Raw genomic sequence first — 57,671 nt, forward strand, 5'->3', positions numbered from 1 at the left:
GCCTATCTCCGCGGCCGAGGCATCAAAGCAGCGATCCCTGAACGGATCGACCAGATCAACGGCCGCATCCGGCGAGGCGAGAGCAGGTGCCGACTCAACCGCGCGGCCTACCGCCGCCGCAACGTCGTCGAACGCTGCTTCAACCGGCTCAAGCACAACAAAGCCCTGGCCACCCGCTACGACAAACGCGCCCGCCACTACCAAGCCCTGGTCACCCTCGCCTGCCTGCGACTCTGGCTGCCCTGACTTTGCGGACACGACCTAGCGCGGGCGCAGCCCCAGGGGTTCGGCGATCTCCGCCGCCATCACCGCACCGGCCTCCCGCTCGATGTTCTCGTCCGCCGCGGCGCTGTCCGTGTCCATGCCGTCCACCAGAGCGTCCAGCGGGGTGTCCAGACGGACGTGGGCGACCAGCGACTGCAGGGCCCGCAGCACCGCGCTGGCGGTGGCGCCCCAGTTCGACAGGTACGAGAACTGCCACCACCACAGCGCCTCCGCGGTGCGGCCGGCCTTGTAGTGGACCAGGCCGTGGGAGAGGTCGGTGACCACGTCCGCGATGTCGTCCGAGATCCGGCAGGTGACCGGTGTGGAACGGGGGACGTAGGGGTCGAAGACCTCCGAGTAGACGTCCACCGGCGCCAGCAGCTCGGCGAGGCGTTCCCGGAGCTGGTCGGCGTCCGGTTCCGGGCCGGCATCGGGCTCGTACCGGTCGTCCGGCAGCACGTCCTCGACGGCCCCGAGCCGGCCGCCGGCCAGCAGGAGCTGGGAGACCTCAAGGAGCAGCATGGAGATCGCGCTGCCCGGCTCGTCGCCCCTGGCGACCTCGCGCACCGCGACGATGAAACTCTCGATCTGGTCACTGATCTGGACGGCGAAGTCGGTTGGGCCGTCGGACGGCGGAACGGAAGCGGTGATGGTCGTGTCAGACATCGAGTAGTCGTCTCCCTTCGAAGGCCCGTCCCAGGGTGACCTCGTCGGCGTACTCCAGGTCTCCCCCCACAGGCAGACCACTCGCCAGCCTGGTCACCTTCAAACCCATGGGCTTGACCATGCGGGCGAGATAGGTGGCGGTGGCCTCCCCCTCCAGGTTGGGGTCGGTGGCCAGAATTAGCTCGGTGACGGACCCGTCGGCGAGCCTGCCGAGGAGCTCCCGTATCCGCAGGTCGTCCGGTCCGACGCCCTCGATCGGGCTGATGGCCCCGCCCAGGACGTGGTAACGGCCGCGGAACTCCCGGGTGCGTTCGATGGCGACGACGTCCTTGGACTCCTCCACCACGCAGATCACCGCGGGGTCGCGGCGCGGGTCCTGGCAGACCCGGCACCGCTCGTCCTGGGCGACGTTCCCGCACACGACGCAGAACCGCACCTTGGCCTTGACCTCGGTGAGCGCGTGGGCGAGCCGACGCACGTCGGTGGGATCGGCCTGGAGGATGTGGAACGCGATCCGCTGCGCGCTCTTGGGACCGACGCCGGGCAGCCTGCCGAGCTCGTCGATGAGGTCCTGGACCACGCCCTCGTACACGTTCGCCTTCCTTCCGTCGTTCGCCGTGCCGCCGCCCCGGTCCGCCCGTCACCGGCCCCCCCGCGTGCGGAGGTGCCCGTCCGCGGACGCGGCTAGAACGGCAGGCCGGGGATGCCGCCGCCGAGTCCCTGGGCGAGCGGGCCGAGCTTCTGCTGCTGGAGGTTCTGGGCTGCGTTGTTGGCGTCCCGGACGGCTGCCAGGACCAGGTCGGCCAGCGTCTCGGTGTCGTCCGGGTCCACGGCCTCCGGGGAGATGTACAGGCTCTGCAGCTCGCCCGCCCCGCTCACGGTGGCCTTCACCAGACCACCGCCGGCCGATCCCTCGACCATGGTCTCGGCGAGCTCCTGCTGGGCGGCAGCGAGGTCCTGCTGCATCTTCTGGGCCTGCTGGAGGAGCTGCTGCATGTTGGGCTGGCCACCGGGGAACACCACTGATCTTGCTCCTAGCTGACGACGGTGCGCGTAGCGCGGGTGCGAGTAGGGCGAGCCTACGTCGTCGAGCGGTTGATCGCCGTATCACCGTGCTGGAGCAACGAGAAGGACGTGCGCGGGCCGCCCGCCGGGGAGCGGGCGCCCCCGTGGCCGAGCGCGTCGGGGACCTGCGGGGGCGACCGGGGTCAGTCGCGCGGGATCTCCTCGACGACCACTCCGCCGAGCTCGCGCACGATGAGGTCGTGCCCGGTCAGCGCGGCCTCGTCGAGATCCGGGTCGTCCTCCTGGGGGATGTCGTCCTCCGGGGCCACCGGCGGCGGAACCGGCCCGGGCGGTGGCGCGGCGCGACCCGGGGCGTTCCCCGGGGCGTTCCCCGACGTGGGTGGTGCCGGGGCGGGCGCCGGGACCGTGGGCGCGCTCGCCGTACCTGGCGGGCCCGCCAGCCCGGTCGCCGGTCCGGGGGCGGGACTCACCGGTCCGGGGCGGGACGGCGGGGGGGCGGTCGGCGCGGGGGCGCCCGAGCCGGCCCCGCCGGTGGCGGACGGGTCCACGATGGCCTCGACCCGCCACTGGTGGCCGAGGTCGCCCACGGCCTGGCGCAGCACCTCGTCGCTCCCGCCGTTGACGAAGCTGTCCCTGGCCCCGACGTTCCCGAACGAGATCTGGAGGGTGCCGCCGTCGAACCCGGCGACCTGCGCGTTCTGGCTGAGCAGGATCCAGGTGAACCGGCGCCGGTGCTTCACCGCGTCGAGGATCTGCGGCCACATCTGGCGCACCGCCGCCGCGCCGCCGTCCACGGCCTGCGCCGTCGGTGCCGTGGCCGCGAAGGTCGTCGCGGCGGGGGGTGCGGGGGGTGTGCTGGACGCGGGGGGCGCGGTGGACGCGGGGGGTGCCACCGCCTGCCCGGCGGCGGCCCCCGCCGGCTGGGCCGCCTGCCCGGGCTGCGGGATTCCCGGTGCCGGCTGAGGCCCTCCCGGGGCGGGCTTGGGGCCCCGCGGTACCGGCCAGGCGCCCGGCCGACCCGTGGGAGGGGCGCCGGCCACCGAGCCCTCCGCCCCCACCCCCCCGTTCGGGGGCGGGACGACGTGCGCAGGGGACGGCGTCGCCGGGCCGCCCAGCACCAGCCCGCTGGTCGTGCGACCCCCCGCCCCCGCCCCCGTCTCCGGCCCGTCCGCCGCTGTGGTCGGTGCCGCCGGTGCTGTCAGTGCGGTCGGTGCGGTCGGTGCGGCTCCCGCGGGGTGGGCCGGGAACCCGCCCGGAGCCCCGCCGCGCACCGCGACCGACTCCGCGACACCGATCGTCGGCCCGACGGGCAGCACCCCCCCGCCCAGGGCGACGCCCCGCTCCAGCTTCTCCAGCCGGGCCTGGAGCGACCGCTCGTCGTCATACGCCCCGGGCAGCAGCACCCGGGCACAGATCAGCTCGAGCTGCAGCCGGGGCGAGGTCGCCCCGCGCATCTCGGTGAGCCCGGTGTTCACCAGGTCAGCGGCCCGGCTCAGCTCGGCCGACCCGAACACCGAGGCCTGGGCCTGCATCCGCTCCACCACGTCCGCGGGCGCGTCGATCAGCCCCTTCTCGCCTGCGTCGGGCACCGCGGCAAGGATCACCAGGTCACGCAGCCGCTCCAGCAGGTCGGCGACGAACCGGCGCGGATCGTGCCCGCCCTCGATGACCCGGTCCACCACCTCGAACACCGCGGCGCCGTCGTGCGCCGCGAACGCGTCCACCACCTCGTCCAGCAGGGCGGCGTCGGTGTAGCCGAGCAGGGCCGTCGCCATGGCGTACGTCACGCCCTGCTCGCCCGCCCCCGCGAGCAACTGGTCCATCACGGACATGGAGTCCCGCACCGAGCCCGCGCCCGCCCGGACCACCAGCGGCAGCACCCCGTCATCGACCGCGATGCCCTCCCGGGAGCACACCTCCCCCAGGTAGTCACGCAGCGTCCCCGGCGGAACCAACCGGAACGGGTAGTGGTGGGTGCGCGACCGGATGGTGCCGATGACCTTCTCCGGCTCGGTGGTCGCGAAGATGAACTTCAGGTGCTCCGGCGGCTCCTCGACCACCTTCAGCAGGGCGTTGAACCCCGCCGGGGTGACCATGTGCGCCTCGTCGATGATGTAGATCTTGTACCGACTGGACGCGGGCCCGAAGAACGCCTTCTCCCGCAGGTCACGGGCGTCATCCACACCACCGTGGGACGCCGCGTCGATCTCGATCACGTCGATCGACCCCGGCCCGTTCCGCGCCAGGTCCTGGCAGGACCTGCACTCCCCGCACGGGTCGGGGGTGGGCCCCCGCTCGCAGTTCAGGCAGCGGGCCAGGATGCGCGCACTGGTCGTCTTGCCACAGCCCCGCGGGCCGCTGAACAGGTACGCGTGGTTCACCCGGTTGTTCCGCAGCGCCTGCTGGAGCGGACCGGTGACGTGCTCCTGACCGATGACCTCGGCGTAGGTCTCGGGGCGATAGCGGCGGTAGAGAGCGAGCGACACGCTACCGACGATAACGGGACCGAAGGACATCCCGTCCCGCCCGCCGACCCCCGGCGGCCCTCGCGCCCCGGTCGGGACTCCGCCCACGCGAAGATCCCCACGCGAAGATCTCCCACGCGAAGACCCCCCGTGCACCCGCCAGAGCTCACCTACCCTTGCTGCCTTCCGGCCCTGGGGGGGTTCAGCGAGATAGCGCCGCACGAGGGGCTTCCCCCAGCCTAGCGGATCCCCGCCCCACCCCCGACCACGGTCCCGTTCCGGTAAGCGGTTCGCGAACACTCCCGCTCACCCTGTACCCTCTCCCACGGAGGATTCGCCTAGAGGCCTAGGGCGCACGCTTGGAAAGCGTGTTGGGGGCAACCCCTCACGAGTTCGAATCTCGTATCCTCCGCAGCCGCCCACCTGGGCAAACGAAGGGTCCGACCGCTGAGCGGTCGGACCCTTCGTCGTCGCGTGGTCTCAGTTTTGGTCTCAGTTGCGTGGGGCGGACGGCCGTGGATCTCCACGGACAGGCTTCGGCTGCTCTCTGCCGACGACCAGGTCACCGGGGTCCTGATCGCCGACCGCATCGAGACCAAGATCCTTCTGAATGACCAACGTGAGGCTTCGCGGCAACGTGCGGGCCCCACCAGCCCGAGCCAGCTCCTTGAACCGGCCAGCGGAGAGGTCAACCAAGCGGCCCCGGTGCTACGAACACCGGGGCCGAAGTAGAGGCTCCACCGCACAACCATTTATCCCTGAACGATCGAAACCGGAGGCCGGGGTTGCCGCCCCGTAATGGCCTGCCGGATGAGGAGCTCTATGCCCCAAGGTACGACCCTGTCGCCCCAGATGCCATCCCACTTCGGTGAGGGCCCCACTCCAATGGAGCCGCCCTGCAACGTGGACGCCGAGCGCGCGATCCTCGGCGCCTGCATGCACAAAGCCGACATCATCGATGAGGTCCGGCCCATCCTGGGCGACGACGCCTTCTACCGACCCGCGCACGAGACCATCTGGCGCGCGCTCCTCGCCCAGCACCGCGAGGACAAGCCGACTGACCCGATCGTCCTCACCGAGCCGCTCCAGCAGCAAGGTGACCTGCAGCAGGTCGGTGGTCACCCCTACATCTTCCAGCTCGCGGGCGCGCCCTACGGCACTAGCAGCGCGGAGCACCACGCGGAGATCGTCCGCGAAAAGGCCGACCTGCGGCGCCTGGTGACCTCCGCCGTGCGTACCCTCCAGCGGGCCCAGGAGCCCGGTGCGGATCCGGAGGCGATACGCAGCGAGGTCGAAGCCGAGGTACGCGCCGAACGCGATCGCGCACTCGCGTCGGGGCAGGGACGACTGTCCCGCTTCGCCACCGACGGGTGGTCGTTCGTTAAAGAGAGCGGCGCAGACGCCGAGCCCCTGTGGGGCAGGCGTGAGAAGACCGTCTGGGCCCCCGGCGAGAGCCTGATGATCGTCGGGGCTCCGGGCGTCGGCAAGACCACCTTGGCCCATCAGATGATCTTCGCCCGCCTCGGCTTGCAGGAGACCGTCCTGGAGATGCCAGTCGCGCCCAGCAGGCGGATCCTCTACCTTGCGATGGACCGTCCCAAGCAGATCGCCAAGGCCATGGCCCGCCGCGTCTTCCCCACCGACGAGAAGATCCCGCGCGAGCGGCTCGTCGTCTGGGAGGGTCCGCTGCCTGCCACACCCGACAAGGAGCCCGACCTCCTCGCCGACCTCGCCGCCCACCAGGCAGACACAATCGTGATCGACAGTCTCAAGGATGCGGTCAGCACGATGGTCGACGACAGCCTCGCGGTCGCCTTCCACAACGCCCGCATGCGCGCCCTGCGAGGCGGCGTGGAGATCATGGAGCTGCACCACCAGCGCAAGGCCACCGCCGACGCACCGCGCGGCCAGCGCCCCAGCCTGGACCAGGTCTACGGCTCCACCTGGATCACCGCCGGCGCGGGCAGCGTCCTGTTCGTCACCGGCCGGGCAGGCGACCCAGCCGTCACCCTGCACCACCTCAAGACCCCCACCGGTGAAGTCGGCCCTCTGGACGTCACGCACGACCATGTGCGCGGCACTACCACCGTCGACCCCACCAAGGACCCAGCCGCCCTGCTGCGTAACGCCCCCAATGGGCTGACCGCACGCGACCGGGCGACCATCCTCATCGGCGGGGGCGACCCCGAACGTGCCGACATCGAGAAGGCGCGACGCCACCTCAGCCGCCTCGTCGACAGCGGCCTGGCCACCAAGGCCGACGGCGTCGCCGGCGGAGCCGGAGGCGGCCAGCAGACCCGCTACTACGCCTCCGCACGCCATCTCACCGCCGTCGGCCGGGAGTGGGGCCGGTCGACCTCCGCATTGCGGAGCCCCTGCAACGGCAACAGCGAATCGAACACCATGCCGATCTTCGGGCGGAGCTGCTTATACCGAGGGACACTGACATCGCTCCCGTGACTGCGATCAGTTCAAGCCACTTTCGGGCTTTTCGTCACGTGCCTTGACGATTGCGTGTTCTCCGGCGTGCTCCGTTTGACGAGGTGCGAGCCGAGCCAAGAGCGTGCTCGTCCCGTACCTAATCGGCTGAAAGGCGTGCACTCTGGCGGTCGCTTGCGGTGCCGTGGGTCACCCTGATCAGCCATGGCGCGCGAACAGAAGGATGTGGCGCTGACCAACGTGGTCGGCGCACGAACGGCCACAGTGAAGCTGGTTGGTGACCTGACGACGGCCGGGCTGCGTGCCGCCCAGGCATGGTCGGTTCGCCGGGAGCAGCCCGAGGCATGGCGAGAGGTCTCGCGCATGCACGGGGTGTTCCTCAGCCTGCTGTCTCCCGGCTGCGGGCCGGCGACACCGCGCGACCTGATCAAGTTTCTCCACCGCCCCATGAGGGAGTGGGTGCCGCTCACCTGGGACTCGCTACCCGACGAGCTCGGCTCCTTCAAGATCCTTGGGGCGGACGACTTGCTGACCGGTGATGCCGTCGAGTACGGGTCCGACTACAGCGAGGCCCTCTTCGAGAACCACGAGGCCGGCATCGATTGGGTACCCCGGTGGGCCAGGCAGACGTTCGAAAGAGTCGAGCGCTCCATCTACACGGTGCTGTCGTCAGCTGGGCAGGAGGAGTACGTCGCCACGAGGCAGATGCTGATCGAGGTACCGGCGGGGACAGCGGACCGCGTCAGCGACGAGCTGCACGCGCGCGGCGCGCTGCACACCGAGGCATATGAGCCGCTGCCACCGGACCGGCAGTTCGTGGTGGGGCACGAGTCCTGGTACGTACCGTGTCCGACGTGCAAGTGGCCCATGCACGTCCAAGGCGCGTCGCTGGCGTGTCGGTATCCTCCACACTTCGGCCGGTTCCAGGTAACGGACGAGCGTGACGACAGCGGCGCGCCACGAGTTCGCGGTCCCGTGGCGGCGTGCGCATTCAGCGCCGCCGACGTGGTGTGCGTGCACGAGGCGGTCTGGCGCTACATCACGGTCCCCGGCGTCACCGAGGTCGCCTTGATGACGTGGCTGGCGGATCAGCCTGGAATCGGCGACGACGCGGTGACGAAGTGGCCGCACAAAGACAGGTGGGACATTACCGTGCGGGCCGGCGCCACCGTCTTCGAGGTCGACCTCAAGGACACCAGATCCCCGTCGAAGATCACCGCCAGGCCACCCCGGGCCCGGCACGTCGTGGTGCCCGACTACCGGGCCTGGCAGGTCGCCCAGCTGCGACGCTCACTGCCCGCGGGCTACGAGGTTCGTACGGTGCGCGCGTTCAAGACCGCGATCCGGAACGCCCTGAAGGAGGCGCGGTGACCGGGCGCTCCCTGGCCACTATGAATGTGCAGCGTCTGAGCACACTGGCCGCGCTGGCTCTGGCGGCGCGACTGTTCCCGAACCGCTCGGAGGAGCCCTTCCGTCACGCTTCGGCGATCCGCGACGCGCATCTTCTCCTGTCCGGGCATACCCACCTGTGGAACCGCTACGGGGAGCTGTCGTGCGAGGACACGCGGCGAGTCACCAGACTCCTGTGGCACCGCCCCGCTCGCCTCGCGATCCTCGCGGCCTTCCGCCGGGCGGTCGAAGACCTCTTCGACTCGCCCGATCTGCCCGAGGGATTCGCGGTTCTTGACGACGAGCACTACTTGATGACCGTCCAGCAACGTCTTGCATCGCTGGTGGACCAGGTGTTGGAGGAGCTCGATGGTCGCCGGTCAGCAGCCGACGAGGGACGGAGCCGGGAGCTGGCCCTCCAAGGTCACTTCCGCATTGGCACCCAGATCCCCGACCCGAGCCGCCCCGGCAACGGCGTAATCCAGGCCCACTACGTCCTCGACCTGCCCCAGATCCAAGCGCCGCTGCCGGACTTCGGTAAGCCCAAGGATTGCCTCAGGCGGCAGGTGCCGATCGACGCGCTGCGCGCGATCGCGGACGCGCAGGACCACGCCTTCGGTCAGAGCCACCGGCGCAAGAGCCTGGAACGGATCTTCAAGCACATCCGTCGAGCCGACGGCTCCCTGCTCGCCGACGGCTTCCTCATCCTGGACGCTGGCCTGATCCGCGTGCTGAGCGCCTGCACGGGTTCAGGCAAGAGCGTCCTGGCCAAGCTGCTCGCCGCGTGGGGCGTGAAGAACAATCTGGTGACCGGGATCGTTGTGCCACGCAACGACAGCGTGCTCTCCTTCACCCGCGCGATCTGCAAAGAGCTGCACGCACTCGGTCTCCAGGACGCGGTCGTGGTGCCGCTGATCTCCCCGAACAGCATGCAGGAGGTGGCTGAGAAGGCCGCCCGCAGCCTCATTGAGGAAGGGCGAGCCCAGGAGGGGGATGAGGCGTACGGCGAGTTCGCCTATGGATGCGCCATGCAGGCGAAATCCACCAACACGCAGGACGTCGACCTGTGGCAGCCCGGCCACGAGCGGTGCTCCGACTTCGAGGGCACCGATCCTGAGAGCGGTGAGACCCGGCGCCACCGCTGCCCGTGGTTCGCGCACTGCGGCAAGCATCGTCATCAGCTGAACCTCGACAAGGCCGACGTCATCATCACCAACCACATCAACCTGATGTCCGGACGCCTGCATATCCCCGTCCTGGCCGAAGGCCACGTGCGCAACCACATGACCGTCGAGGAAGCGCTCCTTCGGCTCACCCATGTTCTGCTCATCGATGAGGCGGACGCCTTCCAGGCCACTGGGTTCGCCAAGAGCGCCCACCACGTCACGCTGGCCCGCTACGGCAGCCGACAACCCAGCGCTCTGCAAGAGCTCCACGACCAGTTCAGCGTCCGCGCCGGTGCCCTGATGTACGAGCTGGAGCGGTACATCCACCCCAAGATCACCCAAGTGCGCTTCCTCGCCGAGAGCTACGTCAGCAACGCCGCGCACGGGCGTATCGCCCAGAGGGGACCCAACGAACGCAACCGCCAGCAGCTGGCCCGCCGTCGCCTGATCATCCCGCGCCGCTGGGACGCCTGGTGCACGGCACGCCTGTGGCGGTCACCTGACGGCGAGTCACCCACGCGCGAGCAGATCGATACCTTCCGCAAGCTGTTCAACCCGAAGGAGGAAGCACAGCTCGCGGGCGCGAAGGTCCCGGTCGTACCGGGGGTCGGCGAGAGCACTCGCGAACACCTGACCCAGTTGCGCACCGAGTTGCTCGACGCGACCGCGCTGCGCGAAGGCACTGATCCCGTTTTCGACAACGTGCACGCGCGGATCGCCGCCGCTGCGCGTCCCCTCCTGGACGATCACCTTGCCGATGACGACCGCGAACTTCTCGTCGATCTCCTCGTGCGCAGGGCGTACCTGGAACAGATCCGCGCCCAGATCGAGTACGTGACCAGGTCAGGCACCTCACTGAAAGCCTCCGGTATCACGGCGGCCAACGAGCTGACCGAAATGCTGGAGGACAACAACCAATGGCATGCTGCCCCCTACGGTCCTCTGGGGGCACCGGTATTCGGCTTCACGGCCATCCACGACATCGAGGACAAGCACCGCACCGAACTGGCCCTAACCTCCTTCGCGGGCGACCCGCACGCGTATACCGCACAACTCGGTGACACCACCGCGCTGGCGCTGTGCGGTCAGCGCCGCATCGTGCTCGGGCTGTCCGCAACCGCCTACATGCCCGGCGGGACCATGCACCACCTGATCACACCCCCTACCTGGTACGTCCCCGACGACATCACCGGCTCCCTCGTACTGCGGTCGCTCACATTGCGGGACGAGCGGAACAACCCCATCCGGATCTCGGGAACCTCGGACATCCACCGGGACCAGGCCCATCAACAGATGGGCCGCGCACTGTGGTCCCAGCACATCGTCCAGCACTTGAAGAAGCTCGCCAGCCGACCTGCAACCGCACACCGCGCCCGCATCCTCGTCGCCTGCACCTCCTATGTCGGCGCCGCTCAACTCGCCGAAGGAATGATCTCCGCCGGCGCGGACCCGGAAATGATCGCAGTCGCCACCCGTGCGAGCGATGAGAACACGGTGCCAGCCCACTACCGGCGCCGCCCCGCCTGGTACGAGATCCCCTCGGACGCGCTCGAACGCTTTCCCCACCACCCGACCGCCAAGGTCCTCATCGCGCCGCTCGCCATCGCCGAGCGCGGATTGAACATGGTCGACCACAGCGGCCGGTCCTTGGTGGGTGAGGTCATCCTCGCCGTCCGCCCGATCCCGCTCATGGACGAACCCGCCCAGCTCCTCGCCCTGATCTCGAGCCGCGCCTACAGCAGCGTCACCCACTCGGCCGACCCCGCCGAGACGCTCCGGGACCTGGCCATCACCTCCAGCTCCGTTCACGAGGAGCTGTTCCGCAGCCACCACTTCTTCCAGTCCCTGCCGAACAAGGTGCGGTTGTCGATCGTCGCCGAGATGCTCATCGGCATCATCCAGCTCGGTGGCCGAGTACGACGAGGCGGCGACCGAGGCGTCCTCTACCTGGCTGACTACGCCTTCCACAACCCCTCCAGCGGCAGCGACCTGCCACGCCTGATCCGCGAACTGCGGGAGGGATGGAGCCGGAGTGGCGAGCTGGAGCTCCTCCAGAACATCTACGGCAGCACCCTCCGGGCGATCTTCGACTTCGCCGACGAAAGGACCAGCAACTGATGGCCGCCGCCCCCACGCGCCTCTACACCGCCGACTTCCCGCTCAGCCCGGACCTGATGGGGCAGGTGTGGCTCTACCCGCTCACCCCGGAGTTCGAAGACCTCTGGGAGAACTGCGAACGGCAGTGGGATCCCGAGGAAGGGTTCCGGACCCCACACGGCGCCCTGCGCGTCGCACTCGGCACGGTCACCGGCCGCATGATCGTTTTCACCGTCGCCCGCAGGCGCAACGTCCGGCCCGGCGAGGAACGGAGCCTGATCGTCGCCGACGGCCCTCTGGACACCAGGCTCACCACGAGGTGCTTCGACGTCTGGCAGAAGCTGCACTTCCGCGGCGTCAGGGACGGGCAGCTCCTCAGCCACCACATCGACTTCGAGCGCGCCGTATGCCGCCCCCTATCCGATGTCCTCAAGCGGGACGAAGTCGGATACGTCACCGGGCCCTGGTGGTGGAAAGACGCCGCCGGCTGGGCCGTCATCCAACGCCTCGCCGCACATCCCATGATCGACAAAGCCCATCCCGCCCAGCGCGCCACGACCTTCCGCGTCGGGCTGGCACACGACGCCAAAAGGCTGGTGGCCTGGGACTATCCCTACTACCGCACCATCTACCAGGGAAGGTCGAACGAACGAACGGGATGGGCGATGGCCTATGTCTCCGTCACCGGAGAAACCCAGCGCGGCCTGCCCGACCCGGTTCTCCGCTTCGACTGCCATGTCACGCGGGTTGCCGACCACTGGAGCAACGTCAAGACGGTCACCCTCAACCACCCGCAGTTCGACACCCTCCTTCGCGTCCCGGTACGCCACGTCCCCCAGCGCGGCCCTGACGGCGAGAAGCTCCGAGACAAGAACGGCCGCCTCATCTGGAAGACGGAATTCCGCGGCCACACCGCCGCCATCGTCCAGGCGTGCGGCCTCACCCCAGTAACGTTGCCCGACAAGGCTGACGGGGACCTCGAACGCGTCCGCGCCGTCTTCCGCAACAAGGGCAGTCACCTCGTCGGCAAGGGCGTGGGCGCGTACTTCACCCTGCGCATGGCCACCCACATCGCTGACGTCCTGGGCATCCAGCCGATCACATACGACAAGTCCCGCTACACGATCCCGGGTGCCACCATCACCCACGGCCCCATCCCGGTCAAGAAGCTGCCCCAGGCACTGGAGGCCGCCGGCTGGAAGTCCATGCGCCTGGTCGTCGTCCACGCCGCGGACACCACCCCCCGCCGCGTCATGCGCCAACTCCGCCTCGACTACGGAGTGCCGATCCCCGAAGCTCTCGTCGGACCGGACGCCGGGTTCGACGCGAAGATCGTAGACCTCGCGCCTGCCATCACAGTGGAGTTCCGCAAGATCCCCGAACTGACCATGCACGGCTCCCACGATCGCACGAGCATCGTCCAATCGAGTGGCTTCTTCCACTCTGACGACCCCGACCAACTCGTCGCCGCCATCTGCGAAACCACCTGGGACGGCAAGCCCATCCCCAACGACGGCAAGCCCTCCACCCGCAAGGCACTCGCCGCAGCCGGAGTCGTCAGCCAGTTCCTCACCGTGGCCGACGCCCCGACGAAAGACGAGGAGACGGACTTCCCCACCAGCGCGGCCTTGCGCCACATCTTCCAGAACGCCGGCATCATCGATGACCGGCTCGCGCGCGCGACGTGCGCCGCGCCGGACGTCCGCATGGAAGCGCCCCTCACCGAACCCGTCACCGTGGTCGGTATCCACCTGCGCCGGCACAACTACCGGCGTGTACGCGGCCAGGCACCCCGGCGACCCAAGCTCGTCGCTTGCCTGGTCGCGATGCACTTCACACCCGACACCGAGGCCCCGCCGTACACCGAGATGTACCACAATGGCCGGTGGCTGCGCTACGCCGAGGGACGGGCTGCCTACCACGCCAGCGAGATCGGCAACGAGAACTGGGGCCGGGACGGCAACGGGGCCCGCGCGGTCCGCGACCACATCGAGACCGCCTTGGACAGCCTCATCCTCCCAGAGGGTTACAACCGTGTTGTCCTCGTGCTCGACAAGGAGGGCAGCCGTAGCATCTACCCCGGCATGGGCGACAACCCGTTCGCCGGTGGTCTGCTTCCCGGTCGCGGCCTCGCCCAGGACGGCGTTGACGTGGCCGTTGTCCGGATCGCCTTCGGCCACCACGCGGCACGGCCTGCCACGGTCTACCGCGCCGGCGCCGACGACCTCGCCACTATGAGCCCCAGCTACCGGCGGACCCTGATCTTCGAGAAGAGGCACCCCCACGAGACCGTCTGGATGCTCACGCAGCAGTCGCGTCAGCAGGCCGGCAACTCACCCATGCTGCGCGAGGGCAACCGGCGGACCCGGGAAGACTTCCACACTCTCCCCTTCAATCCCATGAACAAGGACCTCCACGCCACCAGCCGCATCGAGATCGCTATCCCCCGCCCAGGTGGCTGGGAGTCCGGCGACCTCGTGGCTCTCATCGCCCGCCAGTGCGACCAGGCCGTCGCGTGGGACCACCGCACCCTGCGCTCCGCCCCGCTTCACCTCGCCCACCACGCCGATAGGGACCACCCCGACTTCGGCAGCCACGATCCGGGGGACGGCGACGCAGGGGACGACGAGCTGGAAGAAGAGCTGCTGTAACTATGCACGTCGTGCGCCGTGCTCAAGGCCAGTGCCACGGTGCTCGCCGGTTGCTCCGAAGCAGGGTAGAGATTGCCGGTTGTCTCCCTGTCCACGGACATCGCCGCGTGGAGAGCTCGGCGAGGCGGGCACCTTCCCGGCCGCCAGGGGCCAGCGCGATGGCCTCCCCTATGGTGCGTAACAGCTTGGTGCACCGGCCATGGCGGAATGTCAGGTCCGGGATCTGCTCGGCGAACTCTGCTGCGGACAGCCCGAGTTGCCGCAGAAGAACCGGCGACCCGCAGGTGAAGAACCCTGAATCCGGTCCGTACGGCCTGCCATCCGGATCAACGCGACGTGCAGGGGGGACAAGTGCGGGAAGAGGGCACGACCTCGTGGCCGTTGTGGACGACGTGCTCGGGCAGGCCGGCGGCTGGTTGTGGGCTGGCTACAGGCGTGCCGGGGCGCCCTGAGCGTGAGGCGAGGGGGAGCCGCTCGGCGAGGTGGATGGGCGGGGCCACGGGGTGACCGAGGCTGTTCGACGGTGGTCATCGCGCTTGATCGGGCGGACGCGTCAACGAGCTGGTCAGTCTGCGGGTACCAACCCGTGAGTTCTCGGGGCTATCGACCGACTCGGACGTGCCCCATAGCTTCCGTGACCGCCTGCCTCTCGGGAAGCGGCTGGCTCGGCGGAGCGACTGCTGCGGACGGGGAGAAGTGCATGAGATGCCCGGTGTGAGCCGGCTGCTCCAACCGTGTGCCCGGGTGGGAAGCCAGGTACTCGCGGAACGCCTGGGTCTCGCCGGGGAAGACGCCGTAGTTGTCCACGATCACGATGCCGCTCGGGGACACGAGGGGAACGAGTTCGGTGAGGCAGGTGACGGCTGGCTCGTAGAGGTCGGTGTCGATCACGAGTAGCGAGATGGCGAGTTCGGGGTGGTTGGCGACGTACTGCGGAACCGTCTCGCACACGTCGCCGGGGACCAGGACCGTGTTCGCTTCGAGCCCGCGCCTCCGTTGCCCCAGGGTCTCAAGCAGCTGGTCTGCTCCGATGCAGTTGAGGCCGGCGACCTGCTGGATGTGGTCGACGATGCGCTGGTCGGATTCGGCGCTGGTGTGGGGGAATTCCCCGAACGTGTCGAAACCGATGAGGGGTCGGGTGTGCTCGGACTCCAGCAGGTGCCGCAGCATCGCCCACATGGTGAAGGATCCCCCGCGGAAGACACCGCACTCGACGATCGCGCCAGGGACCGTGCGGATCCGCTGGTAAAGGTCATAAAGCGCGATTATCTTGCCGATGCGGCTGGGGCCGCAGGTCAGGAGGAAGTCCTCTTCGTGCTGGAATGCTGTGGCCGGATCGGGAAGGTCGATCATGCTGTTCCATACCTTTCTTCCTGGGTGAGTGGATTAGCGGTGGTAGTGGCTTCGGCCCGGCGAGCTGCGGCCGTGAGCAGGTCGATCTGCTCGTCGTCGAACAGACCGAAGGGCATGCCGTGGGCGCACACGACGTGGTCGACCCCGAGGCTTTCCCATGCGGTGAGCCGGCTGTGCACCTCGTCAGGAGTGCCGATCAGCCCCCGTTTGCGCCACGCTTCGAAGCTGAGCCCGTCGAGGTGACCGCCAGGTACCCAACGGCGCAGCCTGGTCCACCGCTGGTGGAGATCGTCTTCGTCCGTTCCGATGACGGTGGTGAGCCCGACGGAGCGCAGGATGGGGGCTCTTTCCCGTGCCGACGGCTGCGCCGCATTCAGCCGTGCGAGACGCTGCCAGTAACTGGCAGGGGTGGGGTCCCAGGCCAGGTTCCAACCATCGGCGATGCGCGCGGCAACGCTCAGAATGCCGCTGCGTTTGCCCCCGACCCAAACCGGCGGTGCCGTAGGACCCAGCTCGGTGCGGATCAGCGCAGCAGTCCGTTCCACGTCGGCGAGCCGGTCGGCGGCTGCGGAGAACCGGCGGCCTGCCGCTGCGAATTCCGCGGCATTCCAGCCGGCGCCGAGGCCGATGTCTAGGCGTTCTCCGGCGAGATCGGCAACCGTTGCGATCTGGTGGACGAGGAGTTCGGGTTCCCGCAGCGATGCGGGAGTGACTAGAGATCCGAGCCGGATGCGACGGGTGGTCGCGGCGATCGCGGCCAAGAGAGTCCAGCAGTCCGGGGAGCGGCGACGGTCCTGGGGGGCGACGTCCAGCCAGAGATGGTCGGATACCCAGAGCTGGTGCAGTCCGGCCTGCTCCGCTCTTTGGGCGTAGGCGAGTGCCCTGCGCGTCCGGTGTGCTCCGGTGACCTTTGGGTTAGGGAAGAACCCGTCGTAATGGGGCAGTGCCAGGCCGATCGTGATCACCCCAAGCTCCCCTCGGTCTGCTGCGGGTGGGTGAAGGCTTCCAGCAGCGGGTGCGGACGGTCGGAGTACGCGGAGTCGAGGATCCGGGCCGCCTCGCCCAGGAGTGGAGCGAACAGGTGGTGCCTTCCCTCCACGATGACCTTGGGTATTTCCCGGAACAGGAGCATCGCGGTGTGAACAGCGAGCGCACCGAAGTCCTCTTCGAGTTCGGCGGGCCGACTCATCCGCCGGAAGGCGCGCACCGCCGGGGCGGTCCACCTGGAGAGAACGGCCGGGGGTGTGCTGCTGTAACTGAGCGCGAGTGCGGACCGTGTAGGCGTGATCCTGCCGTGCGTGCCGGCCAGGAGGCTCTCGACGTACCACCAGCCGACGAGGTGGCTTGTCATCATGCGCCAGTCCTGATGGTGGCCGGACCACTCCCAGTCCACCAGGTGCCACTGCCCCGCATGGTCGAGCAGGATGTTGCGGGGTTGTGGGTCTCCGTGGCAGGCGACGCGAATAGCGGGTGTTCGCAGGGCTGCCAGCCGATGCAGCATCCGGTCCAGGGATCCGTGGTCCGTGCCGTTGACGATGATGTGGTGCTGGCCGTCGATCGGTATTCGCAAGTGGTGCGCGGCGTGGTGTAAGCCGTGGCGGCCACGTTCCAGTCGCAGCGTGTGTTTTCTGGTGGCCAGCGCAGGCTCGAAGCCGGGCCGTGCGGACTGGAGCCATACCTGGCAGAGTGCCTCGGTCACCTCGGTCCATATTGCGGCTGCCTGGGTGGTGGGCCCGGGACGGAGGGCGGCGTCTGCCAGGGTGGTTACCGAGGGACAGCGAGTGATCAGCGTGTCGCTGCCGTGGTGGTGGCCGGCGAAGAGGACCTCGGGAAGTCTGGCGCCGAAGTAGGGGGCGATGGTGTCCCGGGCGCGGGCCTGCTGGATGGCGGGCACTCGCGGGTTGCGGGCGGTCTTGACGGCCACGAGCGTGCCGTCGGGGCGTTGGACGATGCGGACGAGGGCTCCCGAGGAGCCGGTGCGGACGATACGGACGGTGTGGGCGGTGCGGGAGCTTAAGGACCGCTCCCGCACCGACGTGCCAGAAGGCATGGGTCTCCCGGTGTCCTTCAGGGTGTTGTGTCTTCCCTGCTCTTGCGGGCTCGCTCGGCCTTGCGGCGCAGCTGGTTGTAGGCGGCGGTCAGGCCCATCGCCTTGCGGGCTTCAAAGACCACCTGCTGCACTTCGCGGCGGGTGCGTTCGGTGCCTTCGACGATGATTTCGTCGACGAGGCCGCTCTGCTCCTCGTAGTGTGCGCGGCGCTCCCGCATCGGGTCGAGGAAGCGGTTGATGGCGGCAGCCAGTTTGTCCTTGACCTCGACGTCGCCGACCTTGCCCGCTCGGTAGCGTTCCTTGAGGTCGGCGACCTCCGCGGCGTTGTCGTTGAAGACGTCGTGGTAGATGAAGACGGGGTTGCCTTCGACCGTGCCGGGAATGTCGGCGCGGATCCGCTTGGGGTCGGTGTACATGCCGGCGACTCGCTTGCGGACATCCTCGGCGCTGTCGGAGAGGTAGATGACGTTGCCGATGGACTTGCTCATCTTGCCCTGGCCGTCGGTGCCCACGAGAGTGGGCACCTCGCTCTCGACGAGTTCGGGGACGGGGAAGGTCTCCCCGTAGAGGTAGTTGAACCGGCGGGCGATCTCCCGGGTGACCTCCACGTGAGCGTGGTTGTCCTTACCGACAGGAACGACATGCGCCTTGACGCAGAGGATGTCGGCCGCCTGGAGCACCGGGTAGCCGAGCAGGCCGTACGGCATCTCTTCCTTGCCCGCGTCCCGAGCCATGTCCTTCAGGCTGGGCACGCGCTCCAGACGCGGCACGGTCACCAGGTTCTGGAACAGGGCGTTGAGCTCGGTGACCTCGGGGATGGCCGATTGCAGGTAGTAGGTCGCCCGGGTCGGGTCGATGCCGGCCGCGAGGGAGTCCAGGACCATGTCCCGGGCGTTGGTGGAGACCTTGGCGATGTCCTCCCGAGTGTTCTTGGTGGTGAGCATGTGCAGGTCGGCGATGATCAGGAAAGTCTCGTACTTGTGCTGGAGCTGCACCCGGTTGGCGATGCTGCCCACGTAGTGGCCGAGGTGCAGCTTTCCGGTGGGTCGGTCCCCAGTGAGCATGCGCTGGTCTGTCATGGAACTGATGGCCCTTCAAAGGTCTTGTCATGCAACGACGGTCGATGAGATGAGGTCCCATTCTTGCCGGTCGTGTCCTGCTGAAGTGCCTCGATAAGTGGTTCGACGAAGGGCACGTCGATCAGATGGAGCTGTATCCAGCCGGGCATCGACCACCGCCGGCCGTCTCGGAACGGCGTCCCACTGGATCGCAGGCGCCTGGTGACCGATGCGTGGCGCGTGCCGAGATCCATCAGGAGGAAGTTCCCCTCGGTGTGCACGTAGGCGATGCCGAGGTTCTGGAGGGTTGCCGTGAGCCGTGCCCGGGCTTCGTGGCTGGCCTGTACCGTCCGCTGATGGGACTGGTCGTCCCTCAGCGCGCTGTGCGCCGCGGCGATCGCCAGCGAGTCCATCGTGTAGGGGAGCCGCTGGGCGCGCAGCCGATCGGCCAAGGGGGTGACTCCGAGTGCGTAGCCGACTCGGGCGCCGAGCAGGCAGTGAGCCTTGGACATCGACCCGAACAGCACAGCGCGCGGATACCGGCTGAGCAGCAGCGAGGCTGGCTCGATGGGCGTGCGTATGAAGTCGGCGTAGACGAGGTCGAGCAGTACGACGGCGTCATCAGGCAGGGCCTCGAAGAGGCGGTCGAGCAGCTCGGTGACTTGGCCGACGGCTCCGGAGACGGAGTGCGGGACGTCGATGACGCAGAGTGCCGTGTCCTGGTCAGCCAGACGGGCCAAGGCCGAGCTGTCGTGGGTGAAGGTGCTCGGATCCCACGCGGCAGCCGCGTACCGCAGGCGGTGGCGCTCGGCGAGCTCCTGGTACAGCTCGAACGTCGGCTCTGTTGCGACCACCTTTCCACCGGGACGGGCTTGGATGCGGAAAAGCCAGTCCATGACCTCGGTGGAGCCGTGGCCCACCACAACCTGGTCACGGTGTACTCCGGAGCGTTCCGCGATGGCAGCCTCCAGGTCGGTGGCGTCGCGGGGTGGCGGGCGGTGCAGTGCGCCTGCGGCCTGCCTTACGGCGGGTCCCACCTGCGAGGAGGTGCCTGAGCGCAGGGGCGCCGTGGTGGCGGCGCGGAGCCCGGCGACGACCCCGGTCAGGTGCTCCGCCTTGCAGTCCCCGCAGCTCCGACCTGACAGGCAGCCGTCCAGCGCCCGCTGGGCGGTCTCCGGTGGACACAGCAGCTCGATCATGGCGAACGCCGAGCATCGCGTCGCATCCCCACCCAGGGAACACTGCTCTTCGACGCTCGCCCGACCACCCGTCCGTGAGCGCAGGAACTTACGCTGGACCGTCGCCTCGTCGTCGTCCACGAAGACCACGGAGGACGGCTCGCGGACACTGCCCCGCTCACCTTCCCGCCGCAGACTGGGAAAGAGCCGGCGGTAGAGCAGCTCCGGAACCTTGGCGTCGACAGCCCGTGCAGCTTGGGGAAGCAGGGCCGAGTGCGGTGCTTGCATGGCGTCGACCAGGGCGACACCTCCCTCCTCCATGCCTGCCGGGGTGTAGAGGAAGAAGCTGATCATGGCTTCCAGGTCGGTCAGTGCGCTCGCAGGTGTTCTGCTGTCCCAGCCGTAGAGGCGCCGCATCCTGTCCAGCCGCAGCCCGGACAGCGCCTGGTGCTGCCACCGCCGTAGATCGGGGCCGTACTCGATGAGCTGGTCGGGCACCGAGGCTCCTGCGTAGTGGCAGACCGCGGTGCGGAAGCCATCGACGATGGAGGTGGAATCGTCCGAGGCGTCGAACAGCAGAAGGTGCGCACCGCTGTCGGCCATCTGAGCTGCTGTACGTGCCAGGCCGAGGTGGCCCAGGTGCAGGCGCCGACCAGCGAACCCTACGCGGATCGGAGAGGCGGCCGAGCGGGTGGACGGTTGCGAGGCACCGAGCGTCTGGGTTGCCCAGACTTCGCCGGGGAGCATCGGCTTTCCCGTCTGCTGCGCCCGGTCATCGGAACAGACGACCGGGCGCAGGCCGAACTGCCGTGAGCGGTGCTCTTCGCGCGCGGCGGTCTGCCGGTTGCATGCCGCGTGCCACGTCGCCAGGGCCGTGGTCACGGTGCGCCTCCTCCCTCGGCGATGCCATGGAGGAACTCCAAGGCCGAGTGCTGTTCGTGTGGCGTTGCATGAGCGTCCGTTTTGCCGAAGTACACATCCGGGAAGCCGGGGTCCGCCTCATGGCACACCGCTCCGAAGGCCCAGAACCGGGCCGTGCAGCGGGCACGTTCCCGGTCGGCGTCATCGACCGGTGTCAGCCCGGTGTACACCCAGCCGCCGTGGGTGCCCGCAGGCGCGACGTACCCATCAGCCCGGAGTGCTTCGAGGTACGTGTGGCGCTGGTGCCCCCATACGCGGGTCATCAGCGGGGGGTTTCGCAGGAGCCTGGCCAGGTAGCCCGCAGCGTCCGGGTAGAGGTCGAGGAACGCCAGATGAGCGTGGGCGAGCAGTTGGTCCGCGTTCCAGGCCGTGTCCGGCTGTCCCAGGGCGAGCAATTCAGCAAGGGGCGCCAGGAAGCGGGCGGTGTGCTGCGAAAGCAGCAGCTCATGCTCGGGCCGGTCGGTCACGAAGGGGCCAAAAAGCTTCAGCGTGAAGTATCCGCCGAACTGGCGCCTCAATCCGTCGTCTGCCAGATCTCCGTGCGACAGCACGTAGATCGTCACGGGCGTCGCACCCCACGAGGCACTTCGCCTGTGCGGAGCACTGCTGAGGCTGCCGTCATGGAGGAGGAACGCATCGAGGTCGCTGCCCTCGCGCCCCTGGCCGAGCGGCAGGCTGCCGTAGAAGACCCACTGCCGGCCCTCGCGGGGGATGTCGGCCACGACAGGTTCCAGCAGGGCGATGAGATCGGGGATCCGGTCGACGAAGTCCTGGCTGATCACCTCTTCCACCGGACCGGTCAGCATCCCAGCCACGTGTCCACCTCCTCCGACCATCGTCCGTCGGCATCGGCCAGCAGGCTCGTGACGCCAAGTGACTTTGCGGCAGCGACGTTCGCCGGCTTGTCGTCCACATAGAGGGTTCGGGCCAGGTCAGTGCTGCCGAGCACCCGGTCGTAGACCGCACGATCCGGCTTGACCACTCCCGTGAGGCTGGAGATCCACACGTCCGAGAAATGGCCGGCCAGGGCGAGCGCCTCCAGCCTCGGGATGAGCCACTCGTGCCGGTGGTTCGAGACCAGGATCAGGCGGGCCTGCCGTCCCCAGGACGGCAGCCGGCGGACCACAGGCATGGCCCGCATGGACTGGTCGAGGACCGTACGCCACTCTGCCGGAGCGCGCTCCAACCCGCAGGTCGCGGCCAGGGAGGTCCAGAAAGACGTCTCATCCATGCGGCCGGACCACAGGTCATCGCGGAACCGCTGCCTGAAGAGCTGGGCGACCACAGTGGGGCTCAGACCACTGGAAGACGCGACGGCGCGGAACAACGGCTCCATGGGTTCACCCAGCACGACTCCGCAGGCGTCCAGCAGCAGTGTCCGGTCCGGGGCTTCGCAGTGCAGCCGCGGTCGGCTCCTCACAGCGTCCTCCCGGCCAGCTCGCCACCGCTGCCATCGCCGGGAACGGCCGGCATGGCTGCAACCAATACGTCCCCCATTGAGTGGGTAGCGATCGCGGACGGCCCCGTCAACAAGGGGATGCACGTCTGCAGATAGCGCATGATGAAGCTCCATCAGTAGATCGGTGACCCGTGCGTAACCGGACTCTCCGGCTGAAGTGACCGTGCTGGCGCTACGGCCGTTCTCTGCTGGTTCGGTGACAGACTGGAACTGCGCACCCTCTACACCTCCGTTCCGCGGGCCGTGCCCGCCTCCCGTTTGAGAAGCAGAGCCGAAGGTCAAAACGAGCCGACACAAGGGAGTTGATGACGTTGTCCTGCGGCTTTCTCGGTCTCCTGCGACAGTAGGCGGGGAGTCCCACGGCACCCCGGAAAATCCTTCCGGGGCCCCTTTCGGCCACGAGGTGATGTTCAGGTAATGCGAGGAATCACAGAGCATTTGACCACCGGGGAGCGCGTCGCCTGGTACCGGCGCCGACGCGGCCTTTCTCAAGAGGTCCTGGCCGGCCTTGTCGGACGCACCACGGACTGGCTGAGCAAAGCGGAGAACAACCGGATAGAGCTCGACCGCCTCTCGGTGATCACTTCACTTGCCGAAGCCCTCGACGTCTCCCTCGGAGACTTGCTCGCAGAACCGACCCTCATGGAGTGGTCCAACGACAGCGGCCGGCATACAGTCCCAGCCTTGCGTAACGCCCTCATGGACTACAGGCAGCTCACGCCCTCGTTGGGAGCCTTACCCGACGAGGAACCACCTGCTCTGGAGCGCTTGCGGGCCGACGTGAAGGAAGTTCTCGACGCCTACCAAGTCTCCCGGTACGGCTTCGCCACTCGACGGCTTCCCTTTGTCCTGGCCGATGCCCTTGCCGCCTCCCGCGCGTACTCAGGGCGCGAACGGGAGGAGGCTCATGCCGAGCTCGCCCTGGCCTACCACGGTGCGGCAATGGTGCTGGGTAAGGTCGGCGAATCGGAACTGGCGTGGATCGCCGCCGACCGTGGGTTGGCAGCCGCGCAACAGAGCGGCCAGAACGCGGTGACGGGCTCGCTCTTCCGGGCGGTCACGCACTGTCTGATGGCTACCGGCCGCTTCACCGCGGCGATCCAGCTGGTGAACGATGCGGCAGCCGTCATGCAGCCCGATCTGGGCACCGCGAACAACGAGTACCTTTCTGTCTACGGCACGCTCTTCCTCGCCGGCGCTATGGCGGCCGCCCGAGCGGAAGACCGGGCAACCACACAGACCTTCCTTCGGGAGGCCGACGAAGCCGCGCAGCGGCTGGGCACCGACGCCAACCACCTATGGACGGCCTTCGGACCGACCAATGTGGCCATCCACTGCGTTGCCACCGCCAGAGAGCTCGGTGACATCCAGATAGCCGTGGACCTCGGACAACGCGTCGACACCAGTGGCTTGCCTGTCGAACGGCGCGTGAGGCACAGCCTGGAAGTCGCCCGCGCACTCAGCGCCTGGAACCGGACCGACGAAGCCCTGGCCAGGTTGCTGGACGCCGAACGAGCCGCTCCCGAACAGGTGCGCCACCACTACCTGAGTCGGGAACTGGTCATCGGCTGGATCCGCGGCACCCGTGGCCGCCCGTCCCAACCTGTGGCGGACCTGGCACGCAGGCTCGGCGTCGTGGGTGGCTAGAGTCCATCCCGTGAGCGAAAACGAGCACGAAGCGAAGATGGCCCACCCGCGCATGGCAGCAGGCGCACTCTTCTTCGACGACGCCGACCGAATCCTGCTCATCGAACCCTCGTACAAGGATTATCGCGATATCCCCGGCGGTTACGTCGAGCACGGGGAGTCACCTCTGCAAGCCTGCGTGCGCGAAGTCCACGAGGAGCTGGGCATCAAGCCCCCCATCGGTCGCCTGCTCGTTGTGGACTGGGCACCGAACCCGGGAGAGGGCGACAAGGTCCTCTATCTCTTCGATGGGGGCCGCCTCAGTGCAGGCCAACGCCAGCAGATCGCGCTGCAAGCCGACGAGCTCCGCGGCTTCGGCTTTCACCAAGCCGAAGAGCTGCCCGAGATCACCATCCCCCGCCTCATACGCCGAATCACTGCTGGCATCCAGGCCCGCGCGAGCGGCTTGACCGCCTACCTGGAACACGGGAAGTCCCCAGAACCAAACGGCTGACGAGGGAGCATGTCGGCGATGGAGGGGAAAGTGGCTCTGGCTCCCCTTGCCTGCCTGAGCCACGATTCAGGCATCACCGGAGAAGCTTGATCAGCGGGGCCGGGAGAGGTGGACGACACCCGCGGCGCGTCGCGGACCGCCGTCTACGCCGCCCTGAACGGTACTCGCCTGCCGAGCATCCAGACTTTGGACACCATGGTCGAAGCCTGGACCGATGGTGGTGCGCCGGAGCTGCAGCGGTGGCGCGAACGACGTCGCGTCACCGAGGAGTCTCTGGCTGAGGCCACACGACTAAAAGGCGTTGCCACGGCACGTCGTACCCCCGAAGAGGAGGACTTCCATGAGCAGCTGTGCGCAATGTGGCAGGAGTGCGGCAGCCCCTCGACGGGGAGGGTGGCGCGGCACTGCGGCCTGAGCGCACGGAGTCTCGATTCCTACTTGGGAGGGCGGACGCTACCGACTGCCGCGCGCCTTCGCGAGCTCATCAACGGGCTCTCGGTGGTGCAGAGGGACAGTGAGGTCCCGTTGTCATCCCAACGCAAGGCACTGGTCGGTGAGGCGCTCTTCCGGGCACGTACAGCCCACAAGGAAGAGCGGAGCAGGGTCCGTCAGCTGGCAAAAGCCCTACCCGGAGGACAGCCGACCGACTCAGACACTCCGCATTTCGACGGGTTCGGAGCCGTGCCGGGCGTTCGTCCCGGGCAACGGTTCGCCACCCGACGAGCGCTGGCCCAGACTGGCGTGCACCGGCAGTCCATCGCCGGCATCGCCGGCAGAGGGGATCGTGGAGCGGAATCAGTCGTACTCGCTGGCACACACGCCGATGACGACCACGGCGACGTGATCATCTACACCGGCGAGGGCTCGGTGGACCCGCGCCGGCAGACGCACGATCAGCAACTGACCCGGGGAAATGCGGCTCTCGCAGCGAGTGCCGCCACCGGCCTCCCCGTTCGAGTGACCCGACGGATCGCCACGGGTCCGCACGCTGGGTCGTACCGCTACGACGGACTGTACAGAGTCGAGGACTACTGGTCCGAGCAAGGTCCACACGGTCACAGGGTGTGGCGCTTCCGCCTCGTTCAGCTCCCAGCGGTGGAGCAAGGTGAAGTCGCCCAGCCAACGCCCGCGCTGACGGCGGGTACGCAGATGCGAGAGCGCGGTGATCGCCCCCGTTCGGTGTCCTCGGTACAGCGCGTCGTACGAAGCACCGCAACCGCGAACCTCGTCAAGCGCATGCACGACTACACGTGTCAGGTGTGTGGCATCCGCCTCCAGGGTGCGACAGGCGGATACGCCGAGGCAGCACACATTCGTCCGCTGGAGCCGCCGCACGACGGTCCGGACGCGGTGGAAAACGTGCTCTGTCTATGCCCCAACCATCACGTGCTCCTCGACCAGGGCATGTTGATCATTAACGACGACCTCACCGTTGTGAACCGCGCGGACAGCACTCTGCTCGGCCGCCTCCACGAAACCGCAGAACACCGGGTCGACAGGCGACACCTCGCACACCACCGGGTCCACCACGGGCTGCCTACGGATGTGACATACCAGGCATGACACACGCCCGTGACAGGCCCTATGGCCCGCATCTTCTCAACTAGCTGGCCTCATCGTGGACCGCACCGATGCAACAGCAGCCACGGGCACTCCGATACGGCAATGCGTGCGCGCGAGCGTCGGCCCAGCCACGCCCCTCCCTGGCGCCACGGCCTTCGGATAGGTAGACGCCGAGCCCCTCGGTCTCAGTTTTGGTCTCATTCACCCCTGTCCAGCCACGTACGTCGCCCACCCAACGATCCGCTCCACCACAGGTCAGAACGTACTCGTCTCTCCCCGAACCTCCAGACGAACACTTGGAAAGCGTGTTGGGGGCAACCCCTCACGAGTTCGAATCTCGTATCCTCCGCAGCCGCCTGAACAGGCAAGACGAAGGGCCCCGCCGATCACCGGCGGGGCCCTTCGTGATGTTCCTCAGCCCTCGTTGTCCTGGTCTTTCTCCACAGGCGGCGCCTCGAACGACGTCCTTCCGAGGGCCTGGGGAGTGCGGCGTGGGAGGCGTCTGGGCTCGGTGCCCCGCCGATGTCGAGACACCCACCCGCCGGATCGGTGAGGTGGACGCGGCCTCAGGGTCCCATCTCGCCGCACCTCGGCTCACAGGTCACTTGGACCGTCGGGCATCGCACAGGCCGGGGGCTGGGTAACATCCTCACCCTGGTCCCGGCACTCGGCGAGGTGTTCCATTGCGGCAGCGGATGGCGGTTTCGGTCGTCGGGTTAACAGGTCCCAAACTGCGCTCTGCGATGTGTTCCGACTCCGGGGAGGGGGAGTCGCCGACGCAATCGCGTGTTGATGTGGCCGGGCTCGCCAACCGCATAGCCGCGGGCGGGCGGGTCCAAGGGACGGACGGTCTCTCGTACGCGCGCACCGGGGGACGGGCAACCCGAGGGTGGCACAGGTGAGACGGCGCCTCCTCGCACTGACCGCGCCCCTCCAAGTCCTCGCCCTGGCCCTCGCGGGCTGCTCGGGGCTGTCGTCAGGCGACTCCACGAAGCTGCGGATCACTGTCACCGGCCTTCCGAAAGGCGCCGACGCCAAGGTCACCGTGACCGGCCCCGAGGGCGACACGTTCACCCTCACCGAAAGCGAGACGCGCGATGTCGCGCCCGGCAAGTACGTGGTCGCCGCCAGCAGCGTCGAGCATGACGGCACCACGCACCATGCGGCCTCCGACCGGGCCACCGTCAACGTCAACGACGGCACTGTCGCCAAGCAGACCGTGAACTACGACATCGCCGTGCCTGACAGCACCACCGTGGTGAAGACGCAGGAGCGGTCAGAGATAGTCGACATCACCAAGGACACCATCGTCTTCACGCGCGGCAAGGCCGCCGAACACCTCACGGACGACGGCTTCGTCATTGCCCCCGATGACACGGCGCCAGCCGGCCTGCTCGTGCGCCGGATCACCAGCCTCCGCAACGAGGGTGACACCACCGTGGCCCGCACGGAGAAGGCCACTCTCCCCGAGGCCATCCCGGAGGGAGTCATCGAATTCGGCCTTCCCGATCGCGGCGGTGAGGCTGCCTCCCGTTCCGCCTCCCGCGCCCCGTCCGTCGGCACTGCGAACTACGCTTCCCTGCCGGCGCAGAGGGAATCCGACCCGCTGTTCGAGGTCGGCTTCGGGGGCCTGCAGGCTGGCGTCGAGCGGCAACAGCGGGACCGGCAGAACAAGCCGAACGGCAAGAAGGGCGTCTGCGCCCTCGAGACGCCTCCGGTGAAGATCGCGCTGAACGACGTGAATGTCGGCTACACCGGCAAGTTCAGCTGGAGCTCTCTGACGGAGCGCCCGGAGCTCGATATGTCGCTGACCATGGGTGCCGATATCGAGACGTCCGCCGAGGGTCGCTTCGATGCGAAGTGCAGTGTCGAGGCGTCCACCAAGCACATGCAGGTCGACAAGATCTGCGAGTACGGCGTGGCCAAGCTTGTCAGACTGGGCCTGATCCTCAACCTGAGCTGTGACGCCAAGGTCGTGATGAAGTCGAACATGAACTTCCCGTTCGGTGACGTCAAGTTCTCCTCCACTTACGGGATAGATTTCGGCGTCGGCGTGAAATCCACCCGTGACACCCCGCCGACCGGCCACATCAAGCGTCTGGCCAGCCGCGACTTCAAAAGCGAGACGGAGGGTAAGCACTTCACGCTGGGAATGGAGATCGCTCTGGAAGTCCAGCTCGGCGCCGAGTTGGCAGAGGTGGTGGGTGAACACCTCGTACTCGAACAGTCGATCGCCATGGAAGGCACCAGTGGGGAATTCAAAGTCCCTGCCAAGGGGAAAATCTTCCACCGGCACACCTCCGGGATCGGCCGGTACGAGACCTTCAAGGACACCCAGCTCTTCCACTGGGGCAAGGACGTCCTCGTGCACAGGAACAAAACGAAGGACGTGCCTCCAAAACCGCAGGAGAAACAGCCGTCGAAGGACGACCTGGCTGGCTACCGCGTGCTGACCATGGAGGACTCGGCGAATGAGTCCAAGGTGGACGACCTCGAGAGATATCTGCTGTCCCGCGCTCCGGAATACAACCCGAACGCCGACGGGAAGCCGGTGGCTCTGCACATCGAAGCCCAGGACCACGCCAATGCCCTCGTCGAGGGCAACACGCTGACTCTCAACTCCTCCTGCCCGAGGTCGGACAGCACCTGCCAACGACTGGTTCTGGAACTCGATCACCCGCTGGACACTGCCGGTGTGAGCGACATCCAGATCCACGGAAGGTACAAGGTGACCATGACGTCCGGTCGGCACGGAGTGACCTTCCTCAAGCTGACGAACGCGGAGGCCTGACGACGGAGGAGTCGACCGGCCTACACCGGAAGGCCCCCAACGAACGCCTCAGGCCGTGCTGCACGGCCTTCGCCACCAGGTGCACGAGGTCGTTGGGCGCGCCGCCTATCGGCCGGATCGCCCGAACGGCTGTGTGAACAGTTGGAAAGCGTGCCGGGGCAACCCCTCGCGAGTTCGAATCTCGTATCCTCCGCACCCGCCCAGCAGGGCAGACGAAGGGCCCGACCTCGACGTTGTCGGGCCCCTCGTGATCCCCAGTCTCGGTTTCCGTTCCGGGTGGTTCCCGGGAGCTGCCGTAGCACCCGCCGACCTGCTGCGCGACCCCGCGGAGCACGGCCACGGTCACACGCGCGTTCCGTGCGTGCACCCGAGCCACCTCGTGAGGGTCGCGGGTCCGAACCCCGCCGGGTGCGCACAGGATCACGTGCCCCGGAGTGGTCCGGGACCTCCGGCGTTCACAGGCTTGGGCTAACGGACGGCCGCCGAGCGGGGTAACCGGCCGCGCCGGGCGCCGGACCCCGTGGTGTTCGGCTGCATGCTGTGCTCGAGGGACATTCCGGACTCGTGAAGAGAGCGCGACCGTGCAGCTCCTGCCCCGCATGCCGAACCACCGCCGCCTGTCCGCGTCCGCCGCGGCCCTGCTGCTCGCCGTGCTGTCCGTGCTGTGCGTTCCGCCCGCCCGGGCGGGCGGGGCCTCGCCGGACCCGGTCGTCGCGGCGCTGACCCGCGCCGCGCACCCGTTGCGCACCACCGAGCCGACCGGTGGGACGGCTGATCTCGCGCCGCTGGGGCGTGCGGTCGGCTCCTCCGTGATCGTGTCCGTGGGCGAGGCCACCCACGGCAGCCACCAGTTCTTCACCCTCCAGGACCGCGTCTTCCGGTACCTGGTGCGGCACAAACACTTCACGTCCTTCGCCCGGGAAGCGGGCTGGAACGCCGGACAGCGGATCAACGACTGGGTGCTCACCGGCCGCGGCGACATCCGGCAGATCATGCGGGAGGTGTTCCAGAGCTCGGACCGCCTGTGGAACAACCAGGAGTACCTGGACCTGTTCCGGTGGATGCGGGCCCACAACGTCCTGCACGCCCGGAAGGTGCAGTTCACCGGGAACGACATCGCCCCCGTCGAGCCCCAGCTCTACGACAGGGTGCTGGACTACGTGGCCCGTGAGCTGCCGGAGCTGTACCCGGCCGTGGAGGAGCTGTACAGCGGGCACCCGACCGGGAGCGTGCTGGCCGCGACCCGGGAGTTCACCGCCCGGCCCCAGGACGAGCGCCTGGACCTGGCCCGACGCGCACAGCAGGTGTACGCGTTGTTGAAGGCCCATCGGCCCGCCCGGTACAGCGCGGCCTTCGAATGGGTCCTGCAGGACGCCCGTGTCATCGCCCAGGACACCCGCTTCTACTCGTTCGACTCCTCCGACGACGCCCAGCTCATCCAGCAGGACCTCTACCGCGACTCCCAGATGGCCGCCAACCTCACCTGGTGGTACGAGCACACCCGCAGCAAGACGCTGCTGGCCGCCCACGACGGCCATGTCGCCTACGTCAGCAACAGCCCGTACTACCCGCGGCCTGAGGGCGCGTTCCTGCGCGACCAGTTCGGCAAGCGCTACACCAGCATCCGCACCAGCTTCGGCGGCGGCTCGTTCCTGGCCTACGACGCCGACAGCGTTCAGACCCCGGTGCCCCTGGACGTCTTCACCGTGGGACCCCCCGCGCCGGACTCCAACGAGTACACGCTGAACAAGGTGCCGTACCGCGACTACCTCCTGGACCTGCGGACCGTCCGGCCCCCCGCCCGCAAGTGGCTGACCGTGGCCCGGCCCACCTACGAGATCGGGGTGCTGTGGCCGGTCCCGCTGCCCGACACCGCGCTACGCCCGAGTTCCGACCTGCTGATCCACCTGCGCCACGTCGACGCGGCACACCTCCTGCCGGAGTGACGGCCGCCGCGGCGCCGCCACCCGACGGCGACCACCACAGGTCCGTGAACCGGCGCACCTCGTCACCGGCCGTCGAAGGGATCCCCATGCACCGACCACCGCTGCTGACCGCCGTCCTCAGGGGACTCGCCCTCGTGCTCGGCCTCGGGCTGCTCTGCCCCCCGGCCTCGGCCGCGGGCGGTCAGGGCGGCGTCGCAGGCCGCCCCGGAGGCGGTGGCGGCCTCCTCAGCGTCCTCGAGGAGGCCGTCCAGCAGGGCTCGCCCGGAGCCCTCGCCCAGTCGCGCAGGGGCTCCCACGTCCGGAACCTGGCGGCCGGCGTCGCCGACATCCGGACCGGTGAACGGCCCAGGGCGCCCATGCGGTTCCGCATCGGCAGCGTCACCAAGACGTTCGTGGCGACCGCGGTCCTCCAACTCGTCGCCGACCACCGCCTCCGGCTGGACGAGACCGTTGCGGACGTCCTTCCCGGCGTCGTGGACCGCAACGGCAACGACGGCTCGGCCATCACGATCCGCATGCTGCTCAACGACACCAGTGGGCTGTACGAGTACACGCAGGACCCGCGCGTCGAGCAGATCGTGCTGCGGGACCCGGCGCACTGCTTCACCCCGCGGGAACTGGTGGACATCGCGGTCGACCACCCGCCGGTCTTCGCCCCCGGGACCTCCTGGGAGTACTCCAACACCAACTACTCGCTGCTGGCCATGGTCATCGAGAAGGTCACCGGCCAGTCCTACGGCGACCGGATCACCCGCCGTATCCTGCGCCCCCTCGGCCTGGCCGCCACGTCGTTCCCCGGCTGCTCACCCCGCCTGCCCCGTCCCCGCCTGCACGGCTACACCAAACCCGACACGGCCGGCCCGGAGATCCAGGACGTCACGGACTACAACCCCTCCTTCGCTGCGGGCAACGGCGACATGATCTCCACGGTCGGCGACCTGAACCGCTTCGACTCCGCCCTCCTCGGTGGTCGGCTGCTGCCCGAACGGCTGCTGCGCATGATGCTGACCCCGACCCCGGGCTCGTTCCCCAACACCGACGCGTTCCGCTACGGCTTCGGAGTGGTGATCGCGCGGACGGCCTGCGGTGTCACCGTGTACGGCAACGCGGGCTCGATCCAGGGCTACGAAACGTGGATGAGCGGCACGCGCAGCGGTCGGCACACCATGTCCCTGGCCCTCAACAACGACTGGCTGGACCCGACCGACACCATCCTCCAGGCGATCACGGCGGAGTTCTGCGCCCGTCGAGCAACGGGGCACTGATCGGCGAGGGAGAAGCGTGGTGGGGGGGCGACCCTCACGAGTTCGAGTTCCGTATGTGAGCTGTCGTGCCTCGCGGCGCCATGAAGAAGGACGAGCCACGCCACTCTTTGTATGGTCTCTTGCATGGCGGCGACCAGGAAGATGACGGTCACGATCCGCGCGGATCTCCTCGACGAGATCCGGGCTGAGGCGGCGGAACGGGGCCTGTCGGCATACGTCGCCGAGGCCCTGCGCTTCGAGCGCGACCGGGACCAGCTACGGGAAGTGGCGGACTGGCTCCAGGAGGAGCACGGTGCTCTCACCGAGCAGGAGCGCACGGCGGCCTTCGATGAACTGGGGGAACTTGACGCCGAGCACGAGCGCCGCCGCGCTGCCGGGAAGCTCACCGGAAAGTTCGCCGGAGGCTCCGCCCCTGAGGAGGCGGGCCGCTGAACCCGGGCGGAGGCGACTGCGCGTCTGCGTGCTCGACCGCGAAGGCCTGACCCTGGCCGTACGGGGCTGCCGTTCGCGTCCGGCAGCATGACGGACACCTCCGCGTGACCTTCGCCCGTCGGGCCGGCCCAGCCGCGCGGAGCGGGCCCGTGGGGGCGGTGCCCGCTGCCCAGGTGGCGGTTCGGCGGATATCGTGACCGGCGCGTAGCCGTTGGTCCGGACCAATGCCGAGGAGCGTGAGACGCCATGCTCGACGATCCCGTGCCCATGCACCGGCTGGACGTTCCCGCCCCGCAGTTCCTGCCGTTCGCCATCGGGTCGTTCGACAGGATCGGCCCGCTGTCCCGCGCGGGTTTCCCCCACCGGCACACCTTCCACGAGATCGTGTACGTCCGTCAGGGACGGGGCAGCCACGTCGTGGACACCCGTCGGTGGCCGCTCGACCCGCCCCATCTCGCCTTCGTCGCGCCGGGCCAGGTCCACTTCTGGGAGGGGGTGCGGGACCTCGAGGGGTGGGTGGTGCTCTTCACCGAGGACTTCCTCGTCGTCCATCCCGAGGACCGGGACGTGCTGCACGAGCTGGCCGAGCTCCCCTGGCTGTGTCCCGGGCGGAGCCTGGCCCCGGCCCTGTCAGGACTGGTGGCGGAGATGGAACGGGAGTACCTGGGGCGGGCCCCCGACTTCGTCAGCGTTCTCCAGGCCTACCTGCACGTCCTGCTGGTCCGCGCCCGCCGGTTGTCCCGGTCGGCGGCGCCGTGGACCGCCCCGGCCCGCCCGGAGGAGGAGCGGGCCAGGTCCATCACCCGTCGGTTCAACCGGCTGCTGGGCGAGTCGGGGCCCGCGGTGGCGGAGCTGTCCGTACGGGGCTGCGCGGCCGAGGTGGGCATCTCGACGGGGTACCTCAACGAGGCCGTGAAGCGGGTCACCGGGCGCACCCCCGGCCAGTTGATCCGGCAGGCGCAGGCGCGGGAGGCCAAGCGGCTGCTGGCGACGACTGAGCTGACGGTGGCGCAGGTGGCGCGGCTGGCCGGGTTCACGGACGCCGCGTACTTCTGTCGTTTCTTCAGGCGTGAGACGGGCACCAGCCCGGGCAACTTCCGCCGGATGACCCGTGCCGATCACCATGACCACCGGGTCTGGTCCATCGACTCCCCGACGGCGGCCGAATAGCGTTTCACGCGTCCCCCCGTGATGGCGCCTGCCCCGCCGTTCCGACGTGGGTTCCCACGCCCCCTCCTCAAGGAGCCGTGAAGCCGTGACCACACAGGAGAACTCCCCGGACCAGCAGCAGACCCCCTCGGGCATCAGGCGCAAGGACCTGTTGAAGGCGGCGCTCGTGGCGCCGTTGCCGCTGATCATCGCCGGCGCGGTCCCCGCGCTCGCCCGTGACCGCGCCTCCTCGGGCAAGCCGCTGGTGCCGACGCCGGCCGCCTGCGAACCGGGAGAAGCCCCGACGCACTCGCAGATGGAGGGCCCGTACTTCAAGCCCAACTCCCCGGAGCGCACCTCACTGATCGAACCGGGCACCCAGGGGACCCGGCTCACCGTCAGCGGGTACGTCTTCGGACTGTCCTGCCAGCCGATAGCCAACGCCCTGCTGGACTTCTGGCAGGCCGACGTGTACGGCGCCTACGACAACGCCGGCTACCGGTTCCGCGGGCACCAGTTCACCGATTCCCAGGGCGCGTTCAGGCTCGCCACGATCGTGCCGGGGCTGTACCCGGGCCGCACCCGGCACATCCACGTCAAGGTCCAGGCGCCCAACAAGCCCATCCTCACCACACAGCTCTACTTCCCGGGCGAGCCGCGGAACAACACCGACTCGCTCTTCGACCCCGCGTTGCTGATGAACATCAGGACGGTCGGTTCGGAACAGGAGGGCACCTTCGACTTCGTGCTGAACGTGGACGGGGGCGGGGGGCCCACGGACCCGCCCGGCGGCACCTGGCAGCCGGGGGTGAGCTACTCCGTCGGGTCCACCGTCACGTACGGCAGCGGCACCTACCGGTGCCTCCAGGCGCACACCTCCGTCGTCGGCTGGGAACCGCCGAACGCCCCCGCGCTCTGGCAGCCCGTCTGACGTTTGAACGGCCGTGCCACCGCCGCCGGGAGGGTGGCACGGCCCGGAAGGGGTGCCGGCACCGAACGACCGGGGTGCTCGGGGCCGGCACCCGCCCGCGTCCCGGGTGGTGGGGCTCAGCCGGGGGTTCCGGTGTCCCCCGGGCCCGGGTGTCCGCCGGCGGGGCGGTGCTCCTCATCGGACAGGCGCGGGGACCCGGACGGGCGCCGGGACTCGGACGGGCGCTGGATTCGCATGCCCGGCCGACGGCGGTGCACCGTCAGGTACGCCATGCCGCGCCCGCCCGCCACCATGGCGCGGGTCGAGCCGTGTGGGAGCCAGACCAGCTCACCCGCGCCGAGGGGCCGTGGACCCTCCGTGGTGACGAGGGTGCCGTCACCGGCGATGACCAGGACGAGGACGTCCAGGTCCGGCTCGGTGTGGGTGTCGATCCGCTCCCCGGGGTGAACGCGGATGACGTTGGCGTCGAGTTGCCGTCCCGGCTCGGACAGCCGCCACACCGCGCCCGCCGCCGTGTCGAGGTCGGTGAGTGCCCCCGTGTCGCACAGCACCCGGGGGACCGGGGCGTCGGCCGGTTCCGGGGAGGCGGTGCCTGTCTCAGTCATGCGTTGCCACCGTTCGACGTGTCCTCGTTCTTCTGGTGTGCCCTCAGGTTCCCGGACCCTCGGGACAGGTGCCCGGGGCCGGTGCGCGGCGCCGGCCACCGTGGCGCATCCCACACTGCCATGCGCCCATTCTAAATAGGAATCAGGCATGCGCATTTGATAGCGTCATGGTTGTGCGGCTGACAAAGTTCACCGACCTGGCGCTCCGTGCCGTGATGCGTCTGGCGGTATCCGACGAAGGTGGCGCCTTACCCACCACCCGCAAGGTGGCAGAGGTCGTGGACGTCCCCTACACCCACATGGCGAAGGTGATCTCCCGGCTCCAGCACCTCGGCGTGGTCGAGGCCAGGCGTGGTCGAGGCGGCGGGCTCACGTTGACCGGGCTGGGACGGCGCGCCTCGGTCGGCTGGCTGGTGCGCACGCTGGAGGGGGAGGGGGAGGTCGTCGCCTGCGAGGACGATCCGCCCTGTCCGCTGCGCGGGGCCTGTCGACTCAGACGGGCGCTGCGGGACGCGCAGGAGGCCTTCTACGCCACGCTCGATCCGCTCACCGTGGACGACCTGGTGGCGTCGCCCACCGGCCCGGTCCTGATCGGTCTGGTCGGCCGCGGTCCGAAGTGACCGATATTCCGTGCGCGGGCTTTTATCGCGACGGAAAATACGAAGATCATGTACCAGTTAGGAGTTCGGCATGCTCTCCGAACAGTCCGCTCCGGTCATCCGTGCCACGCTTCCCGCGGTCGGTGCCGCCATCGGTGAGATCGCCGAGCGGTTCTACCACCGGCTCTTCACGAACCACCCGGAACTGCTCCGCGACCTGTTCAACCGCGGCAACCAGGCCAACGGAGAGCAGCAGAAGGCGTTGGCGGGCTCCATCGCGGCGTTCGCCGGCATGCTCCTGGAGCACCCCGACACCCGGCCTGACGCCCTGCTCGACCGGATCGCGCACAAGCACGCCTCGCTCGGCATCACCTCCGACCAGTACAAGATCGTCCACCGTCACCTCTCGGCGGCGATAGCCGAGGTGCTCGGCGACGCCGTCACCCCCGAGGTCGCCGAGGCCTGGGACGAGGTCTACTGGTTGATGGCCAACGCGCTGATCGCCATCGAGGCCCGTCTCTACCGGGAAGCCGGCGTCGCCGAGGGCGAGGTCTGGCAGCGCCTGGAGATCGCCGAGCGGCACGAGGTGACGCCGGACGTGGTGTCCTTCGTCCTGCGGCGTCCCGACGGCCGGCCCCTCGCCTCCTTCCGCCCCGGCCAGTACGTCAGCGTCCAGGTGGAACTCCCCGACGGGGCCCGGCAGATCCGTCAGTACAGCCTCTCCACCGCCCCAGGCCGCCCGCAGTGGCGCATCACCGTCAAGCGCGTGGTGGGCGGGGAGGAGCCGGAGGGCGAGGTCTCGACCTGGCTGCACCGGAACGCCCGGGTGGGGGACGAGCTCACCGTGTCGGTCCCGTTCGGTGACCTGGTCCTGCCCGAGGGGGACGGCCCGCTGCTGCTGGCGTCCGCCGGGATCGGCAGCACGCCGATGCTCTCCATGCTCGACCACCTGGCCACCGCCGGATCGCCCCGTCCGGTGACCGTCGTCCACGCCGACCGCAGCCCTGCCGACCACGCCCATCGGGAGGAGCTGCGCAGCCTCGTCCGGGCGTGCCCGAGGGCGGAGCTGCACCTGTGGTACGAGGAGCCCGGTGACCAGGCGCCCGAGGCGGCGTCCGGCCAGGCGGACATCGGCGCGGTGGAACTCCCGGAGGGCCTGACCGCCTACCTGTGCGGCCCGCTGCCCTTCATGCGCTCGACGCGTGCGGACCTGTTGGCCCGGGGGGTGCCCGCGGAGGCCGTCCACTACGAGGTCTTCGGTCCTGACCTGTGGCTCGGGCAGCAGTGAGGGCACCGGCCCGCCACCCGTACGGTGGTCCACGGCCGGGCGGCGCCCCGGAACCGGTGGAGAAGGAGGGCATCGATTGAACGCCATGTCGGCCGTGGCCGCTGCGGGCACCTTCGTCTGGTTGGGGATGGTGCTGGGCATCTCCTTCCTGGAGGCGCCGTTGAAGTTCCGCGCGCCCGGGGTGACGGTGCAGATCGGGCTGGGCATCGGACGGGTGGTGTTCCGGGCGCTCAACCGGGTCGAGGCGGTGCTGGCCGTGGTCGTGGTCGTGGCCGTCGCCTTCGGGGAGCCCTCGGCCGTCGAGGGGGTGCTCGCCGCCGTCACCGCGGTGCTGCTGGCCACGCAGCTCATCGCGGTCCGGCCCGCGCTCAACCGCAGGTCCGATCGGGTCCTCTCTGGAGAAACGCTTCCGCGGTCCCGGACCCACCTGGTGTACGTGGCCCTCGAGGTGGCCAAGGTCGTCGCCCTGCTCACCCTCGGCGTCGCGGTCCTCGCGGGGTGAGGACGGGGCCGCGGCCCGACCGGGCGGCGTTGGCGATGTTCCTGGCCATCCCGCCGAACACCACGGCGTGCGACGGGGCCAGGGACCACCAGTAGGCGTGCCCGGCGAATCCGCGCGGGTGGAACAGCGCCCGCTGGCGGTAGACGGTCCGGCCCTCGGGGTCCCGGCCCACGTGGAGTTCCAGCCAGGCGAGTCCCGGCAGGCGCATCTCCGCCCGCAACCGCAGGAGCTCCCCGGGGACGATCTCCTCGACCCGCCAGAAGTCGAGGCAGTCCCCGACCCGCAGTCGGGCCGGGTCCCGGCGCCCCCGGAGCAGCCCGACCCCACCCACCAGGGTGTCGAGCCACCCCCTGAGGGACCAGGCGATCGGCGACGAGTACCAGCCGTGCTCGCCGCCGATCCCCTCCACCACCCGCCACAGCGTCTCCGGCGTGGCGTCCACGACGCGCTCGCGGTGGTCGGTGTAGAGGCTCCCGCCGGCCCAGTCGGGGTCCGTGGGCAGGGGGTCGCTCGGGGCCCCGGGGGTGGAGGCGGAGGTCCAACGGGTGGCCACGTCCGCCTCGCGCACCCTCTTGAGGGCCAGTCGGATCGCCTCGTCCAGCCCGACGAGGGGACGCGGTGGGCCCGGGAGGTAGTCGGCGAGGTCCAGCTCGGCGCAGGTCACCTCGTGTTTGAGGGACTCGACCAACGGTCGGGCGATGCCGCTCGGCACCGGGGTGACCAGGCCGATCCAGAGGCTGGACAACCGGAGGGTGAGCACCGGCACCGGAATCACCAGCCGTCGTGGCAGACCTGCCACCGCCGCGTACCGCCGCATCATCTCCCGGTAGGTGACGGTGTCGGGCCCGCAGATGTCGAAGGTGCGGTTGACGTCGGCGGGCAGCCGCGTGCACGCCGCGAGCAGGCGCAGCACGTCGCGGATCGCGATGGGCTGGATGCGGGTCCGCAGCCAGCTCGGGGTCACCATCACCGGCAGGCGCTCGGTCAGGTAACGCAGCATCTCGAACGAGGCGGAACCAGAGCCGATGATCACGGCCGCCCGCAGCGCGGCCGTCGGCACCCCCGAGGCCAGCAGGACCCGGCCCACCTCGGCCCGGGACCGCAGGTGCGGTGACAGCTCCTGCTCGGGGACCCCGGACGGGTTGAGACCACCGAGGTAGACGATGCGGCGGACCCCGGCGAGGCGCGCCTGCTCGCCGAAGGTCCGGGCCGCACGCCGGTCGGTCTCCTCGAAGTCGGGTCCGGTCCCCAACGCGTGCACCAGGTAGTAGGCGACGTCGATCCCGGCCATCGCCGCGGCGACGGACCCGGCGTCCGTCACGTCCCCGCGGACCACCTCCACCCGTTCCCTCCAGGGGTGGTCACGCAGCTTCTCGGGCGAGCGGGCCAGGCAGCGCACCGTGTGTCCCCCGGCCAGCAGCTCGGGCACCAGTCGGCCGCCGACGTAGCCGGTGGCCCCGGTCACCAGGCAGCGCAGCGGTGGCCGCTCACCGTCCACGCCGGTCACCGGCCCCGCCTCCGGCCCCGGCCCCGGCCCCGACCCCGGCTCCGGAGCCGATGCCGGTGACCGTGACGGCTGGCTGCGTGGATCGGTCGGGTGTGTGACGTCGTCCCATGTCGCTCCCCGGGAGGTGGGTCGGTGCGGGCTCCCACCGGCCATGTTTGGCCCCGCGGTGTCCGGCCGCAACCGCGCGGTGGGGAGGGTCCGGCGGTTGATCCCACCGCGGCCGGTCCGCGGGCGCCCGCCCCGGGATCGGCTAATGCTTGTTTTGTGTAAGCTAATAACATTAGCTTCGGCATGCTGGGCGACTACGGAAGGACGGGGCAGCCCGTGAACACGACCACCACGGAGTTCCTGGAGACGGCGGGCGGCCGACTCGCGTACGACGACACCGGAGGCGACGGCCCGCTGGTGATCTGCACTCCCGGGCTCGGTGACCTGCGCGGCGAGTACCGGTTCGTCGTCCCGGCCCTCGCCGCCGCCGGGAGGCGCGTGGCCACCATGGACCTGCGCGGCCACGGCGAGTCCTCCACCGGGTGGAACGACCACTCGCCGCAGGCGGTCGGCGCGGACGTCCTCGCGCTGGTGCGGCACCTCGACGCCGGGCCGGCCGTGCTGATCGGTGAGTCGGTGACCGCGGCCTCCGCGATCTGGGCGGCTGCCGAGGCGCCGGAACTGGTCACGGCCCTGGTGCTCAGCGGCCCGTTCGCCCGGGACCTCCCGCTGAGCCCGGTCCAGCGGGCCGCGGTGCCGCTCCTCGGCCGGTTCGTTCCGCTGTGGACGGCCTACTGGTCGTCGCTGATGCCGAGCGCCAAGCCCTCCGACTTCGCCGCCTACCGGGCCGCGCTCGCGGCCAACCTGCGCGAACCGGGCCGCCGGGCCGCGCTCCGCACCATGCTCGCCGCGTCCAAGGCCGCCTGCTCGGCCCGGGCCGAACAGGTGCGCTGCCCCGCGCTGGTGGTGATGGGCGGCAAGGACCGCGACTTCAAGGACCCGGCCGCCGAGGCCGCCCACGTCGCCGGCATGGTGCGCGGCAGCGTCACCGTGATCGAGGACGCCGGCCACTACCCCCAGGTCGAGTACCCCAGGGCCTTCGTCGCGGCGGTCGAGGAGTTCCTCGCGGGCACCGGGGCCGGGAGCGCGTGATGGCCCGGGCAGGACTCACCCCACGGGTCGTGGTGGACGTGGCCTTGGACCTCGTGGACGAGCGGGGGGCGGACGCACTGACGCTGGCGGCCGTGGCCAAGCGGGCGGGAGTCGCCACACCCTCCCTGTACAAGCACATCGGCGGACTCGCCGACCTGCGGCGCATGGTCGCGACGCGGGTCGTGGAGGGGCTGGCGCAGGAACTGAACGCGGCGGTGCTCGGCCTCTCCGGCCGGGACGCCGTCCGCGCGCTGCTCCGCGCCTACCGGTCCCACGTCAGGAGCCGGCCGCACCGCGTGCGGTTCCTGGAGACCGCCCCCACCCCTGACGACCCCGAGGCGTCGCGGGCGTACCGGGTCGCGGTTGACGTGATGTTCGCCGCCCTGCGCACCTACGACCTGGTCGAGGGCGAGCGGGTGCGCACCACGCGCCTGTTGCGCTCGATGGTCCACGGCTTCGTGGTGCTGGAGGTGGCGGGCGGGTTCGGGCTGCCCGAGGACGTGGACGCCACCTTCGAGGAACTGCTGGACGACGCGGAGGCGCTGCTGGACCGCCGCGCCCCCTCGACCGCCTGACGCCCGGCGGGGTGGTGGACACCGTCGGTCGTCGGTCCCCGGACGTGCCATCCTGGTCAGCACGAGCGGAACGAACTCGGGGGAGACGTGCGGGAGTTGACGTCGGACGATCCGGTGACCATCGGTCCCTACCGGCTGACGGGCCGGCTCGGTGAGGGCGGCATGGGCCGCGTCTACCTGGGAGAGTCGCGAGGCGGGCGGCGGGTGGCGGTGAAGGTGGTGCGGCCCGAGGTCGCCGCCGACCCCGGGTTCCGCTCGCGTTTCCGGCGCGAGGTGGAGGCGGCGAAGACGGTGGGGGGCTTCTGGACGGCGCCGGTGGTGGACGCCGACCCGGACGCCACCGTGCCGTGGGTCGCCAGCGACTACCTGCCGGCGCCCGACCTGGCCACCCTGGTCAGTGAGCGCGGACCGCTGGACGAGTCCGCCGTGCTGGCCCTCGCCAGGGGGCTGGCCGAGGCGTTGGAGGCGATCCACCGCGCCGGTCTGGTCCACCGGGACCTCAAGCCGTCGAACGTCCTGGTCACCGGGGACGGACCACGGGTCATCGACTTCGGGATCTCCAAGGCGCTGGAGGGCGCGACGGCGCTCACCGGGACGGGTTCCGTCATCGGCACCCCCGGGTTCATGTCGCCCGAGCAGGCGTCGGGCGGGACGGTGGGGGCGGCGAGCGACATCTTCTCGCTGGGCGCCGTGCTGGCCTTCGCGGCCACCGGACGGGAGCCGTTCGGTGGGGGCAGCGCGCCGGCACTGCTCTACCGGGTGGTGCACGACTCCCCCCGTCTCGAGGGGGTGCCGCCGCGGCTGGTGCACGCGCTGGCGCGGTGTCTGGACAAGGCCCCCGAACGCCGCCCGACGGCGGGGGAACTGCTTGACCTCCTGGTGGGCGACGGGCAGCGGACGTCAACGGTCCGGATACGGGCCCAGGACTCCGTCCCGCCGACGACCCCCTCCACCCCCGCGTACTCGCCCACCGCCCCGGTGAGCAGCTCCGGGCAGCAGCCGCCCGCGTCCACGACGGACCCGGACCAGGCCCCGGGCGCGTCCGTCGAGGTGGACTGTGGCCGGCACAGAGGGGGCTGGAAGCGCGGCGTTCTCGGGGTGGCGGGCGTCCTCGCCGGCTTCGTGTTCCCCAGCGGCCTGGTCTTCGCCGTGGTCGGCGGCGTGCTCCTGCTCTGGGGCCTTGTCCTGCTGACGAGGCCGTTCCACAGCCGGGTCCTGGCATCCGCACAGGGGCTGGAGTACCGGTTCCGCAAGTCCGTGTGGAGCGGCACCTGGCAGCAACTCGACCAGAAGGTGACCCTGGAACCGATGTACCGGGGGAGCACCCGGGCCTGGCGGCTCACCGCCGTCGTCCCCCGCACCACCAAGGTTCCGTTCCGCTTCAACCACGTGGCCGGGGGGCAGCGGTTCGCGGCGCAGGTCCTGCGGTTCCGGACGGACACGGACGCGCGCCTGGAACTGACGCGACTGGACGCCGCGCTGCGCAGGCACGCCCCGGCGTCGTACCGCAGGGATCCGGCTCTGGAGGACCTGCTGGCCCGCTGAGCCGGGCCGGCCGCCCCCGGACCGCGTTCCGGTCAACGGCACCCGGTCCGGGGGCGGTGCGTCACTCCCCCGCCAGCCGCCCGAGGGCGTGGTCGAGGCGGGCCAGGGTGCGGTCGCGACCCAGCGTGGCCAGGGACTCGAACAGGGGCAGGCCCACGGTGCGGCCCATCACCGCCACCCGGACCGGCGCCTGGGCCTTGCCCAGCTTCAGGCCGTGCCCGGCGGCCACCGCCTCCATCGCGGCCTTGAGCGGCTCGGGCTCCCAGGCGGCGTCGGCCAGGGTCGCGCGGGCGTCGCCCAGCAGCTCGGCGGCGCCCGGCTTCATCGCCTTGTTCCACGACGGCTCGTCGTGCACCGGCTCGTCGAGGAACAGGAAGTCCACATAGCTGGTGATCTCCGAGAGCAGCGCCAGGCGGGTCTGTGCCAGCGGTGCCACCGCCTCGAAGACGCCCTGGTCGAAGGCGTCCGGGCGCCACGGGGCGTAGGGGGCGGCGAGCCACGGGGCGCAGGCGGTGACGAACGCCTCGGGTGACAGCGCCCGGATGTACTCGCCGTTGAACGCGGTGAGCTTCTTGACGTCGAAGAAGGCCGGGGAGGTGTTGACGTCCTCGATCCGGAACATCCGCTCCAGCTCGGGGTAGGGACGGACCTCCACGTCGTCACCCGGGCCCCAGCCGAGCAGCATCAGGTAGTTGGCCATGGCGTCGGGGAGGTAACCCTCGACGAGGTAGTCCTCGAGGGCCACCTTGTCGCGGCGCTTGGACAGCTTCTGCCGCTTCTCGTTGACGATCACCGGGAGGTGCGCCCACAGCGGTGGCCTGGCGCCGAGCGCCTCCCACATGAGCTGCTGCTTCGGTGTGTTCGACAGGTGCTCCTCGCCCCGGATCACATGGGTGATCCGCTGGTCGAGGTCATCGACCACGTTGGCGAGCAGGAACACCGGCGACCCGTCCCCGCGGGCGATCACGAAGTCCTCGATGGCGTTGTTGGGGAACGTGGGCGTGCCGCGGACCAGGTCGGTCACCACGGTCTCGCCCTGGTCCGGGGTGCGGAACCGCAGCGCCCGGCCCGGGGCGTACTCGAGGGCGCGGTCCCGGCAGAACCCGTCGTAGCCCAGGTGCTCCGAGCCGGTTCGTTCCTTGAGCGCCTCGCGGGTGCAGTCGCAGTAGTAGGCGTGCCCCTCGGCGAAAAGCCGTTCGGTGGCCTCGCGTTGCCGCTCGGCGTTCTGCGACTGGAAGTAAGGGCCCTCGAAGGTCGGGTCGGACTCGTTGATCCCGATCGCCGCCAGGGCGCTGATGATCCCGTCCACCCATTCGGGCTTGTTCCGCGCGGCGTCGGTGTCCTCGATCCGCAGGACGAACGTGCCTCCGGACTGTCGCGCCACCGCCCAGTTGTACAGGGCGGACCGGGCGCCACCGACGTGGAACATGCCGGTCGGAGACGGAGCGAAGCGAACGCGAACCGGGGTTGCAGACATGCTGCCAGCCTACCCACCCCCGGTTTCGCCCGCCGCGCTGGCGGGCGGGTGCGCGGGCCTGCTCAGTGGGGTTCAGGGACCCGCCTCGTCGGCCGCGCAGTCGGCCGTGGCGCGGTCGGCGGTGACGCCGCCGTCCCCGTCCCCGTTCCCCTCCCGGGCACCGGTCGGCCGGCTGGCCGGTGCCGGGGGCGGCGCGGTGACGCCACCGGTGCCCCTCCGGGACGCGGTGGCCAGCACCGACCCCACGAGGATCACCAGGAACGCGATCCCGGTGGTGGCGTCGAGCGGCTCGTCGAGGAGTATGACGCCGGCGGTGACCGCGACGACGGGGTTGACGTAGGTGAACACCGTGGCGCGGGACGGTCCGACCTCCCGGATGAGTTCGAAGAACACCAGGAACGCCAGGGCGGTGCAGACCACGCCGAGGGTGACGAGCGCCGCCAGCACCCGTGCGGAGGGCATCTCCTGCGGCCAGGTGGCGCTGGCCGCCGGGGCGTAGACCAGCGCCGCCAGGGTGAGGCAGGAGGCGGTCAGGGTCAGGTTGGGCACGTCGTTGAGCTTCCGCGCGGCGATCAGCGGAGCGGTCGCGTAGCCGAGCGCCACCAGCAGCACCTCGGTGATGGGCCAGCCGCTGCCGCCGCCGAGGTGCGGGCCGGCCAGCAGGGACACGCCCAGCAGGCCCAGGCCCAGACCGCACCAGCGGGCCGGGCCGATCCGCTCCCCGCCGGGGTCGCCGGCCGTGCCCGGCGCTCCGCCGCCGCGCCGGGCGTCGATCCGCGCGGCGACCCGGGACAGCGCCATGGCCAGGATCGGCACCGTCGCGATCAGCAGTCCGGTGAACGAGCTGGACAGTTCGCGTTCCGCGTCCGAGAGCAGCCACCAGGGGCCCAGGATCTCCAGTGCGGCGAAGACGAGCAGGGGCCGCCAGTGCCGGCGCACCGTTCCCATGCCCCCGGCCCTGACGGCGGCGGGCAGCAGCACCGCGGCGCCTATCGCGGTCCGGGTGAACACCAGCACCGGCACCGAGACGCCCTCGACAGCGACTTTGATCAGCAGGTAGGGGATGCCCCACACCAGGGACATCACGGCGAACAGGACCCAGCCTCGTGCACTCACCAACGACTCCATGTGCTACCGGACGGGTGACCGTACCGACTGCCGGACGGGTCACCGGGGGGACCCCCGCGGATCACCCGGGGTCAGCGTGCGCGGTGGCGCCCGAGACGTCTTGAACGCTGTTGCGCCCGCCGTCCACGCGGGTGCGGTACCGGGCGGTGCTCTCCCGGTAGGCGCCCGGCGTCACCCCCACCACCCGCCGGAACCACCGGGTCAGGTGGGCCTGGTCGGCGAAGCCCACCGCCGCCGCCACCTCGGCCGGCCGCGCTCCGGCCTCCAGCAGCCGCCGGGCGCGGGTGACCCGGTGCTGGGCCAGCCACGCGTACGGCGGCATGCCCACCCGTTCCCGGAAGGCGCGCAGCGTCTGGTAGCGGGAGAGCCCGAGGTCCTGGGCGATCTCGGCGAGGGTGGGCGGGTGGGTCATCCGGTCGGCGAGCTGGGCCATGACCCGCTCGGCGATTCGGTCCGTCCCGCGGACGGCGACGGACGGGCGTGCCGGCGCGGCGTGCCGCCTGACCAGGTGGCCCAGTAGCCAGGTCAGTCCGGACTCGGCCGCCAGCGGTTCCAGTCCGCTGGTCATCGCGGAGTGCAACGCGGTCAGGGCGGACGCCAACGCGGGGTCGTGGATCACCGGCTCGGGGAAGTGCGGCGTGCCGCCGGACGCCTCGAGCAGCAGGGCCCCGCGCGGGTACATGGCCCGGTAGGAGAACCCGGTGGCCAGGGCCGGCCCCCCGGTGTGCGCCTCGCCCGGCTCCAGCACGACCAGGGCGCCGGGACCGGTGCGGTACTGGGTGCGGCGGTACCGGATCACCTCCAGGCCGTCCTGGCAGACCCCCACCGCGAACTGCTCGTGGAGGTGCGGGGCGTAGTGCTGGCGCAGGATCCTGGCGTGCAGCAGGTCCAGGGGGTGCCCGTCGCCGTCGGTGAGACGGGTCCAGGCCACCTGGTCGGTGCGTGCGGCGGTGCTGGGCACCCGAATCGTCCCCCTTCCCACTTCTTTCGGGATTCTCCCTCATGGGCTCACCGGTGAGCCCGGGCGGGGCGTGGGATGCTGCTGGTTCGACGGGCCCGGTGCGGCACGAGTGGGCCTTGGTCGGGCGGGGAAGGCGCGCCCGCGGCGGGAGCGGCACCGGGTGCGGGTGGCTGGTGCACCGTTCTGTCTCAGTATGTGATATTTCGGGAGTCGGCGATGGCCGCTCGTTAGACTGAACCGACCGCACAGCCCCCGCGGGGGTCCGGGGGCTCGACGCGGCCCCTGGTAGACCAGCAAGTTTGCGAGGAGCGCACGTGGGCCTTGTCGTGCAGAAGTACGGCGGCTCCTCCGTCGCCGATGCCGATGGCATCAAGCGGGTTGCCAAGCGAATCGTCGATGCCAAGAAGACCGGTAACGAAGTGGTCGTCGTGGTGTCCGCGATGGGTGACACCACGGACGAGCTGATCGATCTCGCCGAACAGGTATCTCCGATGCCCACCGGTCGGGAGTTCGACATGCTGCTGACCGCAGGAGAGCGGATCTCCATGGCGCTGCTGGCCATGGCGATCAAAAACCTGGGCCACGAGGCGCTGTCCTTCACCGGGAGCCAGGCGGGCGTCATCACCGACTCGGTCCACAACAGGGCCCGGATCATCGACGTGACGCCCGGACGCATCCGGGACGCGCTCGACTCCGGGGCCGTGGCCATCGTCGCCGGCTTCCAGGGCGTGTCCCAGGAGAGCAAGGACATCACCACGCTGGGCAGGGGCGGCTCCGACACCACGGCGGTGGCCCTCGCCGCCGCGCTGCGGGCCGAGGTCTGCGAGATCTACACCGACGTGGACGGCGTGTTCACCGCCGACCCCCGGGTGGTGAAGAAGGCCCGGAAGATCGACCAGATCCCCTACGAGGACATGCTCGAGCTGGCGGCCAGCGGCTCCAAGGTGCTGCTGCACCGCTGTGTGGAGTACGCCCGCCGCTACGACATGCCCATCCATGTGAGGTCGTCGTTCTCCGGCCACACGGGCACCTGGGTGCGCAACAACCCCGAAGGAGCGGATTCCATGGAGCAGGCGATCATCTCGGGGGTCGCCCACGACACCTCAGAGGCCAAGATCACGGTGGTCGGGGTACCGGACAAGCCGGGGGAGGCCGCCAGGATCTTCCGGGCCATCGCCGACGCCGAGTTGAACATCGACATGGTGGTGCAGAACGTCTCCGCGGCGTCCACCGGTCTGACCGACATCTCCTTCACGCTCCCGAAGGCCGACGGGCACAAGGCGATCGAGGCGCTGCGCAGGGCGCAGGGCGGGATCGGCTTCGAGACGCTGCGCTTCGACGACCAGATCGGCAAGATCTCCCTGGTGGGCGCCGGGATGCGGAGCAACCCCGGGGTGACGGCGACCTTCTTCGAGGCGCTGTCCGCCGCCGGGGTCAACATCGAGCTGATCTCCACCTCGGAGATCCGCATCTCGGTGGTCACCCGGGAGGACGAGGTGAAGGACGCGGTGCGCGCCGTGCACACCGCCTTCGGGCTGGACAGCGAGTCCGACGAGGCCGTGGTGTACGGAGGGACAGGCCGATGAGCAGCACACGGAACAAGCCCACCCTGGCGGTGGTCGGTGCGACCGGCGCGGTCGGCACCGTCATGCTGGACCTGTTGTCCACCCGTGAGGACGTGTGGGGGGAGATCAGGCTGATCGCCTCGCCCCGGTCGGCCGGGCGCCGGCTGCGGGTGCGCGGTGAGGAGGTCGAGGTCGTCGCACTGGGCGAGGAGTGCTTCGAGGGCGTGGACGTCGCCGTGTTCGACGTGCCCGACGAACTCTCCGCGCAGTGGGCGCCGGTGGCCGCGGCCAAGGGCGCGGTGGCGGTGGACAACTCGGGCGCGTTCCGGCTCGACGACGACGTGCCGCTGGTGGTGCCCGAGGTGAACGCGCACGCGGCCCGGGTGCGTCCGCGCGGGATCATCGCCAACCCCAACTGCACCACCCTCTCCATGATCGTGGCGATGGGCGCGCTGCACGCCGAGTTCGGGCTCAGCGAGCTGATCGTCTCCTCCTACCAGGCGGTCTCCGGCGCCGGCCAGGCGGGCATCGACACCCTGCGGGACCAGATCTCCAAGGTGGCCGGGTCCACCCTGGGCACCCAACCGGGTGACGTGCGCCGGGCGGTGGGCGACTTCGGTCCGTTCCCGGCGCCGATGGCGCTGAACGTGGTCCCGTGGGCCGGCTCGTTGAAGGACGACGGCTGGTCGTCCGAGGAGCTGAAGGTCCGCAACGAGTCCCGCAAGATCCTGGGCCTGCCCAACCTGCGGGTCACCGCCACCTGCGTCCGGGTCCCGGTGATCACCACGCACTCGCTGACCGTGCACGCCCGCTTCGAGCGGGAGGTCACCGTGGCGCACGCGCAGGAGATCCTGCGGGACGCCCCCGGTGTGGTGCTGTACGACAACCCGGCGGCCGGGGAGTTCCCGACGCCGGCCGACGTGGTGGGCACCGACCCGACCTGGGTCGGCCGGGTGCGGCGTTCCATGGACGACCCGACCGCGCTGGAGCTGTTCGTCTGCGGGGACAACCTCCGCAAGGGAGCCGCCCTGAACACCGCGCAGATCGCCGAGCTCGTCGCGGCCGACCTGGGCTGAACCGTCCCGGCCGCGTCACCTCGACGACGTGCCTGAGTGGACCCCTGCCCCGGCGGCCGGCTTGAACCGAACGGCCTTCCGGGCGAAGAATGCGTCCTCGTGCCCTTCCCGCAACCGGGGAGGGCACGAGGACGTCTTTGTCCTTGGTCCGCCCCGGTGCGCGGCGCCGGTCGGCGGCGGGTGGTCGGCGGCACGGCGCGTCACACGGGGTGGCTGTCGCGAGACGGGAGTGGAACGTGCCGCTGAGAACGGGGTCGGGAGAGCACAACCTTCGCGGGGGGCGGCGTGTCCAACGAGTGTGGCAACCGAAGCACTGGCAAGGGAAAAGGCCGGTACCCGCGGCGCCCGACAGACGCCGGGGGCGCTGCGTGCCCCAAGCGGTCTGCCGGTGATCGCCTCCTGGTCCGCCGTGCGGCTCTCGGCTGACCGGGAGGAGCGGGACAGGGCCCCGGTGGTGGGAACCACAGTCGATCACCTGACGGAGACCTACCGTGCCCACTACCGATCGCTGCTGGGGCTCGCCGCCCTGCTGTTGGACGACACGGCATCCTGCGAGGACGTCGTCCAGGAGGCGTTCATCCGGGTGCACTCCGCCCGCAACCGGGTGCGGGACCCGGACAAGACGCTGGCCTACCTGCGCCAGACGGTGGTCAACCTCTCCCGCTCCGCGCTGCGCCGCCGCATCCTCGGGCTGCGGCTGCTGTCCAAGCCGATGCCCGACATGGCCAGCGCCGAGGAGGGCGCGTACGAGCAGTTGGAACGGGACCAGTTGGTCAAGGCGCTGCGTGGCCTGCAGCGCCGGCAGCGTGAGGTGTTGGTGTTGCGCTACTTCGCGGACATGACCGAGGCCCAGACGGCGGAGACACTGGGCATCTCGGTCGGATCGGTCAAGGCGTACGGCTCCCGCGGCATCGCGGCGCTGCGCGTCGCCATGGAGGCGCAGCAGGCATGACGTCAGACAACGAGTTCGGGCAGGGACCCGGGGAGGACTCCCCGGGCGGTCCCGGTCCCGGATCCGAGGCTCCCCGCGTCCCGGACTCCGAGGCCCGTCCCAGTCTGGAGTCCGAGGAGGAGGTCCTGCGGCGTCTGCTACAGGACTCCGTGCAGGACGTCAGGCCGTCGCCCGCCGCCCTGGACCACCTGCGCCGTGCCATCCCGGCCCGGCGGGCGCGGCGCCGGCAGGCCCTGGTGGGCGCGGTGGCGTCGGTGCTGCTCGTGGGGACCGCGGTGCCGGCGCTGGTGCACACCGCCGGCTCCTCCGACACCCCGTCCAACGCCGCCCGGGGCACCCACCCCACCATCGACCAGCAGGGCGACCAGGGCGATCCGGCGCGCAGGCGGACGCCGGCCCCGAAGGACCGTCCGTCCGACCGGGCCACCGGCCGGGGCGAGGGCCACTCGGACCCGGACCCGGGGCAGAGCCGGAAGCCGTCGCGGGAGGTGACGCCGGACCGGCCCCCGCCCCGCAACGACGACGATGGCGAGACCGTGTCGGCAGGGCCAGCGGCGTGCGCCGCCGACCAACTCGGCAACAGCACCGTCGAGGTGGGCGAGCCGGACGGCGAGGGCAAGCGCTACGGCACCTTCTGGGTGATGAACGTGTCGTCCGAGTCGTGCCTGCTCGACGCGCCCGGCACGGTCCAGGCCGTCGCCCAGGGGTCCGCGGACCCGGCCCGCGTGCTGACCAGCCCGCACAGCGAGGGAGGCCCCGCGGCCGGGCTGCCGCTGGTGTCGGACGAACAGATCGTCCTGGCCCCGGGCACCTCCTTCTCGGTGAGGTTCGGTTGGGTTCCGGAGTCGGGAACCACCGGTTGTCCGACGACGTCGGTACCTCCGGACGGTCAGGCGGCGGACGGCTCGGGCGAGGGGGAGGACCCGGGGGGCGACCCGCCGCCGGACCCGCCCGCCGGCAGCGTGGCGATCACCTACACACCCGCCGGCGGTGGGTCGAGCGCGACCGGCACGGTGAACGACGCCTGCGCCGGCACCGTCTACTACACGCCGCCCATCGCGGCGGCGTGACCGCACGGCCCGAGTGACCTCGGAGGGGGAGGAGAGCGGGGGCGGGGCCGACGGCACCCGCCCCCGCGGTACGCCGGCCGGCGCGGAGGCTACCGTGGAGTCGTGTACCGGTTCCTGATGACCCCGCGCTGGCTGGGCGGCACCCTCGTCGCCGTGCTCGCCATCGTGGTGTGCGTGCTCATGGGCACCTGGCAGCTCGGGCGGTTCGGGGACCGGGTGGAGACCCACCGGAGCACCCAGGACAGCGCCGCCAGGGCCGGCGACCGGGCGGTGCCGCTGACCGACCTGGTCGGCGACGGCGGCCCCGACGAGTTCGTGGCCCCGGAGGAGGCGGGTGAGCCGGTCACCGTCTCCGGCCGGTACGACGCCGACCACCAGCTCATCGTTCCTGAGCGCTCGCTGGACGGCGAGGAGGGCTACTACGTGCTCACCCCGCTGCGCACCGGCTCGGGCCCGGCGGTCCCCGTGGTGCGCGGGTGGCACGCCGGCCCGGCGCCGGCGACGGCTCCCGCCCCGCCGTCGGGCACGGTGGCCGTGCGGGGCGCCCTCCAGCAGCCGGAGAGCAACGAGTCCGCGGGCGTGCACACCGGTGGTGGCCTGCCCGCGGGCCAGGTGGGTGTGATCCGTGCCTCCGCGCTGGTGAACCTGTTGCCGTACCCGGTGTACGACGCCTGGATCACCCTCGACCGGGCCAGCGCCGGGCTGACCGCGGTTCCCCCGGCCAAGCCGCGCGGCGGTGGGCTGGACAAGAAGGCGTTCCAGAACCTCGGCTACACCTGGGAGTGGTTCGCCTTCGCCGGCTTCGTGGTGTTCATGTGGTTCCGCTTCGCCCGCCGGGAGGCGGAGGTCCAGCGCGACCTGGAACTGGGCCTGGTGACCTCGGCCGTCCCCGGTCAGGAGCCGCCCCGCGCCGCGGAGCCGGTGGGCTCGCCGACGGGGGACGTCCCGGCGCGCTCGGGCTGAGTCGGGCGGGGCCCGGCCGCCGCGGTCGTGCCGGTCGGCCGCCGGGGCCTTTCGTGCGGGGGACCGGTCTGTCATAGTTCTGGCATCGTCACGGCCCCGCTGTCGTCGCGAACCCCTTGTCCGGACAACGTTGTCAGAGTCGGGGAGGGGCAGGTACTGGCGTGCGCCGCGGAGTCGTCAGTGAATGTCATGCTCATGACGCGCGACCAACCAGTCCGGGAGACTTCCGTGATCTCACGCAGAGTGTTCCTCGCCGGTGCCGCCACCGCCGCGGGTGCCGCCAGCCTGCCGGTGTCGGCGAGCGCCGCCCCCACCAGTGCCGCCGCGCCGGCCACCTGCGAGCTCGCGCTGACCAACACGTCGCTGCCGGGCCAGGTCAACGCCTATGTCACCGGCCGCGAGCAGGGCACCGACCGCTGGGTGCTGCTGCGGGCCGACGGCAGCCTCTACCGGCCCGAGTCCCCGTCGCAGACGCAGACCCCGTTACCCGTGGACTGCGCCATCCCGCTGCGCGCCGCCGGCGCCGGCCCCGTGGTGCTGACCCTGCCCCAGATGTACGGAGCCCGGATCTACTTCGTCCGTGACGACCGGCTGGACTTCTACCTCAACCCCGGGCCGGCACTGGTCGAGCCGGCGTTCGCCAACCCCGCCGACCCGAACTACCACCGCGTCTGGTCGTTCTGCGAGTTCACCTTCAACCCCTTCCAGCTCTACGCCAACATCAGTTACGTGGACCTGGTCACCGCGCTGCCCATCGGCATGCGCCTGGACGGGGACGCCACCCACACCGTCGCCCCCCTGCCGGACGGTGCCACCGGCCGGATCGCCGACGAGCTCACCGCCCAGACCGCCCGGGACGGTCAACCGTGGGAGCGGCTGGTCATCCGCCGACCCAACGGCGAGGTACTGCGCGTGATCTCGCCGCAGAACCTGATGGCGCCCTACTTCGACCGCCCCGACCTGATGCCGTTCCGCGACCTGTGGAACGGCTACGTGGACCGGGCGTGGGAGAAGTACCGCACCACCGACCTGCGGATCGACCTCCAGGGGGGCCGAGGGGTGCGTGTCGGGCGGGTCGTCGGCGACACCCTCGTCTTCCAGGGCGGCCACAGCTTCGGCAAACCCAGCTCCAAGGACGTCTTCACCTGCAACCACGGCCCGTTCGCCAACAACCCGGCCGACCCCGACGACAAGAAGGCACTGCTGGCCCGGCTGGCCGCGGGCTTCAACCGCAGCCTGATGCTCACCCACCCCGACCAGCCGAACGGCGCCACGGCGACCGACTACTACCGCGACCCGGTCACCAACCACTACGCGCGCGCGGTCCACGTCCACTCGCCCATCGGCTACGCCTTCCCCTACGACGACGTGCGCCCGGACGGGCAGCCGGACGTGTCCGGGGCGGCCAACGACCCGAACCCGCGGCGGTACACGGTGAGCGTGGGGTCCTGAGCCCGGCCGGGCCCCAGTGCGGGGCGCCGCCGTCGCCGTTGACCTCACCACCCTCACCGACGGGCGCCTTGCCGCCGGCGAGCTCCTCGGCACCGTCGACGCGGAGACCATGGACAGGATCTCCGCCGCCCTGCGCGTCACCCTGGACCTCACCTGACGACCGGCCACCGCGGGTCAGCGGCGACGGCGCCCGGACCACCACTCAACCACCCGGACTAAGGACGCCGTCCGCCGTCCAGGTGCCGCCGGACGAAGTCCAGCTCCAGCCGCATCTGCTTGATCCGTTCCTCCACCACCAGCGACCCGTGTCCGGCGTCGTAGCGGTAGACCTCGTGCGGCGCCCCCAGCTCGTCGAGCCGCCGCAGGTAGTTCTCGACCTGCCGGATCGGGCAGCGCGGGTCGTTCATCCCGGCGCTGACGAACACCGGCGCGCGGACCCGGTCCACGTACGTCAACGGGGAGGACGCCGCGTACCGCTCCGGGACCTCGTCGGGGGAACCGCCGAACAGCGTGCGGTCGATCGCCTTCAGCGCCTCCATCTCGTCGTGGTACGCGGTGACGTAGTCGGCCACCGGAACCGCGGCGAGGCCCAGCGTCCAGTCGTCCGGCTGGGTGCCCAGGCCCAGCAGCGTCAGGTACCCGCCCCATGACCCGCCGGACAGCACCAGCCGCCGGGGGTCGGCGAGGCCGGAGGTGACGGCCCACTCGCGGACGGCGGCGACGTCCTCGAGCTCGATCAGCCCCACCCGCTCCCGCAGGGCGTCGGTCCACTCCCGGCCGTAGCCGGTGGAACCGCGGTAGTTGACCCGCACCACCGCGAACCCGTGGTCCAGCCAGGCGGCGGGGCCGGCGGCGAACGCGTCGCTGTCGTGCCACGCCGGACCGCCGTGCAGCTCGAACACGGTGGGGAAGGGCCCGTCCCCCTCCGGCCGCTGCACCAGCGCGTGGATCGGACCACCGGGACCCGTCACCCACACGTCCCGCACGGGCACCGACTCGGGCGCCCGCGGCCCCGGGGGCTCCAGCACCACGTTCCCGCTGGTGGAGCGCACCTGCGGCGGCCGGGCCGCCGACGACCAGAGGAACTCCACCTCCCCGTCCGGCCGTGCCGTCGCGCCCGACACCGAGCCGGGCGGGGTGTCCAGGGCGGTGAGCTTCCCGGTGGCGAGCTCGTACCGGAAGAGTTCGCTGCGCGCCCGGTAGGCGTGGACGACCAGCAGCGACCGGCCGTCGGGGTACCACTCGGCGACCACGTCCCCGGGCAGGTCGAACTCCAGCGGCTGCTCCTCGCCGGTGGCGGTGTCCCAGACCAGCGGCTCCCAACGGCCGTTGCGCTGGTGCCCGACGAGCAGCCGGCCGTCCCCGGCCACCGGCGCGAACCCCAGGCACTCCAGGCCGAGCGGCTCGGCCCCGCACCGGCTGTCGTCCAACTCCGCGACGGTGGCGCCGTCGAGGTCCACCACCCGCAGCGCCGCGTGCATGGCGTCCCCGTGCTCGGTGTGCTCGATCGCCACCAGGCGACCGTCGAGCGACAGGTCCCCGACCCCGGCCGACTCCCGGTGCCGGTAGATCTCCACCGGTTCCGCACCCGGCCGGACCACGTGCACCGTCGTCCCGTCCTCCTCGGTGGACCGCCCCACCACGGCGAGCCCGTCCCGGCCCAGCGCCAGGCCGGCCGGGTAGGACGGTGCGAGGCCGGGAGCCGCGGGCTGGTCCTCACCACCGCCGAAGGACTGCCGGACCCAGGTCCCGAACTCGTCCCCGTCGGTGTCCGAGAACCACCACACCCACGCGCCGTCCGGGGTCAGCGCCCCGTCGGTGGTGCCGTTGGGCCGGTCGGTGACCTGCCGCCGCTCGCCGGTGACCCGGTCCCAGGCGTAGATCTCGTACGTCCCCGTGACGTTCGACACGAACAGCGCCCGGTCCGGCGCGTCCCACGCCCACTCGGGCAGTCCCACTCTGGCCGCTCGGAACCTCTGCTCCCAGGCGGGGACGGCGGACGCGGGCGGCTGGGCAGGGAGGTTCTGCCCCCTGCGGATCTCGTCGTTGCTCACCCGTCCATCAAACCGGACGGGACGCGCGAGTCGTGCCCCGCTTCCACACCGACATGGTGCCGTGGCCCACTGCTGCCGGCCGGAATGTGGGGAGGCGACACATCGGACGGCGAACTGGCGCTGCTTAGCCTGCTGCCATGGATCACACCCGTGCCCGTCCCCTTCCGGACCTCGACCTCGCCGGTCGCACCGCCCTGGTCACCGGCGCCGCCGGTGGCATCGGCCGGGCCTGCGCGCTGCGCCTGGCCGGGGCCGGGGCCCGGGTCCTCGCCGTGGACGTGGACGCGAACGGGCTGGCCGCGCTGCGGGGCGAAGCCGAGGGGGTGGCCGGCGCCCTCGAACCGCGGGTGCTCGACCTCACCGACCTCGACGCCGCCGAGCGGCTCGCCGCCGGCACCGACGTCCTGGTCAACAACGCCGGGCTGCAACTCGTCCGCCCCATCGAGGAGTTCCCGCCCGAGGTCTTCACCGAGGTGCTCACGGTGATGCTCCAGGCACCGTTCCGGCTGCTGCGCGGCGCGCTGCCGCACATGTACCGCCGGGGCTGGGGCCGCGTCGTCAACATCTCCTCGGTGCACGGGCTGCGCGCCTCCGCCTACAAGTCGGCGTACGTCGCCGCCAAGCACGGTCTGGAGGGACTGTCCAAGACAGCGGCCCTCGAGGGCGCCGCGCACGGGGTCACCTCCAACTGCGTGTGTCCCGGGTACGTCAGGACCCCGCTGGTGGAGCGGCAGATCGCGGACCAGGCGCGGGCCCACGGCATCCCCGCGGAACGGGTCGTCTCCGACGTGCTGCTGGCCGACTCCGCGGTCAAGCGGCTGGTCGAGCCGGCCGAGGTCGCCGAGGCGGTGGCCTACCTGTGCAGCCCCCAGGCCTCCTTCGTCACCGGCACCTCACTGGTGATGGACGGCGGGTGGACGGCGCACTGACCGTCCGCGCCCCCACCGGACCGCTCGGCGTGGGGGCGGCGCCGACGGAGACAGGCGGTCCCCGCTCCGGGGCCGGTGACGGGCGGCGCACCGGCGGTACGGTACGGCCGCGCCGGGTAGTGCAGTGACATGTGGGGGCAGCTTCCAGAGGTACCGTTCCTCGAACTCCTCGCCCGTGGCGCCGCCGCGGGCGAGTACGAACAACCCGCGCTGCGGGCCCGCGCCGCCGGCGCCTGGCCGGACGAGCTGGCCGCGTTGGAACGCGCCCGGACGCTGGCGCTGCGCGTCCGGGCCGAACTCGAGGGCAGGCGGCGCCGCGAGGCGGAACTGTCGGCGCTGTTCCAGACCGCCCACGACCTCGCCGGGCTGCGCGACCTGGACGCCGTGCTGCGGGCGATCACGCAGCGGGCGCGGTCACTGCTCGGCACCGAGGTCGCCTACCTCACCCTGAACGACCCGGCGGCCGGCGACACCTACATGCGGGTCACCGTGGGCTCGGTCTCCGCCCGCTTCCAACAGTTGCGGCTGCGGATGGGCGAGGGGCTCGGTGGACTCGTCGCGCAGACCGCCCGGCCCTACGTCACCGACGACTACTTCCAGGACGGCCGCTTCCACCACACGGGCACCATCGACACCGCCGTGCGCGAGGAGGGCCTGGTGGCGATCCTGGGTGTGCCGCTGACCCTCGGCAACCAGGTGATCGGTGTCCTGTTCGCCGCGGACCGGCGGGAACGCGTCTTCGAACGGGAGCAGATCGCGCTCCTCGCCTCGTTCGCCGCGCACGCCGCGGTCGCCATCGACAGCGCGAACCTCCTCGCCGAGACCCGCGCGGCGCTCGCCGAACTGGCGGCTGCCAAGGAGGCCATCGAGCGTGCCTCCGAGGTCCACGACCGGCTCACCGGCCTGGCGCTGCGCGGCGGCGGGGTGCCGGACGTCGCGGACGCGCTGGCCGAGGTGCTCAGGGGCCGGGTGGAGTTCGTCGAGGCGGCCCAGGTGCCGGTGCGCGCCGAGGGTCACGCCGTCCGGCACGGCGAGCGTTGGATCGCGCCGGTGGCCGCGGGCGGGCAGGTGCTGGGCGCCCTGATCCTGCACGGACACCCCCGGCTCGACCCGGTGGACCAGCGCACCCTGGAGCGGGCCGCCACGGTCACCTCGCTGCTTCTGTTGGCGCGCCGCTCCGCGGAGGAGGCCGAACGGCGGGTGCGCGGCGAGCTGATGGACGACCTGCTCGACGCCCCGGACCGGGAGCCACGGCTGTTGCGCGAGCGCGCGGCCCGACTCGGCGCCGACCTCGACGGGGACCACGTGGTGCTGGCCGCCCGGGCCTCCCGGGCGGAGGCGGCCGGGCGCGGGCGGTTGATCGCCGCCGCCAGCCACCTCGCGGCGACCCGGCACGGCCTGGCCGCCTCCCGCGGCGCGGGCACCGTGCTGCTCCTGCCGCTGCCGCCGGGTGAGACCGCCTCGAGCACCGCGGAGCACGTCGCCCGGCACCTGGGCACCGCGGTGCACGCCCCGGTCACGGTGGGCGCGTCCGCCGTCGTGGGGGACCCGGCGGAGCACCCCGGCGCGGTCGCCGCGGCCCACGCGGAGGCGCTGCGCTGTCTCGACGCGCTGCGCGCCCTGGGCCGCGACGGCCAGGGCGCGGCAGCCGAGGACTTCGGCTTCCTCGGGCTGCTGCTCGCCGAGGGTCGGGACGTGGAGGGCTTCGTGGACCGCACCATCGGCGCGGTCGCCGCGTACGACACGCGCCGGGGGACCGAGCTGCTGCGCACCCTCGACGCCTACTTCGCCGCCGGGATGAGCCCGGCGCGGACCAAGGACCTGCTGCACGTCCATGTCAACACCGTCGCCCAGCGCCTGGAGCGGGTCGGGCGGCTGCTGGGC

46 protein-coding genes, 1 tRNA gene, 1 other RNA gene and 1 pseudogene (1 of these 49 running past the window's edge) are annotated in these 57,671 nt (G+C 70.5%); 30 read left to right on the top strand and 19 right to left on the bottom strand.

What is annotated here, in order from left to right; all coding sequences use genetic code 11:
• Window positions 1-246: IS5/IS1182 family transposase (locus tag A3IG_RS0112950; RefSeq protein ID WP_018383991.1), on the top strand; the 246-nt coding region annotated here is incomplete at its 5' end.
• Between the two features lie 15 nt (window positions 247-261).
• On the opposite strand, the gene A3IG_RS0112955 is transcribed toward A3IG_RS0112950, so the two are convergent.
• The 5 genes from A3IG_RS0112955 to ffs form a co-directional block, all read right to left on the bottom strand.
• Window positions 262-930 carry a DUF5063 domain-containing protein gene (locus tag A3IG_RS0112955; protein ID WP_018383992.1) on the bottom strand — a complete coding sequence of 223 codons (669 nt, stop codon included), beginning with the start codon at window positions 928-930 and terminating at the stop codon, window positions 262-264.
• Window positions 923-1,522, bottom strand: a complete 600-nt coding sequence (gene recR, locus A3IG_RS0112960; RefSeq protein WP_018383993.1) for a recombination mediator RecR — start codon at window positions 1,520-1,522, stop codon at window positions 923-925. The genes A3IG_RS0112955 and recR overlap by 8 nt, the downstream gene beginning before the upstream one ends.
• A 92-nt stretch (window positions 1,523-1,614) precedes the next feature.
• Window positions 1,615-1,926 carry a YbaB/EbfC family nucleoid-associated protein gene (locus A3IG_RS0112965; protein ID WP_407701024.1) on the bottom strand — a complete coding sequence of 104 codons (312 nt, stop codon included), beginning with the start codon at window positions 1,924-1,926 and terminating at the stop codon, window positions 1,615-1,617.
• Between the two features lie 212 nt (window positions 1,927-2,138).
• Window positions 2,139-4,472 (bottom strand): DNA polymerase III subunit gamma and tau, encoded by a 2,334-nt coding sequence (locus A3IG_RS0112970; RefSeq protein ID WP_211219467.1) that lies wholly within the window; start codon window positions 4,470-4,472, stop codon window positions 2,139-2,141.
• Between the two features lie 85 nt (window positions 4,473-4,557).
• Window positions 4,558-4,654: signal recognition particle sRNA small type (gene ffs / locus A3IG_RS32540), an RNA gene on the bottom strand.
• Window positions 4,655-4,748: 94 nt separating this feature from the next.
• Between ffs and A3IG_RS0112975 the strand changes: the two genes are divergently transcribed.
• The 5 genes from A3IG_RS0112975 (at window position 4,749) to A3IG_RS0112995 (ending at window position 14,163) form a co-directional block, all read left to right on the top strand.
• Window positions 4,749-4,833: transfer RNA gene (locus A3IG_RS0112975), tRNA-Ser, on the top strand.
• A 410-nt stretch (window positions 4,834-5,243) separates the two neighbouring features.
• The gene (locus tag A3IG_RS29610; RefSeq protein WP_078500401.1) at window positions 5,244-6,881 is read left to right on the top strand and encodes a DnaB-like helicase N-terminal domain-containing protein; all 1,638 of its coding nucleotides are present in this window, start codon (window positions 5,244-5,246) and stop codon (window positions 6,879-6,881) included.
• A gap of 183 nt (window positions 6,882-7,064) precedes the next feature.
• Entirely contained in the window at window positions 7,065-8,231 is a 1,167-nt protein-coding gene (locus A3IG_RS32550) for a restriction endonuclease-related protein (protein WP_018383997.1), read from the top strand.
• Window positions 8,228-11,533, top strand: a complete 3,306-nt coding sequence (locus A3IG_RS0112990) for a hypothetical protein (protein ID WP_104530745.1) — start codon at window positions 8,228-8,230, stop codon at window positions 11,531-11,533. Before A3IG_RS32550 ends, A3IG_RS0112990 begins: the two co-directional genes overlap by 4 nt.
• On the top strand, window positions 11,533-14,163 hold the full coding sequence (locus A3IG_RS0112995; RefSeq protein WP_018383999.1) for an RNaseH domain-containing protein: 2,631 nt from the start codon (window positions 11,533-11,535) through the stop codon (window positions 14,161-14,163). Before A3IG_RS0112990 ends, A3IG_RS0112995 begins: the two co-directional genes overlap by 1 nt.
• 600 nt (window positions 14,164-14,763) lie before the next feature.
• Here A3IG_RS0112995 and A3IG_RS29615 read toward each other — a convergent pair.
• From A3IG_RS29615 to A3IG_RS34235, 8 genes are all read right to left on the bottom strand, one after another.
• On the bottom strand, window positions 14,764-15,516 hold the full coding sequence (locus A3IG_RS29615; RefSeq protein WP_018384000.1) for a TylF/MycF/NovP-related O-methyltransferase: 753 nt from the start codon (window positions 15,514-15,516) through the stop codon (window positions 14,764-14,766).
• Window positions 15,513-16,481 carry an LLM class flavin-dependent oxidoreductase gene (locus A3IG_RS34225; protein ID WP_018384001.1) on the bottom strand — a complete coding sequence of 323 codons (969 nt, stop codon included), beginning with the start codon at window positions 16,479-16,481 and terminating at the stop codon, window positions 15,513-15,515. Before A3IG_RS34225 ends, A3IG_RS29615 begins: the two co-directional genes overlap by 4 nt.
• Complete coding sequence (locus tag A3IG_RS34230) at window positions 16,478-17,566, bottom strand: phosphotransferase family protein (RefSeq protein WP_107103055.1); 1,089 nt, start codon at window positions 17,564-17,566, stop codon at window positions 16,478-16,480. Before A3IG_RS34230 ends, A3IG_RS34225 begins: the two co-directional genes overlap by 4 nt.
• A gap of 17 nt (window positions 17,567-17,583) precedes the next feature.
• A complete protein-coding gene (gene trpS / locus A3IG_RS0113015) occupies window positions 17,584-18,645 on the bottom strand; it encodes a tryptophan--tRNA ligase (protein WP_026220220.1) in 1,062 nt (353 codons plus the stop codon).
• Window positions 18,642-20,405 carry an aminotransferase class I/II-fold pyridoxal phosphate-dependent enzyme gene (locus tag A3IG_RS0113020; protein WP_157862330.1) on the bottom strand — a complete coding sequence of 588 codons (1,764 nt, stop codon included), beginning with the start codon at window positions 20,403-20,405 and terminating at the stop codon, window positions 18,642-18,644. The genes trpS and A3IG_RS0113020 overlap by 4 nt, the downstream gene beginning before the upstream one ends.
• Before the next feature lie 275 nt (window positions 20,406-20,680).
• Complete coding sequence (locus A3IG_RS0113025; protein ID WP_018384005.1) at window positions 20,681-21,538, bottom strand: hypothetical protein; 858 nt, start codon at window positions 21,536-21,538, stop codon at window positions 20,681-20,683.
• Window positions 21,523-22,059, bottom strand: a complete 537-nt coding sequence (locus A3IG_RS31915; RefSeq protein ID WP_157862331.1) for an HAD family hydrolase — start codon at window positions 22,057-22,059, stop codon at window positions 21,523-21,525. Before A3IG_RS31915 ends, A3IG_RS0113025 begins: the two co-directional genes overlap by 16 nt.
• Before the next feature lie 80 nt (window positions 22,060-22,139).
• Window positions 22,140-22,283 (bottom strand): hypothetical protein, encoded by a 144-nt coding sequence (locus tag A3IG_RS34235; RefSeq protein ID WP_018384007.1) that lies wholly within the window; start codon window positions 22,281-22,283, stop codon window positions 22,140-22,142.
• A 316-nt stretch (window positions 22,284-22,599) separates the two neighbouring features.
• Here A3IG_RS34235 and A3IG_RS0113040 point away from each other — a divergent pair, with 316 nt between their 5' ends.
• The 9 genes from A3IG_RS0113040 to A3IG_RS0113080 all read left to right on the top strand — a co-directional run bounded on the left by A3IG_RS0113040 (window position 22,600) and on the right by A3IG_RS0113080 (window position 34,399).
• Window positions 22,600-23,829 (top strand): helix-turn-helix domain-containing protein, encoded by a 1,230-nt coding sequence (locus tag A3IG_RS0113040; protein ID WP_407701023.1) that lies wholly within the window; start codon window positions 22,600-22,602, stop codon window positions 23,827-23,829.
• Between the two features lie 10 nt (window positions 23,830-23,839).
• Complete coding sequence (locus tag A3IG_RS0113045; RefSeq protein ID WP_026220222.1) at window positions 23,840-24,322, top strand: NUDIX domain-containing protein; 483 nt, start codon at window positions 23,840-23,842, stop codon at window positions 24,320-24,322.
• A 108-nt stretch (window positions 24,323-24,430) separates the two neighbouring features.
• A complete protein-coding gene (locus A3IG_RS0113050; RefSeq protein WP_018384010.1) occupies window positions 24,431-25,885 on the top strand; it encodes a YDG/SRA domain-containing protein in 1,455 nt (484 codons plus the stop codon).
• An 898-nt stretch (window positions 25,886-26,783) separates the two neighbouring features.
• Window positions 26,784-28,676 carry a metal ABC transporter substrate-binding protein gene (locus tag A3IG_RS0113055; RefSeq protein ID WP_018384011.1) on the top strand — a complete coding sequence of 631 codons (1,893 nt, stop codon included), beginning with the start codon at window positions 26,784-26,786 and terminating at the stop codon, window positions 28,674-28,676.
• Between the two features lie 599 nt (window positions 28,677-29,275).
• On the top strand, window positions 29,276-30,622 hold the full coding sequence (locus A3IG_RS0113060) for an erythromycin esterase family protein (protein ID WP_040911396.1): 1,347 nt from the start codon (window positions 29,276-29,278) through the stop codon (window positions 30,620-30,622).
• Between the two features lie 86 nt (window positions 30,623-30,708).
• Window positions 30,709-31,887 carry a serine hydrolase domain-containing protein gene (locus tag A3IG_RS0113065; protein WP_040911398.1) on the top strand — a complete coding sequence of 393 codons (1,179 nt, stop codon included), beginning with the start codon at window positions 30,709-30,711 and terminating at the stop codon, window positions 31,885-31,887.
• Between the two features lie 123 nt (window positions 31,888-32,010).
• The gene (locus A3IG_RS0113070; RefSeq protein ID WP_104530746.1) at window positions 32,011-32,319 is read left to right on the top strand and encodes a CopG family transcriptional regulator; all 309 of its coding nucleotides are present in this window, start codon (window positions 32,011-32,013) and stop codon (window positions 32,317-32,319) included.
• Window positions 32,320-32,565: 246 nt separating this feature from the next.
• Window positions 32,566-33,489: a helix-turn-helix transcriptional regulator gene (locus tag A3IG_RS0113075; protein ID WP_018384015.1), complete on the top strand. Its 924-nt coding sequence runs from the start codon at window positions 32,566-32,568 to the stop codon at window positions 33,487-33,489.
• A gap of 85 nt (window positions 33,490-33,574) precedes the next feature.
• On the top strand, window positions 33,575-34,399 hold the full coding sequence (locus tag A3IG_RS0113080; protein ID WP_018384016.1) for a dioxygenase family protein: 825 nt from the start codon (window positions 33,575-33,577) through the stop codon (window positions 34,397-34,399).
• A gap of 215 nt (window positions 34,400-34,614) precedes the next feature.
• On the opposite strand, the pseudogene A3IG_RS0113085 reads toward A3IG_RS0113080, so the two are convergent.
• Window positions 34,615-35,004 (bottom strand): annotated as a pseudogene (locus tag A3IG_RS0113085) (cupin domain-containing protein); the annotation flags it as partial.
• A gap of 173 nt (window positions 35,005-35,177) precedes the next feature.
• Here A3IG_RS0113085 and nsrR point away from each other — a divergent pair.
• The 3 genes from nsrR to A3IG_RS0113100 all read left to right on the top strand — a co-directional run bounded on the left by nsrR (window position 35,178) and on the right by A3IG_RS0113100 (window position 37,393).
• Window positions 35,178-35,624: a nitric oxide-sensing transcriptional repressor NsrR gene (nsrR, locus tag A3IG_RS0113090; protein WP_018384018.1), complete on the top strand. Its 447-nt coding sequence runs from the start codon at window positions 35,178-35,180 to the stop codon at window positions 35,622-35,624.
• Between the two features lie 70 nt (window positions 35,625-35,694).
• Complete coding sequence (locus tag A3IG_RS0113095; protein WP_018384019.1) at window positions 35,695-36,891, top strand: globin domain-containing protein; 1,197 nt, start codon at window positions 35,695-35,697, stop codon at window positions 36,889-36,891.
• 85 nt (window positions 36,892-36,976) lie between these two features.
• On the top strand, window positions 36,977-37,393 hold the full coding sequence (locus tag A3IG_RS0113100; RefSeq protein ID WP_201787531.1) for a hypothetical protein: 417 nt from the start codon (window positions 36,977-36,979) through the stop codon (window positions 37,391-37,393).
• On the opposite strand, the gene A3IG_RS0113105 is transcribed toward A3IG_RS0113100, so the two are convergent.
• Window positions 37,362-38,900, bottom strand: a complete 1,539-nt coding sequence (locus A3IG_RS0113105) for an SDR family oxidoreductase (RefSeq protein ID WP_018384021.1) — start codon at window positions 38,898-38,900, stop codon at window positions 37,362-37,364. The genes A3IG_RS0113100 and A3IG_RS0113105 overlap by 32 nt on opposite strands.
• 324 nt (window positions 38,901-39,224) lie before the next feature.
• Between A3IG_RS0113105 and A3IG_RS29625 the strand changes: the two genes are divergently transcribed.
• From A3IG_RS29625 to A3IG_RS31920, 3 genes are all read left to right on the top strand, one after another.
• Window positions 39,225-40,040: an alpha/beta fold hydrolase gene (locus A3IG_RS29625; protein WP_018384022.1), complete on the top strand. Its 816-nt coding sequence runs from the start codon at window positions 39,225-39,227 to the stop codon at window positions 40,038-40,040.
• Window positions 40,040-40,615 carry a TetR/AcrR family transcriptional regulator gene (locus A3IG_RS0113115; protein WP_018384023.1) on the top strand — a complete coding sequence of 192 codons (576 nt, stop codon included), beginning with the start codon at window positions 40,040-40,042 and terminating at the stop codon, window positions 40,613-40,615. The genes A3IG_RS29625 and A3IG_RS0113115 overlap by 1 nt, the downstream gene beginning before the upstream one ends.
• Window positions 40,616-40,702: 87 nt before the next feature.
• Complete coding sequence (locus A3IG_RS31920; protein WP_051087486.1) at window positions 40,703-42,160, top strand: serine/threonine-protein kinase; 1,458 nt, start codon at window positions 40,703-40,705, stop codon at window positions 42,158-42,160.
• Window positions 42,161-42,221: 61 nt separating this feature from the next.
• Here A3IG_RS31920 and gltX read toward each other — a convergent pair whose 3' ends face one another.
• From gltX to A3IG_RS0113135, 3 genes are all read right to left on the bottom strand, one after another.
• Complete coding sequence (gltX, locus tag A3IG_RS0113125) at window positions 42,222-43,589, bottom strand: glutamate--tRNA ligase (protein WP_018384024.1); 1,368 nt, start codon at window positions 43,587-43,589, stop codon at window positions 42,222-42,224.
• 120 nt (window positions 43,590-43,709) lie between these two features.
• Window positions 43,710-44,753, bottom strand: coding sequence for a DMT family transporter (locus A3IG_RS0113130; RefSeq protein WP_018384025.1), 1,044 nt, complete (start codon window positions 44,751-44,753; stop codon window positions 43,710-43,712).
• Window positions 44,754-44,826: 73 nt separating this feature from the next.
• The gene (locus A3IG_RS0113135) at window positions 44,827-45,726 is read right to left on the bottom strand and encodes a helix-turn-helix transcriptional regulator (RefSeq protein ID WP_018384026.1); all 900 of its coding nucleotides are present in this window, start codon (window positions 45,724-45,726) and stop codon (window positions 44,827-44,829) included.
• Between the two features lie 314 nt (window positions 45,727-46,040).
• Between A3IG_RS0113135 and A3IG_RS0113140 the strand changes: the two genes are divergently transcribed.
• The 7 genes from A3IG_RS0113140 (at window position 46,041) to A3IG_RS34240 (ending at window position 52,961) form a co-directional block, all read left to right on the top strand.
• Window positions 46,041-47,312 (top strand): aspartate kinase, encoded by a 1,272-nt coding sequence (locus A3IG_RS0113140; protein WP_018384027.1) that lies wholly within the window; start codon window positions 46,041-46,043, stop codon window positions 47,310-47,312.
• On the top strand, window positions 47,309-48,367 hold the full coding sequence (locus tag A3IG_RS0113145; RefSeq protein ID WP_018384028.1) for an aspartate-semialdehyde dehydrogenase: 1,059 nt from the start codon (window positions 47,309-47,311) through the stop codon (window positions 48,365-48,367). The genes A3IG_RS0113140 and A3IG_RS0113145 overlap by 4 nt, the downstream gene beginning before the upstream one ends.
• 382 nt (window positions 48,368-48,749) lie before the next feature.
• Window positions 48,750-49,319: a SigE family RNA polymerase sigma factor gene (locus A3IG_RS0113150; protein ID WP_026220225.1), complete on the top strand. Its 570-nt coding sequence runs from the start codon at window positions 48,750-48,752 to the stop codon at window positions 49,317-49,319.
• Complete coding sequence (locus A3IG_RS33320) at window positions 49,316-50,389, top strand: hypothetical protein (RefSeq protein WP_018384030.1); 1,074 nt, start codon at window positions 49,316-49,318, stop codon at window positions 50,387-50,389. The genes A3IG_RS0113150 and A3IG_RS33320 overlap by 4 nt, the downstream gene beginning before the upstream one ends.
• Before the next feature lie 102 nt (window positions 50,390-50,491).
• A complete protein-coding gene (locus A3IG_RS0113160) occupies window positions 50,492-51,352 on the top strand; it encodes an SURF1 family protein (RefSeq protein ID WP_018384031.1) in 861 nt (286 codons plus the stop codon).
• A 228-nt stretch (window positions 51,353-51,580) separates the two neighbouring features.
• Window positions 51,581-52,804 (top strand): glycoside hydrolase family 64 protein, encoded by a 1,224-nt coding sequence (locus A3IG_RS0113165; protein WP_026220227.1) that lies wholly within the window; start codon window positions 51,581-51,583, stop codon window positions 52,802-52,804.
• 16 nt (window positions 52,805-52,820) lie between these two features.
• Window positions 52,821-52,961 (top strand): hypothetical protein, encoded by a 141-nt coding sequence (locus tag A3IG_RS34240; RefSeq protein WP_018384033.1) that lies wholly within the window; start codon window positions 52,821-52,823, stop codon window positions 52,959-52,961.
• Between the two features lie 58 nt (window positions 52,962-53,019).
• Here the strand turns inward: A3IG_RS34240 and A3IG_RS0113175 are convergent, their stop codons facing one another.
• The gene (locus tag A3IG_RS0113175; protein WP_018384034.1) at window positions 53,020-54,858 is read right to left on the bottom strand and encodes a S9 family peptidase; all 1,839 of its coding nucleotides are present in this window, start codon (window positions 54,856-54,858) and stop codon (window positions 53,020-53,022) included.
• 137 nt (window positions 54,859-54,995) lie between these two features.
• Between A3IG_RS0113175 and A3IG_RS0113180 the strand changes: the two genes are divergently transcribed.
• Together A3IG_RS0113180 and A3IG_RS0113185 are read left to right on the top strand one after the other, a co-directional pair.
• Window positions 54,996-55,787 carry a 3-hydroxybutyrate dehydrogenase gene (locus A3IG_RS0113180; protein WP_018384035.1) on the top strand — a complete coding sequence of 264 codons (792 nt, stop codon included), beginning with the start codon at window positions 54,996-54,998 and terminating at the stop codon, window positions 55,785-55,787.
• 129 nt (window positions 55,788-55,916) lie between these two features.
• Window positions 55,917-57,671: the 5' portion of a helix-turn-helix domain-containing protein gene (locus A3IG_RS0113185; RefSeq protein WP_018384036.1), read on the top strand. Its footprint extends 72 nt past the window's final position; 1,755 of the gene's 1,827 nt are visible here — the first part of the coding sequence; the start codon lies at window positions 55,917-55,919; its stop codon lies beyond the right edge, outside the window.

Origin of the sequence: Wenjunlia vitaminophila DSM 41686 (assembly GCF_000380165.1) — a bacterium.
GTDB lineage: Bacteria > Actinomycetota > Actinomycetes > Streptomycetales > Streptomycetaceae > Wenjunlia > Wenjunlia vitaminophila.

Bases quoted from the DNA above. Each gene is read 5' to 3' on its own strand.
- A3IG_RS29615 (WP_018384000.1), bottom strand. From the start codon at position 15,516: ATGATCGACCTTCCCGATCCGGCCACAGCATTCCAGCACGAAGAGGAC.
- A3IG_RS0113075 (WP_018384015.1), top strand. From the start codon at position 32,566: ATGCTCGACGATCCCGTGCCCATGCACCGGCTGGACGTTCCCGCCCCG.
- A3IG_RS0113145 (WP_018384028.1), top strand. From the start codon at position 47,309: ATGAGCAGCACACGGAACAAGCCCACCCTGGCGGTGGTCGGTGCGACC.
- A3IG_RS34235 (WP_018384007.1), bottom strand. From the start codon at position 22,283: ATGCGCTATCTGCAGACGTGCATCCCCTTGTTGACGGGGCCGTCCGCG.
- A3IG_RS34230 (WP_107103055.1), bottom strand. From the start codon at position 17,566: ATGCCTTCTGGCACGTCGGTGCGGGAGCGGTCCTTAAGCTCCCGCACC.
- A3IG_RS0112955 (WP_018383992.1), bottom strand. From the start codon at position 930: ATGTCTGACACGACCATCACCGCTTCCGTTCCGCCGTCCGACGGCCCA.
- A3IG_RS0113115 (WP_018384023.1), top strand. From the start codon at position 40,040: ATGGCCCGGGCAGGACTCACCCCACGGGTCGTGGTGGACGTGGCCTTG.
- A3IG_RS0113040 (WP_407701023.1), top strand. From the start codon at position 22,600: ATGCGAGGAATCACAGAGCATTTGACCACCGGGGAGCGCGTCGCCTGG.
- A3IG_RS0112965 (WP_407701024.1), bottom strand. From the start codon at position 1,926: ATGCAGCAGCTCCTCCAGCAGGCCCAGAAGATGCAGCAGGACCTCGCT.
- A3IG_RS0113065 (WP_040911398.1), top strand. From the start codon at position 30,709: ATGCACCGACCACCGCTGCTGACCGCCGTCCTCAGGGGACTCGCCCTC.
- A3IG_RS0112995 (WP_018383999.1), top strand. From the start codon at position 11,533: ATGGCCGCCGCCCCCACGCGCCTCTACACCGCCGACTTCCCGCTCAGC.
- A3IG_RS29610 (WP_078500401.1), top strand. From the start codon at position 5,244: ATGCCCCAAGGTACGACCCTGTCGCCCCAGATGCCATCCCACTTCGGT.
- A3IG_RS0113100 (WP_201787531.1), top strand. From the start codon at position 36,977: ATGTCGGCCGTGGCCGCTGCGGGCACCTTCGTCTGGTTGGGGATGGTG.
- A3IG_RS0113060 (WP_040911396.1), top strand. From the start codon at position 29,276: ATGCCGAACCACCGCCGCCTGTCCGCGTCCGCCGCGGCCCTGCTGCTC.
- A3IG_RS0113020 (WP_157862330.1), bottom strand. From the start codon at position 20,405: ATGGCCGACAGCGGTGCGCACCTTCTGCTGTTCGACGCCTCGGACGAT.
- A3IG_RS0113180 (WP_018384035.1), top strand. From the start codon at position 54,996: ATGGATCACACCCGTGCCCGTCCCCTTCCGGACCTCGACCTCGCCGGT.
- trpS (WP_026220220.1), bottom strand. From the start codon at position 18,645: ATGACAGACCAGCGCATGCTCACTGGGGACCGACCCACCGGAAAGCTG.
- A3IG_RS0113095 (WP_018384019.1), top strand. From the start codon at position 35,695: ATGCTCTCCGAACAGTCCGCTCCGGTCATCCGTGCCACGCTTCCCGCG.
- A3IG_RS33320 (WP_018384030.1), top strand. From the start codon at position 49,316: ATGACGTCAGACAACGAGTTCGGGCAGGGACCCGGGGAGGACTCCCCG.
- A3IG_RS32550 (WP_018383997.1), top strand. From the start codon at position 7,065: ATGGCGCGCGAACAGAAGGATGTGGCGCTGACCAACGTGGTCGGCGCA.
- A3IG_RS0112970 (WP_211219467.1), bottom strand. From the start codon at position 4,472: ATGTCCTTCGGTCCCGTTATCGTCGGTAGCGTGTCGCTCGCTCTCTAC.
- gltX (WP_018384024.1), bottom strand. From the start codon at position 43,589: ATGTTCCACGTCGGTGGCGCCCGGTCCGCCCTGTACAACTGGGCGGTG.
- A3IG_RS0113070 (WP_104530746.1), top strand. From the start codon at position 32,011: ATGGCGGCGACCAGGAAGATGACGGTCACGATCCGCGCGGATCTCCTC.
- A3IG_RS31915 (WP_157862331.1), bottom strand. From the start codon at position 22,059: ATGGAGCCGTTGTTCCGCGCCGTCGCGTCTTCCAGTGGTCTGAGCCCC.